Source organism: Vogesella aquatica (assembly GCF_028548455.1).
GTDB classification, from domain to species: domain Bacteria; phylum Pseudomonadota; class Gammaproteobacteria; order Burkholderiales; family Chromobacteriaceae; genus Vogesella; species Vogesella aquatica.
Genome location: NZ_JAQQLF010000021.1, coordinates 1 through 57671 on the forward strand (window position 1 = coordinate 1; position 57671 = coordinate 57671).

The 57671-nt window shown below is 60.6% G+C and carries 51 protein-coding genes, 2 tRNA genes and 1 pseudogene (1 of these 54 running past the window's edge); 27 read left to right on the forward strand and 27 right to left on the reverse strand.

The window, feature by feature from the left end; genetic code table 11:
- Window positions 1–139: pseudogene (locus PQU95_RS14825) on the forward strand (IS481 family transposase); the annotation flags it as partial.
- Here the strand turns inward: PQU95_RS14825 and PQU95_RS14830 are convergent.
- From PQU95_RS14830 to PQU95_RS14845, 4 genes are all read right to left on the reverse strand, one after another.
- On the reverse strand, window positions 128–1675 hold the full coding sequence (locus PQU95_RS14830) for an RHS repeat-associated core domain-containing protein (protein WP_272752723.1): 1548 nt from the start codon (window positions 1673–1675) through the stop codon (window positions 128–130). The pseudogene PQU95_RS14825 and the gene PQU95_RS14830 sit on opposite strands and share 12 nt — an antisense overlap.
- Window positions 1676–1733: 58 nt before the next feature.
- Window positions 1734–2768 (reverse strand): adenosine deaminase, encoded by a 1035-nt coding sequence (locus PQU95_RS14835; protein ID WP_272752724.1) that lies wholly within the window; start codon window positions 2766–2768, stop codon window positions 1734–1736.
- Between the two features lie 116 nt (window positions 2769–2884).
- Window positions 2885–2975 (reverse strand) — tRNA-Ser (locus tag PQU95_RS14840).
- A 61-nt stretch (window positions 2976–3036) separates the two neighbouring features.
- Window positions 3037–3127: transfer RNA gene (locus tag PQU95_RS14845), tRNA-Ser, on the reverse strand.
- A gap of 266 nt (window positions 3128–3393) precedes the next feature.
- Here PQU95_RS14845 and PQU95_RS14850 point away from each other — a divergent pair.
- The 4 genes from PQU95_RS14850 to serS all read left to right on the forward strand — a co-directional run bounded on the left by PQU95_RS14850 (window position 3394) and on the right by serS (window position 8346).
- Window positions 3394–4986 (forward strand): NAD+ synthase, encoded by a 1593-nt coding sequence (locus PQU95_RS14850; RefSeq protein ID WP_272752725.1) that lies wholly within the window; start codon window positions 3394–3396, stop codon window positions 4984–4986.
- A 144-nt stretch (window positions 4987–5130) separates the two neighbouring features.
- Complete coding sequence (gene lolA, locus PQU95_RS14855) at window positions 5131–5736, forward strand: outer membrane lipoprotein periplasmic chaperone LolA (RefSeq protein ID WP_272752726.1); 606 nt, start codon at window positions 5131–5133, stop codon at window positions 5734–5736.
- 3 nt (window positions 5737–5739) lie between these two features.
- On the forward strand, window positions 5740–7056 hold the full coding sequence (locus PQU95_RS14860) for a replication-associated recombination protein A (protein WP_272752727.1): 1317 nt from the start codon (window positions 5740–5742) through the stop codon (window positions 7054–7056).
- A 3-nt stretch (window positions 7057–7059) separates the two neighbouring features.
- On the forward strand, window positions 7060–8346 hold the full coding sequence (gene serS / locus PQU95_RS14865; protein WP_272752728.1) for a serine--tRNA ligase: 1287 nt from the start codon (window positions 7060–7062) through the stop codon (window positions 8344–8346).
- A gap of 93 nt (window positions 8347–8439) precedes the next feature.
- Here serS and PQU95_RS14870 read toward each other — a convergent pair whose 3' ends face one another.
- The gene (locus PQU95_RS14870; RefSeq protein ID WP_272752729.1) at window positions 8440–10944 is read right to left on the reverse strand and encodes an EAL domain-containing protein; all 2505 of its coding nucleotides are present in this window, start codon (window positions 10942–10944) and stop codon (window positions 8440–8442) included.
- 297 nt (window positions 10945–11241) lie between these two features.
- On the opposite strand from PQU95_RS14870, the gene PQU95_RS14875 reads away from it, so the two are divergent.
- The 4 genes from PQU95_RS14875 (at window position 11242) to PQU95_RS14890 (ending at window position 18477) form a co-directional block, all read left to right on the forward strand.
- Window positions 11242–11901 (forward strand): hypothetical protein, encoded by a 660-nt coding sequence (locus PQU95_RS14875; protein WP_272752730.1) that lies wholly within the window; start codon window positions 11242–11244, stop codon window positions 11899–11901.
- 100 nt (window positions 11902–12001) lie between these two features.
- Window positions 12002–15955 (forward strand): ATP-dependent RNA helicase HrpA, encoded by a 3954-nt coding sequence (hrpA, locus tag PQU95_RS14880; protein WP_272752731.1) that lies wholly within the window; start codon window positions 12002–12004, stop codon window positions 15953–15955.
- A 143-nt stretch (window positions 15956–16098) separates the two neighbouring features.
- Complete coding sequence (locus tag PQU95_RS14885; RefSeq protein WP_272752733.1) at window positions 16099–17256, forward strand: HD-GYP domain-containing protein; 1158 nt, start codon at window positions 16099–16101, stop codon at window positions 17254–17256.
- A 54-nt stretch (window positions 17257–17310) separates the two neighbouring features.
- On the forward strand, window positions 17311–18477 hold the full coding sequence (locus PQU95_RS14890) for an HD-GYP domain-containing protein (protein WP_272752735.1): 1167 nt from the start codon (window positions 17311–17313) through the stop codon (window positions 18475–18477).
- A 59-nt stretch (window positions 18478–18536) separates the two neighbouring features.
- Here PQU95_RS14890 and PQU95_RS14895 read toward each other — a convergent pair whose 3' ends face one another.
- From PQU95_RS14895 to PQU95_RS14955, 13 genes are all read right to left on the reverse strand, one after another.
- Window positions 18537–19268, reverse strand: a complete 732-nt coding sequence (locus PQU95_RS14895; protein ID WP_272752736.1) for a pseudouridine synthase — start codon at window positions 19266–19268, stop codon at window positions 18537–18539.
- A 93-nt stretch (window positions 19269–19361) separates the two neighbouring features.
- On the reverse strand, window positions 19362–20261 hold the full coding sequence (gene flgL, locus PQU95_RS14900; RefSeq protein WP_272752737.1) for a flagellar hook-associated protein FlgL: 900 nt from the start codon (window positions 20259–20261) through the stop codon (window positions 19362–19364).
- A 17-nt stretch (window positions 20262–20278) separates the two neighbouring features.
- Window positions 20279–22156 (reverse strand): flagellar hook-associated protein FlgK, encoded by a 1878-nt coding sequence (gene flgK / locus PQU95_RS14905; protein WP_272752738.1) that lies wholly within the window; start codon window positions 22154–22156, stop codon window positions 20279–20281.
- Between the two features lie 51 nt (window positions 22157–22207).
- Window positions 22208–23107 (reverse strand): flagellar assembly peptidoglycan hydrolase FlgJ, encoded by a 900-nt coding sequence (gene flgJ, locus PQU95_RS14910; RefSeq protein WP_272752739.1) that lies wholly within the window; start codon window positions 23105–23107, stop codon window positions 22208–22210.
- Between the two features lie 135 nt (window positions 23108–23242).
- Window positions 23243–24340, reverse strand: coding sequence for a flagellar basal body P-ring protein FlgI (locus tag PQU95_RS14915; RefSeq protein WP_272752740.1), 1098 nt, complete (start codon window positions 24338–24340; stop codon window positions 23243–23245).
- Between the two features lie 15 nt (window positions 24341–24355).
- Window positions 24356–25018: a flagellar basal body L-ring protein FlgH gene (locus PQU95_RS14920; protein WP_272752741.1), complete on the reverse strand. Its 663-nt coding sequence runs from the start codon at window positions 25016–25018 to the stop codon at window positions 24356–24358.
- Between the two features lie 40 nt (window positions 25019–25058).
- The gene (gene flgG / locus PQU95_RS14925) at window positions 25059–25838 is read right to left on the reverse strand and encodes a flagellar basal-body rod protein FlgG (RefSeq protein WP_272752742.1); all 780 of its coding nucleotides are present in this window, start codon (window positions 25836–25838) and stop codon (window positions 25059–25061) included.
- 31 nt (window positions 25839–25869) lie between these two features.
- Window positions 25870–26604, reverse strand: a complete 735-nt coding sequence (locus tag PQU95_RS14930; RefSeq protein ID WP_272752743.1) for a flagellar basal body rod protein FlgF — start codon at window positions 26602–26604, stop codon at window positions 25870–25872.
- A 23-nt stretch (window positions 26605–26627) separates the two neighbouring features.
- Complete coding sequence (flgE, locus tag PQU95_RS14935; protein WP_272752744.1) at window positions 26628–27914, reverse strand: flagellar hook protein FlgE; 1287 nt, start codon at window positions 27912–27914, stop codon at window positions 26628–26630.
- Window positions 27915–27943: 29 nt separating this feature from the next.
- Window positions 27944–28621 carry a flagellar hook assembly protein FlgD gene (locus PQU95_RS14940; protein WP_272752745.1) on the reverse strand — a complete coding sequence of 226 codons (678 nt, stop codon included), beginning with the start codon at window positions 28619–28621 and terminating at the stop codon, window positions 27944–27946.
- A 16-nt stretch (window positions 28622–28637) separates the two neighbouring features.
- The gene (gene flgC, locus PQU95_RS14945) at window positions 28638–29048 is read right to left on the reverse strand and encodes a flagellar basal body rod protein FlgC (protein WP_272752746.1); all 411 of its coding nucleotides are present in this window, start codon (window positions 29046–29048) and stop codon (window positions 28638–28640) included.
- A 2-nt stretch (window positions 29049–29050) separates the two neighbouring features.
- Window positions 29051–29461 carry a flagellar basal body rod protein FlgB gene (gene flgB / locus PQU95_RS14950; protein WP_272752747.1) on the reverse strand — a complete coding sequence of 137 codons (411 nt, stop codon included), beginning with the start codon at window positions 29459–29461 and terminating at the stop codon, window positions 29051–29053.
- Window positions 29462–29656: 195 nt separating this feature from the next.
- Complete coding sequence (locus PQU95_RS14955; RefSeq protein ID WP_026108025.1) at window positions 29657–30076, reverse strand: OsmC family protein; 420 nt, start codon at window positions 30074–30076, stop codon at window positions 29657–29659.
- 106 nt (window positions 30077–30182) lie between these two features.
- Between PQU95_RS14955 and tsaD the strand changes: the two genes are divergently transcribed.
- The gene (gene tsaD, locus PQU95_RS14960; RefSeq protein WP_272752748.1) at window positions 30183–31208 is read left to right on the forward strand and encodes a tRNA (adenosine(37)-N6)-threonylcarbamoyltransferase complex transferase subunit TsaD; all 1026 of its coding nucleotides are present in this window, start codon (window positions 30183–30185) and stop codon (window positions 31206–31208) included.
- 68 nt (window positions 31209–31276) lie between these two features.
- On the forward strand, window positions 31277–33190 hold the full coding sequence (locus PQU95_RS14965) for an ATP-binding cassette domain-containing protein (protein ID WP_272752750.1): 1914 nt from the start codon (window positions 31277–31279) through the stop codon (window positions 33188–33190).
- 105 nt (window positions 33191–33295) lie between these two features.
- Here PQU95_RS14965 and PQU95_RS14970 read toward each other — a convergent pair whose 3' ends face one another.
- Complete coding sequence (locus tag PQU95_RS14970; protein ID WP_272752751.1) at window positions 33296–34081, reverse strand: Cof-type HAD-IIB family hydrolase; 786 nt, start codon at window positions 34079–34081, stop codon at window positions 33296–33298.
- 155 nt (window positions 34082–34236) lie between these two features.
- Between PQU95_RS14970 and PQU95_RS14975 the strand changes: the two genes are divergently transcribed.
- On the forward strand, window positions 34237–35019 hold the full coding sequence (locus PQU95_RS14975; RefSeq protein ID WP_272752753.1) for a DeoR/GlpR family DNA-binding transcription regulator: 783 nt from the start codon (window positions 34237–34239) through the stop codon (window positions 35017–35019).
- A gap of 71 nt (window positions 35020–35090) precedes the next feature.
- On the opposite strand, the gene rimO is transcribed toward PQU95_RS14975, so the two are convergent.
- On the reverse strand, window positions 35091–36410 hold the full coding sequence (rimO, locus tag PQU95_RS14980; RefSeq protein WP_272752754.1) for a 30S ribosomal protein S12 methylthiotransferase RimO: 1320 nt from the start codon (window positions 36408–36410) through the stop codon (window positions 35091–35093).
- A 100-nt stretch (window positions 36411–36510) separates the two neighbouring features.
- Complete coding sequence (gene phaR / locus PQU95_RS14985; RefSeq protein ID WP_147684224.1) at window positions 36511–37083, reverse strand: polyhydroxyalkanoate synthesis repressor PhaR; 573 nt, start codon at window positions 37081–37083, stop codon at window positions 36511–36513.
- 216 nt (window positions 37084–37299) lie between these two features.
- Between phaR and PQU95_RS14990 the strand changes: the two genes are divergently transcribed.
- On the forward strand, window positions 37300–37857 hold the full coding sequence (locus tag PQU95_RS14990) for a phasin family protein (RefSeq protein ID WP_272752755.1): 558 nt from the start codon (window positions 37300–37302) through the stop codon (window positions 37855–37857).
- 129 nt (window positions 37858–37986) lie between these two features.
- Window positions 37987–39114 (forward strand): M14 family metallopeptidase, encoded by a 1128-nt coding sequence (locus tag PQU95_RS14995; RefSeq protein WP_272752756.1) that lies wholly within the window; start codon window positions 37987–37989, stop codon window positions 39112–39114.
- Window positions 39115–39167: 53 nt separating this feature from the next.
- Here PQU95_RS14995 and PQU95_RS15000 read toward each other — a convergent pair whose 3' ends face one another.
- From PQU95_RS15000 to ygfZ, 3 genes are all read right to left on the reverse strand, one after another.
- Window positions 39168–40943, reverse strand: a complete 1776-nt coding sequence (locus PQU95_RS15000) for a cyclic-di-GMP receptor FimW-related protein (protein WP_272752757.1) — start codon at window positions 40941–40943, stop codon at window positions 39168–39170.
- A 27-nt stretch (window positions 40944–40970) separates the two neighbouring features.
- Entirely contained in the window at window positions 40971–41303 is a 333-nt protein-coding gene (locus PQU95_RS15005; RefSeq protein WP_272752758.1) for an H-NS histone family protein, read from the reverse strand.
- A gap of 97 nt (window positions 41304–41400) precedes the next feature.
- Window positions 41401–42387 carry a CAF17-like 4Fe-4S cluster assembly/insertion protein YgfZ gene (gene ygfZ / locus PQU95_RS15010; RefSeq protein ID WP_272752759.1) on the reverse strand — a complete coding sequence of 329 codons (987 nt, stop codon included), beginning with the start codon at window positions 42385–42387 and terminating at the stop codon, window positions 41401–41403.
- A 142-nt stretch (window positions 42388–42529) separates the two neighbouring features.
- Between ygfZ and PQU95_RS15015 the strand changes: the two genes are divergently transcribed.
- Complete coding sequence (locus PQU95_RS15015; protein ID WP_272752760.1) at window positions 42530–43342, forward strand: DMT family transporter; 813 nt, start codon at window positions 42530–42532, stop codon at window positions 43340–43342.
- A 96-nt stretch (window positions 43343–43438) separates the two neighbouring features.
- Here the strand turns inward: PQU95_RS15015 and PQU95_RS15020 are convergent, their stop codons facing one another.
- Together PQU95_RS15020 and PQU95_RS15025 are read right to left on the reverse strand one after the other, a co-directional pair.
- Complete coding sequence (locus PQU95_RS15020; RefSeq protein WP_147695721.1) at window positions 43439–43885, reverse strand: hypothetical protein; 447 nt, start codon at window positions 43883–43885, stop codon at window positions 43439–43441.
- A gap of 27 nt (window positions 43886–43912) precedes the next feature.
- Window positions 43913–44794 (reverse strand): LysR family transcriptional regulator, encoded by an 882-nt coding sequence (locus tag PQU95_RS15025; RefSeq protein ID WP_272752761.1) that lies wholly within the window; start codon window positions 44792–44794, stop codon window positions 43913–43915.
- A 326-nt stretch (window positions 44795–45120) separates the two neighbouring features.
- Between PQU95_RS15025 and PQU95_RS15030 the strand changes: the two genes are divergently transcribed.
- The 12 genes from PQU95_RS15030 (at window position 45121) to rraA (ending at window position 57586) form a co-directional block, all read left to right on the forward strand.
- A complete protein-coding gene (locus PQU95_RS15030; protein WP_147695722.1) occupies window positions 45121–45429 on the forward strand; it encodes a DUF485 domain-containing protein in 309 nt (102 codons plus the stop codon).
- A gap of 8 nt (window positions 45430–45437) precedes the next feature.
- Window positions 45438–47111 carry a cation acetate symporter gene (locus tag PQU95_RS15035; protein WP_373321410.1) on the forward strand — a complete coding sequence of 558 codons (1674 nt, stop codon included), beginning with the start codon at window positions 45438–45440 and terminating at the stop codon, window positions 47109–47111.
- A 68-nt stretch (window positions 47112–47179) separates the two neighbouring features.
- Entirely contained in the window at window positions 47180–49147 is a 1968-nt protein-coding gene (gene acs / locus PQU95_RS15040; RefSeq protein ID WP_272752763.1) for an acetate--CoA ligase, read from the forward strand.
- 275 nt (window positions 49148–49422) lie between these two features.
- Window positions 49423–49986 (forward strand): electron transport complex subunit RsxA, encoded by a 564-nt coding sequence (gene rsxA, locus PQU95_RS15045; RefSeq protein ID WP_272752764.1) that lies wholly within the window; start codon window positions 49423–49425, stop codon window positions 49984–49986.
- The gene (rsxB, locus tag PQU95_RS15050; protein ID WP_272752765.1) at window positions 49983–50546 is read left to right on the forward strand and encodes an electron transport complex subunit RsxB; all 564 of its coding nucleotides are present in this window, start codon (window positions 49983–49985) and stop codon (window positions 50544–50546) included. The genes rsxA and rsxB overlap by 4 nt, the downstream gene beginning before the upstream one ends.
- On the forward strand, window positions 50543–52495 hold the full coding sequence (gene rsxC, locus PQU95_RS15055) for an electron transport complex subunit RsxC (protein WP_272752766.1): 1953 nt from the start codon (window positions 50543–50545) through the stop codon (window positions 52493–52495). Before rsxB ends, rsxC begins: the two co-directional genes overlap by 4 nt.
- On the forward strand, window positions 52492–53517 hold the full coding sequence (locus tag PQU95_RS15060) for an RnfABCDGE type electron transport complex subunit D (protein ID WP_272752767.1): 1026 nt from the start codon (window positions 52492–52494) through the stop codon (window positions 53515–53517). Before rsxC ends, PQU95_RS15060 begins: the two co-directional genes overlap by 4 nt.
- A complete protein-coding gene (gene rsxG / locus PQU95_RS15065; RefSeq protein ID WP_272752768.1) occupies window positions 53510–54130 on the forward strand; it encodes an electron transport complex subunit RsxG in 621 nt (206 codons plus the stop codon). The genes PQU95_RS15060 and rsxG overlap by 8 nt, the downstream gene beginning before the upstream one ends.
- Entirely contained in the window at window positions 54127–54831 is a 705-nt protein-coding gene (locus tag PQU95_RS15070) for an electron transport complex subunit E (RefSeq protein WP_272752769.1), read from the forward strand. Before rsxG ends, PQU95_RS15070 begins: the two co-directional genes overlap by 4 nt.
- On the forward strand, window positions 54828–55460 hold the full coding sequence (nth, locus tag PQU95_RS15075) for an endonuclease III (RefSeq protein WP_272752770.1): 633 nt from the start codon (window positions 54828–54830) through the stop codon (window positions 55458–55460). Before PQU95_RS15070 ends, nth begins: the two co-directional genes overlap by 4 nt.
- Before the next feature lie 73 nt (window positions 55461–55533).
- Window positions 55534–57012 (forward strand): DegQ family serine endoprotease, encoded by a 1479-nt coding sequence (locus PQU95_RS15080; protein ID WP_272752771.1) that lies wholly within the window; start codon window positions 55534–55536, stop codon window positions 57010–57012.
- A gap of 94 nt (window positions 57013–57106) precedes the next feature.
- The gene (gene rraA, locus PQU95_RS15085; protein ID WP_272752772.1) at window positions 57107–57586 is read left to right on the forward strand and encodes a ribonuclease E activity regulator RraA; all 480 of its coding nucleotides are present in this window, start codon (window positions 57107–57109) and stop codon (window positions 57584–57586) included.
- On the opposite strand, the gene PQU95_RS15090 is transcribed toward rraA, so the two are convergent.
- Window positions 57538–57671, reverse strand: partial view of a GFA family protein gene (locus PQU95_RS15090; protein WP_272752774.1) — the final stretch only. The gene runs 316 nt beyond the window's last position; the window shows 134 of its 450 coding nt (coding positions 317–450); the start codon falls outside the window, past its right edge — the gene reads right to left on this strand; the stop codon is at window positions 57538–57540. The two genes, rraA and PQU95_RS15090, sit on opposite strands and share 49 nt — an antisense overlap.

Genomic DNA, 57671 nt, shown 5'->3' on the forward strand with positions numbered 1-57671 from the left:
TGTCTTGTTGTACAACCAGCATCTGCCGCAAAGGATGCTGGCGCATCAGCCCCCCTTGCTGGCGATGAAACAGTGGCAGAAATCACATCCCGAACTGTTCAAAAAGCAGGTGCGTAATCGTCCGGGACTAGACAGTTAGGCCACCTGCCAGTGAGGCACCAGCTAAATCTACGCCCCACATTCCTGGTTGCGGCACGTAATTGCTCCATGCAGCCCCTGCCGCAGCAGAAACCGCACCACGACCGCAATCACCATCACCCATTACTGCACTAGCACAACCTGCAACAGAGTGCCCAATGATATTTTTAACTGGCTGCCCAGCGGTGACGTTACCTACCTGAGCAAACATGGCACCCGTTGCCCCCCCCTGCAACGCACCACTCAATCGACCCGTACTAATGGCCCCGGATGTAAATCCCCCCAAAGCGCCGGCAGTGATCGTCGACAGACCGTAGATTTGGGTTGCTGCCCATGGCACTGCAACAGCTGCTGCGATTGCCAGAACCGGACGCCATTTAAAGTTTCCTGAAGGATCGCTATAACTTAACGGGTTATTCGATACATATGCATAGCGGTTGTACCCTTGCATATTATCGACACCATCGATCACCGGATCGGGGCTCAGGAAACGCCCCAGCAGCGGATCGTAAATCCGCGCATTCATGTTGATCAGACCCAGCTCGTCCAGGTGCTCGTGGCCGGTATAACCGCGGTCGGTCGTCTGGCCGGCAATGCCCGGGTTGGCCGCGTCGGTCTGCCCGCTGGCGTAGCGCCGTTTACCCCACGCGTCAAACCCCAGGCTTTCCAGCAGCTGGCCGCTGCTACCCATGATGGCCCGGTTGCTGCCCAGGTGGTCTTTGATCCAGTAGCGTTCTTCTTCTGCGGCCTGGCCGGCGGCCGGGTTGTCGCGTTTGACGACTTCACCAATGACGTCACCCAGGGCGGTGAGGTAGTGCTTGTGTTCGACTTTACCATCGGTGCCGATGGTTTTCTCGTAGAACAGGCCACTGCCTTTGCCGGGGTTGAAGTACAGCTGGGTGCCGTATTTGCTGGACACTTGCTTGATGCGCTCGTGTTCGGCGTCGTACCAGTATTCTTCACGCTGGCCATAGCCTTCCAGGGTTTTGGGCAGGTTGTAGCTGGTCCAGCTGGCGAGGCGGTTTTCATTGCGAACCAGGTTGCCGTTGGCGTCGTAGTCAAAACCGCGCTCGATGCCGTCTACGCCTTTGAGGGCGGTCAGGGCATGGGGGCGTACCACGCCGGGGCCGCTGGCGGGGTAGCTGTAGCTGCCAACACCGCTCTTGTAGGTGATGTTGCCCAGTTCGTCGTAGACGATGTCCTGGGTGCTGACCGGGTTGTCACCGCTGGCTTTGGTGAGGCGGTTCAACTCGTCGTAGCTGAAGTTTTCGTTGTACTGGTACGGGGTGCCGGCGGTGATCTTCAGGTTGCGCGTTTTGAGGTTGCCGACGCTGTCGTAGAGGTAACGTTCCTGGAAGGCGGCACCGGCATCGACGAGCTCGACCCGGTCGCGGTTGTTGTACACGCGGTTGACGGCGGCGCTGCCGCCGGCAAACAGCTGGCGGGTGGCGCGCCCGGCGGCGTCGAGGCTATCGGCTTGCCAGTAGGTCTTACCGGTGGCCGCATTGCTGAGTCGTTGCGCGCGGCCTGCCCGCAAAAGCACAAGACCACGGCATAGCCGTGGCCTTGTTGTTTTACGACGCCAGAGCCGGCAATCAGCCCGCCTGCGCCGCCTGCCACTGCGCATGGATGCGGCCAACCTCACCCATCCAGCGCTGCTTGTCCTGCGCCGGCAGCCAGCTAGCCTCGAAACTATTGTCCACCAGCTGCACTACTTCAGCATCGCTCAGGCCCAAGGCCTCGCGGCAGGCGTAGAAGTTCTGGTTCAGGTAGCCACCAAAGTAAGCCGGGTCGTCCGAGTTCACCATGGCTGCCAGGCCGGCCTGCAGCATGCGGCGCAGCGGGTGCCGGCTCAGGTCCGGCGTGACCTGCAGGCGCTGGTTGGACAGCGGGCACACGGTGAGCGGCGTGCGGTCTGCGGCCAACCTTTGCACCAGCGCCTCGTCCTCCAGGCTGCGTACGCCGTGGTCGATGCGGCACACCTGCAGCAGGTCCAGCGCCTCGACCACATACGCCGCCGGGCCTTCTTCGCCCGCATGCGCCACACAAGGCAGGCCCAGCGCGTGGCAACGGGCAAACAGGCGGGCAAACTTGGACGGCGGGTGGCCCAGCTCGCTGGAATCCAGCCCGAAGCCGTCGATACCCGCCAGATACGGCTCGGCCTGGTCCAGCACCGCCATGCCGGCCTCTTCGCTGAGGTGGCGCAAAAAGCTCATGATCAGGCGCGAGCCCATGCCCCACTGCGCCTGCGCGGCGTCCAGCGCACGGCGGATACCGTGGTAAACCGTGGCAAAGGCGATGCCGCGGTCGGTATGCGTTTGCGGGTCGAAGAAGATCTCGGTGTGCACGATGCGGTCGGCGTGCGCGCGTTCCAGGTAGGCCCAGGTCAGGTCGTAGAAGTCCTGCTCGGTTTGCAACACACCGGCGCCGGCGTAGTACAGGTCCAGAAACGATTGCAGGCTGTCGAACTGGTAAGCGGCACGCAGCGCGTCGATGCTGGCGTACGGCAGCGTGATGCCGTTGCGGGTGGCCAGGGCAAACATCAGCTCCGGCTCCAGCGTGCCTTCAATATGCAGGTGCAGCTCGGTTTTGGGCAGCGCCGCGATCAGCGCGTCTACGGGGTGGGTCATGGCGGGCTTTCTGCAAGGTTGGCCGCAGCGTGCGGCGCGGTCATTCGTGATAGCCCCAGCCAGCGCCGGGTAGCAAAGCAAAAAGCCCCGCGCTAGTGCGCAGGGCTTTTTGATTCTGGCGGAGAGGGGGGGATTCGAACCCCCGTCAGGGTATTACCCTGAACACGCTTTCCAGGCGTGCGACTTAAGCCACTCATCCACCTCTCCAGAATATGTTGCTGGCAGCTTGGGCTGCGGCAATCTCCGGCTGGGCGCAGATTGTAAATACTGGCGGAGAGGGGGGGATTCGAACCCCCGTCAGGGTATTACCCTGAACACGCTTTCCAGGCGTGCGACTTAAGCCACTCATCCACCTCTCCAGATGGCTCTTTTCGACCGGCCTTGCGGCGTTTTGTCGTCAGAGGCTGCGCATTCTAGTGAAGCCCCCCCGCCTTGGCAAGCTTTTTTACAAAAAAATGCATACTTACCGCGCCACACAGCCAACTGGCCGTGCCTGCCAGCCACACTTGGCCAGGCCAAGCCCTTGATCGCATTGCGCATTCCGGCGCAGGCTCGCAGCCAGCAGCCAGCCTGCGCGGCTTCAGGTAGAATTGCGGCATTGCAAAACACACCCCGTGAACACACGATGCGCATTGCCCTAGCCCAGTTCAACCCGGTTGTTGGCGACATCACCGGCAATACCCAGAAAATCCTGACCCTGGCCCAGCAAGCCATGGCGCAAGGGGCCGACATCCTGGTGACCCCCGAGCTGGCGCTGACCGGCTACAGCCCGGAAGACCTGCTGCTGCGCGACCATTTCTACCGCGCCATTGCCGCCGGCCTGGACGAGCTGGAGCAGCTGGACGGCATTACGCTGGTGATCGGCCACCCGGCCAAGCTGGGCAACGAACGCTTCAACGCCGCCACTGTGCTGCGCGACGGCCACCGCCTGGGCCAGTACCACAAGATGCTGCTGCCCAATAACGAAGTCTTCGACGAGTGCCGTTACTTCACCCCGGGCGCCGCGCCGCTGGTATTCGAACAAAATGGTGTACAGGTCGGCGTGCTGATCTGCGAAGACGTGTGGTCTATCGAGCCGGCAGCCGAAGCCGCCGACGCCGGCGCCAATGTCATCGTGTCGCTGAACGCCTCGCCGTTCCACCGCAACAAGATCGACACCCGACACGAAATGCTGCGCTACCGTGTGCAGGAAACCGGCCTGCCCATCGCCTACGTCAACCTCACCGGCGGCCAGGACGAACTGGTATTCGACGGCGGCTCGTTCGCGCTGGACAAACAAGGCGAACTGGTGGCCCAGGCCGCAGCCTACGACGACGAGCTACTGCTGCTGGACTACCACGACGGCGACCTCGCCCCGGCCAGCCAGGCCACCCTGCCCGGCGAGCTGGAAAGCGTATACCGCGCGCTGGTGGTAGGCGTGCGCGACTACATCAACAAAAACGGCTTCCCCGGCGCGCTGCTGGGCTTGTCCGGCGGCATCGACTCCGCGCTGACGCTGGCCATCGCCGTGGACGCCCTGGGCGCCGAACGCGTACACGCCGTGATGATGCCGTCGCGCTACACCGCCGACATCAGCGTGGACGACAGCCGCGACATGGTGCAGCGCGTGGGCGTAAAGTACGACGAAATCGAAATCTGGCCCATGTACGAAAGCTTCATGGCGGCGCTAGCGCCGTCGTTTGACGGCCTGGCCATGGACACCACCGAAGAAAACCTGCAGGCACGCATTCGCGGCACCCTGCTGATGGCACTGTCCAACAAAACCGGCAAGCTGGTGCTGACCACCGGCAACAAATCGGAGATGACCACCGGCTACTGCACGCTGTACGGTGACATGGCCGGCGGCTTTGCCGTGCTGAAAGACGTGGCCAAGACGCTGGTATTCGACCTGTGCCGCTGGCGCAATACCCAGGGCGACATCATCCCCGAGCGCATCATCACCCGCCCACCGTCGGCCGAGCTGCGCCCGGACCAGAAAGACCAGGACAGCCTGCCGCCGTACGAGGTGCTGGACGCCATCATGGCACGCTACGTGGAGCACAATATGTCGGCCGCCGAAATCATCCGCGACGGCTTTGCCGAAGCCGACGTCAACAAGGTGGTACGACTGCTGAAAATCAACGAATACAAGCGCCGCCAGGCACCGGTCGGCCCGCGCATTACCCACCGCGGCTTCGGCAAAGACTGGCGCTACCCCATCACCAACCGCTTCAGTTAAAGCGCCACTGCGGCCAACCTGCCCGGGTTGGCCGCACCTCACTGGCGGCATGCACTGCCCGCCAGAGTGTTAAGCCTTGTTAAGCAGTGCGAATCCCCCGCCGCACCGGCGGTCACACTGCCACGACCCCGCACAAGGAACACCATGAAGATCATCGCCAGTACCCTGCTCTGCCTTGCCCTGGCCGCACCGGCCCACGCCGCCGCCATTGCCCAGCTCAAACAGTTTGTCAGCAGCACCAAAACGCTGTCGGCCAGCTTTAGCCAGACCGTCAGCAGCAAAGGCAAGCAGGAAACCGCCAGCGGCGTGATGGAGCTGCAACGCCCCGGCAAGCTGCGCTGGGCGTACAGCAAGCCGTTCGAACAGCTGATCGTGGGCGACGGCAACACGCTGTGGATCTACGACAAAGAGCTGGCGCAAATCACCAAGCGCAAGCAGGCCGGCGCGCTGGGTAGCAGCCCCGCCGCACTACTGGCCGGCAGCAACGCCATCGAGCGCGACTATCTGCTGCGCGAAATGGGCAAGCAGGGTGATGTGGAGTGGCTGGCTGCCAGCCCCAAAAAAGCCGACAACACCTTTGAATCCATCAAGATGGGCTTCAGCAACAACCAGCTGGTGGAGATGGAGCTGGGCGACAGCTTTGGCAACCAGACCCGCATCCGTTTTAGCGACATCAAGAAAAACCCGGCACTGCCTGCGGCCAACTTCAGCTTTACCCCGCCCAAGGGCGTGGACCTGGTCAGCGAGTAAGCGATGGACCTGTTTGCACGCGAGCCGCACAAGCCGCTAGCCGAGGCGCTGCGCCCGGCGTCGCTGGACGACGTCATCGGCCAGCAGCACCTGATCGGCCCCGGCAAACCGCTGCGCATGGCCATCGAGGCGCAAGTACCGCACAGCATGATGCTGTGGGGGCCGCCCGGCGTGGGCAAAACCACGCTGGCACGCATTCTGGCCAATGCTTTCGATGCCGACTTCATCCCGCTGTCGGCCGTACTGTCCGGCGTCAAGGACATCCGCGAAGCGGTAGAACGCGCCCACGCCACGCTGCAGCGCAGCGGGCGGCGCACCATCCTGTTTGTGGATGAAGTCCACCGCTTCAACAAAAGCCAGCAGGATGCGTTTTTGCCGTTTGTGGAATCCGGCCTGCTCACCTTCATCGGCGCCACCACCGAAAACCCCTCGTTCGAGGTGAACGCCGCGCTGCTGTCGCGCGCCCAGGTCTATGTACTGAAACCACTCACCCAGGCCGACCTGCACGCCCTGTTCGACCGCGCTGCGGCCAACGGTGCGCTGGACGGCCTGGCTTTTGATGACGACGCCCGCAGCGCGCTGGCAGGCTACGCCGACGGCGACGCCCGCCGCTTCCTGAACCTGCTGGAACAAACCCGCACCGCCGCGCTGGCGCGCAAGACCGCGCGCATCGACAGCGCCTTTCTGGCCGAGGTGCTCAGTGTCAACGCCCGCCGTTTCGACAAAGGCGGCGACGCCTTCTACGACCAGATTTCGGCTCTGCACAAATCGGTACGCGGCTCCAACCCCGACGCCGCGCTGTACTGGCTGACGCGCATGCTGGATGGCGGCGCCGACCCGCGCTACCTGGCGCGGCGCATCGTGCGCATGGCGTGGGAAGACATCGGCCTGGCCGACCCGCGTGCCATGCAGATCGCCAACGACGCCGCCACCACCTACGAGCGCCTGGGCAGCCCCGAGGGCGAGCTGGCGCTGGGCCAGGCGGTGATCTACCTGGCCATAGCCGCCAAGAGTAATGCCGGCTACATGGCGTATAATGCAGCCCGTGCCTTCGTGGCAGGCGACAGCTCGCGCCCGGTACCGGTACACTTGCGCAATGCGCCTACCCGGCTGATGAAAGAGCTGGGCTACGGCCACGAATACCGCTACGCCCACGACGAGCCGCATGCCTATGCGGCGGGCGAAACCTATATGCCGGAAGGCCTGGAAGACGTGCGCTGGTATGAGCCGGTGCCGCGCGGGCTGGAGGGCAAGATTGCCGACAAGCTGGCGTTTTTACGCCAGCTGGATGACGAAGCCAATACCAAGAAACAGGACTGAAACATGCTGGACATTCAACTGCTGCGCAGCAATATCGAAGAAGTGGCTGCCCGCCTGGCCGCCCGTGGCTATACCCTGGAAGCAGACGCTTTCAACAGCCTGGAAGCCGAACGCAAATCCCTGCAAACCCGCATGCAGGACCTGCAATCCCAGCGCAACAGCAGCTCCAAGCAGATTGGCATTGCCAAGAAAAACGGCGAAGACGTGTCCGCCATCATGGCGCAGGTTGCCTCGCTGGGTGACGAGCTGAAGGCCGCCGAAGACGCCTTTGCCGCCGTACAAAGCCGCCTGGACAACTGGCTACTCACCATCCCCAACCTGCCGCACGAGTCGGTACCGGCTGGTGAAGACGAGAGCGGCAACGTGGAAGTGCGCCGCTGGGGCACCCCGCGCAGCTTTGATTTCGACATCAAGGACCACGTCGACGTGGGCGCACCGCTGGGCCTGGACTTCGAAACCGGCGCCAAGCTGTCCGGCGCACGCTTTACCGTGCTGCGCGCCGACATCGCCCGCCTGCACCGCGCACTGGCGCAGTTCATGCTGAACACCCACACCGAACAGCACGGCTACAGCGAAACCTACACCCCGTACATCGTCAACAGCGACGTACTGTACGGCACCGGCCAGCTGCCGAAGTTTGCCGAAGACATGTTCCGCGTGGAGCGTGGTGGCGAAGCCGCTGCCCAGGCGCAGTACCTGATTTCCACCTCGGAAATTACCATGACCAATATGGTGCGCGAGTCGGTACTGAAGCACGACGAGCTGCCGCTGAAGTTTACCGCCCACTCGCCCTGCTTCCGCTCCGAAGCCGGCGCCTACGGCCGTGACACCCGCGGCCTGATCCGCCAGCACCAGTTCGACAAGGTGGAAATGGTACAGATCGCCCACCCGGATCACTCGTTTGCCGCGCTGGACGAAATGGTCGGCCACGCCGAAGTCATCCTGCAGCAACTGGGCCTGCCGTACCGCGTGATGGCACTGTGCAGCGGTGACATGGGCTTTGGCGCCCACAAGACCTTCGACCTGGAAGTGTGGCTGCCGGCGCAGAACACCTACCGCGAGATCAGCTCCTGCTCGAACATGGGCGACTTCCAGGCACGCCGCATGATGGCCCGCTTCAAGGACGCCGACGGCAAGAACCGCTACGTGCACACCCTGAACGGCTCCGGCCTGGCGGTGGGCCGCACGCTGGTGGCGGTACTGGAGAACTACCAGAACGCCGACGGCAGCGTCACCATCCCCGAAGTGCTGCGCCCGTATATGGGTGGCCGCGACAAGATCGGCGGCTAAGCCGTGCTGAAGGTTGGCCGCAAGCGGCCAACCTGGCAAACAAAAAGCCGATGCTCACGCATCGGCTTTTTGTTTGCCAGCCACAACGCAGGCTCAGTGCGCCAGCTCGGCCTGCAACATGCTACGGAAAGCTTCGGCTGGCATAGGCTTGCCAAACAGGTAGCCCTGCGCCATGTGGCAGCCCTCGGCCTGCAGGAAGTCACGGTGCGCCGGCAGCTCGACACCCTCGGCCACAATGGACAAGCCCAGGCTGCGGCCCATGGAAATAATGGCCGAGGCGATGGCGGCGTCGTCACGGTCGTGGTCCAGATCCTTGATGAAGGAGCGGTCGATCTTCAGCACCTGCACCGGCAAGCGCTTCAGGTAGGCCAGCGAGGAATAGCCGGTGCCGAAATCGTCAATCGCCAGCGTGACGCCGATATCGCGCAGGCCTTCCAGCGCTTTCATCACCTCCACATCGGTATCCATCGCCGTGCTCTCGGTCATTTCCAGCTCCAGACAGGACGCCGGCAAGCCGCTATCGGCCAGTATCTCGCGCACACTGTCCACGATCTGGCCAAACTTGAGCTGGCGCCCGGACAGGTTGACCGCCACGCGGCCATGAAAACCGAACTCGTCCAGCAGCGCCTTGCTGAAACGGCAAGCCTCTTGCAGCACCCAGCTACCCAGCGGCACGATCAGCGCGCACTCTTCCGCCACCGGAATGAATTCGGTTGGCGGCACCATGCCCATCTCCGGGTTCTGCCAGCGTATCAGCGCCTCCATGCCCACCAGGTGGCCACTGGCGACTTCGACCTTGGGCTGGTACCACACCTGGAATTCCTGCTTCATCAGCGCGCGATGCAAGCTGTACTCCAGCTTCAGGCGCGCCATGGCACTGGCGTTCATGTCGGCAGTGTAAAACTGGAAGGTATTCTTGCCGCGGCTTTTGGCACGATACATGGCGGCATCGGCATTCACCAGCAGGCTCTCGGCGGTATTACCGTCGTCGGGGAACATGGCAATGCCCAGGCTGGCCGACACGAATACCTTGTTACCCGCGCCCAGCACCACCTCGCCGGTGATGCTTTCCAGCATGGTTTGCGCCAGGCTGGCCACGGCATTCGGCTGGGCAACACCCGATACCAGCACGGTGAATTCGTCACCCGCCAGGCGGGCGGCTACCGCCCCGGCTGGCAACTGGTTCTGGATACGGCAGGCGATCTTGACCAATAGCTCGTCGCCGGCCTGGTGGCCCAGCGTGTCATTGATGAGCTTGAAACGGTCCAGGTCGATAAAGATCAGCGCCAGCCGCTGCGTTTGCTCCAGCGCACGCTCTACCGCCAGCTGCAGCTTTTCGCCGAACAGCGTGCGGTTGGGCAGGCCGGTCAGTGCGTCGTGGTTGGCCAGAAAGTGCAAGCGCTCTTCCGCCTGCTTGCGCTGGGTGATATCGGTAAACACCGCCACGTAGTGACGCGCCCCGCCGTGGCCGTCGGGAATGGCGGTGATGGTCAGGTGCTCGGTATACAGCAGGCCGCTTTTGCGGCGGTTAACCACCTCGCCCTGCCACATACCCTGTTGCTTGAGCTGGCCCCACATACGCTGGTAAAAGTCATCTCCCTGGCGGCCGGATTTCAGCAAGGCTGGCGTCTGCCCTACCGCTTCGTCCCGCGTATAACCGGTAATGCGGCTGAAGGCCGGGTTCACCGACTGGATAATGCCGTTCTGGTCGGTAATCAGGATGCCTTCCATGGTGGACTCGAATACCTTGTCCGCCAGCTGCAGGCTCTCGCGCGAGCGCAGCAGGGCCTCGTCGCGCTCACGCAGCACGGCGCGCAGCTCGGACAAATACTCCTGCTCGATTGACGCCAGAATGTCCGCCATGCTGATAATGGCCAGCAGCTTGCCGTCGTCCGCCACCACACCCAGGTGGCGGATCTGGTATTCCATGAATACCTTGCGCGCCGCCAGCAAGGTCATATTGGCTGGCACAGAACGCAGGGGGTAGCTGGCCAGGTCGGCCGCACAGCGCGTTTCATCCGGCTGCGCCAGAAAGCGCACCATGTCACGGCGCGTGATGATGCCCCAGCTGCCATCGGCGTAGCGCACCGCCAGCGCTTCTACGGAAAAATCGCGCATGCACTGCATGACTTCTGCCGCCGGAGCCTCGGCGTAGATCACCACCAGCGATTCGCGCGCCAGGCTATCGAGCCGCTTCATGCGCAGGAACAGCTCGGCGTCCTGATTGAGCAGAATATCCGTGGCCGACACCACACCTACCATCTTGCCGTGTTCATCACGCACAATCAGGTGGCGTACATTGTTTTCCATCAGCACGCGCGTCGCGTCTTGCAAGGGGCAATCCAGTGCAATCCCCAGTACCGGCGCGCTCATCACGCTGCCCATATCCTGGCCAGCCAGGTCGTCCTGCCGCAAATCCAGCTTGATGGCGTCGGTTTCGGTCCAGATACCTACCGGCTCGCCCGACTCGTCCACCACCACAATCGATCCGCACAAAGCGTCGCACATGGCGCGTGCCGCCTCTGCCACCGACAAGGTGGGCGGGCAACACAGGACATTCCGGGACACAATGCTTTCAACGGTATGCGATAAGGACACGCCAGACTCCAGAGGACAACATATAAGTAAATATCTATTTACAGTTTACCAGCTCATTTGAAAGCCAATACAAAGAAAAATCCAGAAAGATACCAGTTTGGGTAATCTGCGGTGACAGGCCACCCGCACCCAGCCCTTCCTTCCCTGATTGGTGTAAATACTACAGCATCTTATCAAAAATGCCGCACGCATCCATAGATACGTCATTTATATTCCGCGCACAGAAAAACCCTTCACCTTCCGGCCAAAACTGCCGATAAAGCAGATGCCTATCCGTACATTCTGACTGGAGCCATGATGGACATCAGCAGCATCAGCAGCCGCCCGGCCTTGCCTGCCAGCGTAGCTGCCAATACCAAACCACCGGCCAGCAGCCCACCTGCCACCGGCGACACCCAGGAAAAGGTCGAGCTGGGGCAACGCCCGCTGGACGAGGCGCAAACCTATAGTGACCCGCGCAAAACCGCAGCCAAAGACAAGCCGGACCTGCAAAGCATGCTGGACGAATCCAACCGCAAGGTAGACGAGTTCATGCAGCTGCTCGGTGGCATGGTGGAAAAACAAGGCCTGGAGTGGAGCAAGCTGGTCAGCGGCGAGCAGAAGCTCAGCGCCGACGCCGAAACCATTGCCAAGGCGAAAGAGGCCGTCTCCGAGGACGGCGAGTTCGGCGTGCGCAAGACTGCCGAACGCATTTTGACCTTCGCCAAAATGGGCATGGGCGACGACCCGGAAAAACTGGCCACCTTCCGCAAGGCGGTAGAGAAAGGCTTTGACGACGCGGCCAAAATGCTGGGCGGCAAGCTGCCGCAGATCAGCGAAGACACCCGCAAGGTGATCATGGCCGAGTTCGACCGCTGGGAAAAAGAAGGCATTCCTACTGGCAACGCCGTCAGCCTGAAAAAAGCCGACAGCGCCGATACCGGCAAAGCACAAACCAGCATCAACACCAGCGCCTGACGCCACCCGGCACCAAGCCAACCAGCCCGCCTAGGCGGGCTTTTTGCTGCCTGCGCTCTGTTATACTGCCGCCTTGTCGAATTTTGCTCTTTAAGCCCGCATGACCACCCCCACCCTGCCCGAACTCAAAGCCGCCCTTTCCACCTGCCTGCTGCGCGACCGCCACATACTGAAACGCAAGCTGCAGGACGCCGAACAACGCGTGCGCAAGCAGCAGCCTGCCGACAAGCTGCTGGCCGACATCGCCGCGCAAGTTGCCCGCTCCGCCAGCCGCGCCGCCGTACGCGCCGAGCACCTGCCACGGCCAACGTTTGACGACGCACTGCCGGTCAACCAGAAGCTGGACGATATCAAGGCAGCGATTGCGGCCAACCAGGTGGTGATCATTTGCGGCGAAACCGGTTCCGGCAAAACCACGCAGCTACCCAAGATCTGCCTGGAGCTGGGCCGTGGCGTGTATGGGCTGATCGGCCACACCCAGCCGCGCAGGTTGGCCGCACGCTCGGTAGCCACGCGTATCGCGCAGGAGCTGGGCAGCGAGCTGGGCACCCACGTGGGTTTCAAGGTGCGCTTTAACGACAAGCAGTCCGAGCGCAACGTCATCAAGCTGATGACCGACGGCATCCTGCTGGCCGAAACGCAGACCGACCGCTACCTGAGCAACTACGACACCATCATCATCGACGAGGCGCACGAACGCAGCCTCAACATCGACTTCCTGCTGGGCTACCTGAAGCAGCTACTGCCGCGTCGCCCCGACCTGAAGGTGATCATCACCTCGGCCACCATCGACGCCGACCGCTTTGCCCGCCACTTCGGCAACGCGCCGGTGATCGAAGTCTCCGGCCGTACCTACCCGGTAGAAGTGCGCTACCGCCCGCTGAAGCAGCGCGACGAGGACGAGCGCGAAATGGAGATGGAAGACGCCATCGTGGAGGCGGTGTCGGAAATCTCGCGCCACGGCGCTGGCGATATCCTGGTGTTCCTGCCCGGCGAGCGCGAAATCCGCGACACCGCCGACAAGTTGCGCCGCAGCGGCATCCGCCATTACGAGATCCTGCCGCTGTTTGCCCGCCTGTCCAACGAAGACCAGCAGAAAATCTTCAAGCCCTCCGGCGGGCGCCGCATCGTACTGGCCACCAACGTGGCAGAAACCTCGCTCACCGTGCCCGGCATCAAGTACGTGATCGATACCGGCCTCGCGCGTATCAAGCGATACAGCCCCCGTGCCAAGGTAGAACAGCTGCAGGTAGAGAAAATCTCGCAGGCGGCGGCGCGCCAGCGCGCTGGCCGTTGCGGCCGTGTCGAGGCCGGCATTTGCGTGCGCCTGTACGACGAAGCCGACTTCAACGCCCGCAGCGCGTTTACCGACCCGGAAATCGTGCGCAGCAGCCTGGCGGCGGTGATCCTGCGTATGGCTGCACTGCAGCTGGGCGTGGTGGACCAGTTCCCGTTTATCGAACCGCCGTCCAGCCGCCTGATTGCCGACGGCTACCAGGTACTGCAAGAGCTGGGCGCGGTGGACGAACAGCTGGCGCTCACCGCCGTGGGCAAGGAGCTGGCGCGTATTCCGGTGGACCCCAAGGTTGGCCGCATGCTGCTGGCCGGCCGCGATTTCGGCTGCGTACGCGAGGTATTGATCATCGCCGCCGGCCTGTCGATCCAGGACCCGCGCGAGCGGCCGTTCGAAGCCCGCGAGGCAGCCGACCGCGCACACACGCGCTTTAACGACGAGAAGTCCGACTTCCTGTCCTGGCTGCACCTGTGGGACTTCTTTGCCGACGCGCTGGCCAACAAGCAAAGCAACCGCCAGCTGGTAAACCTGTGCCACGAGCACTTTTTGTCGCACCTGCGCATGCGCGAATGGCGCGAGCTGCACGCCCAGCTGGTAGACATCGCCGCCGAGATGGGCCTGATCGACAAGGACAAGGCCCACGCCCCGTCCCCGGTGCAGGCCAACCTGGAAACCAGCGCCAAGAAACGCGCCCAGGCCGACACCGTGGCGTACGAACGGCTGCACAAGGCGCTACTGACCGGCCTGATCGGCAATATCGGCATGAAGTCGCAGGAAAGCGACGACTACACCAGCGCCCGCGGCGGCAGCTTTCTGGTATTCCCCGGTACTGGCCTGAAAAAGCTGCGCCCCAAATGGATAGTGGTGGCCGAGCTGGTAGAAACCACCAAGCTGTACGGCCGCTGCGTGGCCAAGATCGAACCGGAATGGGTAGAAGCCGTGGCGCCGCACCTGATCCGCCTGCATCACTTCGAGCCGCACTGGGAAAAAGCCCGTGGCGAAGTGGTGGCCAGCGAGCGCGTCACGCTGTTCGGCCTGACGCTGATTGCACGCCGCCCGGTAAGCTACGGCCGCATTGCCCCTGAAGAGGCGCGCGAGTTGTTCATCCGCGGCGCACTAGTGGCGATGGAGTACGTGAGCAACGCACCGTTCTTCCAGCGCAACCAGCAGCTGATCCGCGAGGTGGAGCAGCTGGAGCACAAGGCACGCCGCCAGGACGTACTGGTAGACGAAGAGGCGCTGTACGCCTTTTACGCCGAACGTATTGCCAGCGACGTGGTGGACGCCGCCAGCTTCGAGGCGTGGCGCAAAACCGCCGAGCAGGCCAACCCGAAAGTGCTGTTCCTCACCCGCGAGGAGCTGATGCGCCACGCCGCCGAGCACGTGTCGGAAAACCAGTTCCCCGAGTGGTGCGAGCTGGCGGAAAGCCGCTGCCGCCTGCGCTACCGCTTCGAGCCCAATCACCCGCTGGACGGCGTCACCATCGACCTGCCGCTGGCGGTACTCAACACCCTGCAGCCGGCCGAGTTCGAATGGCTGGTGCCGGGCATGATCCGCGAAAAGCTGCAGGCCATGATCAAGGGGCTGCCCAAGCAGCTACGCCGCAGCTGCGTGCCGGTGCCGGACTTTGTCACCCAGTTCCTGCTGACCGAGCCGGACACCGGCAAGCCGATCGGCCCGCAGCTGGCGCACTTCATCCTGCGCCACACCGGCGGCGTGAAGGTAGACCCGCTGGCCTTCGATGCCATCGAGCTGCCGGCACACTTGCTGTTCAACTTCCGCATTGTGGACGACGGCAAACAGGAAATCGGCATGGGGCGCGACCTCCTGGCGCTGCAAAAGCAGTTTGGCCAGGCGGCGCAGCTGACTTTCCGCGACACCAGCGCCGAGTTCGAGCGCGACCACGTAGAAGCGTGGGATTTTGGCGAGCTGCCGCAGGCGATACAGTTTGCCCGTGGCCGCCAGCAGCTTACCGGTTTCCCGGCGCTGACCATCGAAACCGACGCCAAGGGCGAGCATGTGGCCATCCGCCTGTTCGATACCGAGGGTGCGGCCAACGTAGCGCACCGCAAGGGGGTGATCCGTCTGCTGCAGTACCAGCTGAAAGAGCACATGAAGCAGATGAACAAAGGCCTGCCGGGCATGACCCAGCTAGGCCTGCAGCTGCGCAATGTGTGCAATGTGGACGAACTGCTGCAGGATGCCATCACCGCTATCTGCGATCGCGCCTTTATCGGCGACGACGACGTGCCGCGCACCGAGAAAGCGTTTAACGACCAGAAAGCCCGCGCCCGCACCCGCCTGCCTGCCGTCACGCAGGCAGTCACCGGCTACCTGAACCAGATTGCCGCCGAATACGGCTTGCTCAGTACCAAGCTGCAAAAGCACAAACTGGGCTTCGAGCTGAAACAGCAGCTGGAACGCCTGGTGTATAAAGGCTTCCTGTACGCCACGCCGTGGAGCCAGCTGCCGCACTTGCCGCGCTATATGAAGGCGATGGGTTTGCGCATGGATAAACAGCCGGCCAACGCCCAGCGCGACGGCCAGCGCGGCGCCGAAATCCGCCAGCTATGGGCGCGCTGGGAAGCGCGCATGGCCGAAGAGGCCGAGCGCGGCCAACCTTCGCCGCAGCTGCAGGCCTTCCGTTGGCATATCGAAGAGCTGCGTGTCGGCCTGTTTGCACAAGAGCTGAAAACACCGTACCCGGTATCCGGCAAGCGCCTGGAAAAACTGTGGAGCGAGCTACCGCGCGGCCTCTAAGCCCGAAACTGCCACGGCGTGGTGCCGTGGCAGGGTAAAAGCAGCACCTCGGTACAGGCCGGCCATCATTATCACCAAGCATGCCAGCCACACCAGCCGATTTGTGCCAGAATTCTGCATAAGCTCATTCGCGTCTGCCCATCATGCAAAGCACAGAACACAAAGCCCCCCTCGATAGCATCCTGAAGGTAGGCGAAACCCTGCCGGCCGACATTTATGCGGCCAACGGGCTGCTGCTGCTACGCAAGGGGCACTACGTGCTGAACGAAAAGCAGCGCGAACGCTTGGTGGCCCTGGGCATGACCCACCCTGCCAGCGCCCTGCCCCCGGTAGAAAGTGACCTTGCCCGCATTAGCGGCGAGTTCAGTCCGTTTGAAGAAATCCAGTATGCCGCGCGCCACCTGGACTACCTGCTGGGTGCCGGCCTGTCAGCCCGCGGTTTCGAACAGCGCGTGCGGGCGCTGGCCAACCGCCTGCTTGCCTTTACCGAGAAGGCCCCGGACGGCATGCTGGCTTCGCTGCTACTGGTGCCACTGGCAAAATACTCGTCAGCACACAGCATTCACGTGGGCATTATCCTGGCGGTGCTGACCCGCAGGCTGGCACTGGAGCCCCCAGCGCGCAATAGCCTGATTTCGTCAGCGCTCACCATGAACTTGTCTATTGCCAGCCTGATGGACGACCTGCACCACCAAAGCAGCCCGCTCAGCCAGGAACAGCGCAACCTGATAGAAGGCCACCCGCTGCTGTCGTCCGCCATGCTGCGCGAGCTGGGCATTACAGACGAATTGTGGCATTTGCTGGTACAAACCCACCATGAAAAATGGGATGGCAAAGGCTATCCTTACCGGCTGGACAAAGAAAACATCGAGTCGCTATCGCACCTGCTACACCTGGCTGACGTTACCGCCGCCAAGCTGGTGCCGCGCACCTACCGCTCGGCCATGAAGCCCAATACCGCGCTGGCGCAAATCTTCATGGAAGCCAATGCGTTGTTTGACTACCGCTTTACGTCATTACTGGTGAAAGAGCTGGGCATCTACCCGCCGGGCAGCTTTGTGCAGCTGGCCAACCAGGAAATGGGCGTTGTACTCAGCCGGCGCGAGCGCGCCGACGAGCCATGTGTTGCCGTGCTGCGTCGCAACGATGGTGCACCGTACAACAAACCGCAGCTGCGCGAGGCTAGCACGCACGAATACCGTATCCTGCAAGCCATTGACCAGAAACAGATTGGCATCCGCCCGCAATACCTGGCCAGCCTCTGGGCGCGGCACCGATCTGGAAGCTCTACTTATAAATAGGCCAACAAGTGATACACTGCATTTATATGCGTAACTCGTAAACCCCACATTGCCATGACCGAGAAAAGCAAGCTGTCGGCTGACATGATTCTGGTGGGCAAACAACTGCCCGTCGACGTATACCACCGTAGCGGCATGCTGCTGGTAAAGCAGGGGCATTACGTACTGACGCCCGAGCAAAAACAGAAGCTGCTGGCACACGGCCAGCTCGACAACTCGGCCAAGGCAGCTTTGGTGGAAAAAGAGCTGCGCGAACGACGCGAACGGCAAGAACAGGAACGTCGCCAGGCCGCTAGCCAGGTCTTGAACCCGCTAGTAGAGCTGGACCAGCTGGCGCACAAGGTTAACGGCCTGCTGAACCGCTACTTTCATTCCCAACACTTTTGTAGCGATGTGAGCCACGTGGCCAGCCGCCTGCTCACCCTGGCAGAAAAGCAACCTGACGGGCTGATTGCCTCCTGCCTGCTAGTGCCGTTCAACGACTATGGCAGCATGCATAGCCTGCACACCGCCGCCATGCTGGGCATTCTGGGCCGCCGGCTTAATCTGCCTGCCAAGGAAATGCATGTACTGCTGTGCGCTGCGCTGACGATGAATATTGCGGCGACCAAGCTGCACTCCGATCTGAGCAAGCAAGAGACGGCACTGGATGCGTCGCAGAAGTCGGACATGTATGCGCACCCGCTATTGTCATCTGCCATCTTGCGTGACCTGGGGGTAGATGACGAGCGCTGGCATTTGCTGGTACAGCAGCACCACGAAGAATGGAATGGCTCGGGCTACCCCTACGGCCTGAAAAAGGAAGAGATCGACCCGGGGGCTCATCTGATCCGCCTGACCGATGTGCTGACCTCGCTACTGGTCACGCAGGCGCATCGTGCCGGCCGCTTGCCATCCATTGCGCTGGGGCGGCTATTCAAAGGCGAATTCAGCGAGTTCGACCCACGCTTTGTCGCGTTGCTGATCAAAGAGCTGGGCATTTACCCGCCCGGCAGCTTTGTCCGGCTGGCCAACCACGAGATTGCCGTTGTCACGCACCGCCCAAGCGACAGCAATACCAAACACCCCAAAGTAGCTGCCATCCGCTCTGCCAGCGGCGAAATGTATGGTGAACCCCTGCCACGCAATACCCGCACATCAGAACACACCATTACCGAGCCTATCTCGCTGAAAGAGGCCGGCGTGCGCCCGGCTTTTCTGCTGAAAATCTGGAACACCTGACCTGGCGCAGGCATAAAAAAGACCCGCTAATGCGGGTCTTTTTTATGATAGGCACGGGCTCAGGAAAAGTGCTCTTCTGCCGACAAGTAGCGCCACTTGCCGGTAGGCAGGTCGCCCAGCATGATGGTGCCGATACGGATACGTTTCAGGCCCACAACATGTAAGCCTACCAGCTCGCACATGCGGCGGATCTGGCGCTTTTTGCCTTCTTTCAGGATAAAACGCAGCTGGTCTTCGTTCTGCCACCATACCTTGGCCGGTAACAGCGCCTCGCCGTCCAGCGACAAACCGTGATTCAGCAACTTCAGCCCTTCTGGCGTGAGGTTGCCCTCTACCCGCACCAGGTACTCTTTTTCCACGTCAGAACGCTCGCCGATGATTTCTTTGGCAATACGGCCATCTTGCGTCAGCACCAGCAACCCTACCGAGTCGATGTCCAGGCGCCCGGCCGGTGCCAGACCTTTCATGTGATCGCGGGTAAAGCGGATACCGGATTTGTCTTCGGTCCAGTGGTTATCCGGTGTAATCAGCGCCGCTGCCGGCTGGTAACCGTTTTCAGCCTGGCTGGACACATAACCCATGGGCTTGTTGATCAGGATGGTCACGCGCTGGGCTTGCGCCTTGCCCAGGCGCTCATCCAGCTGGATCTGGTCGGCGGGTGTCACTTTTTGCCCCAGCACGGCCACCTCGCCATTGACGCGAACCCAGCCTTGCTCGATATAGCTATCTGCCTCGCGACGGGAACACAAGCCCATCTCGGCCATGCGTTTTGACAAGCGTACTGGTTCCATAATGACTCCGCGTAAAAGGCAGACAAAACAATAGCGCCTACCGGTAATGAGGGGCGCTATTGTACGGCAGCCCGGGTTGGCCGCAAAGCGGAATCAGATATGGTTGAACAGCGACAGCTGGCCGATCTGGGCGTAGGTTTTCTGGCTGGTCTGCAAAGCCGTCATCGCCATCTGGAACTCGGACGTGGCCTTGGCGAAATCCAGATCCACCAGGTTGCTCATCTGGCTGGCGTACTGTACCGACATGCTCTCGCCGAGTTCCTGCAGCGAGTCGATTTCCTGCTGGCGACCACCCACGCTGGCTTGCCCGGCCAAGAGCGTAGCCAGCCCTTTATCCAGGCCCGCAAGGACCGCCTGCAAATCAGCGCTGTAGGTCGCCGAGCCAGCAGGCCCTTGAGTCAGCGCCGTATCCAGACTGGCCAGTGTGGTCCACAGCCCCGGCGTGAAAATATCATTGCCAACCTCGGTAATCGGCAGCTCGCGACCGGAGGCAATAGGCACCTCCTGGCGTTGCTGATCGCCCTGGTAGGTAGCACCGGCAGCGCCGGTCTGTACAAATGGTGCCACATCCTTGCGCGTCCCGCCAAAGATGTAATTACCCGAGCCATCGGAGGTATTGGCCAGCCCGATCAGCTCTTTCGCCCGCTCACGCATTTCGTTCTGGATGGCTTTCCTGTTTTCATTGCTCAGTCCGCCATTACCGGCCTGAATAGCCAGCGTCTTGATATTGGCAATCGTCGTGGACGCGCTTTGCAAGGCCGTATCCGTAATCGCCAGCTGGCTGGCAGCCATGCCGGCATTTTTGATCTGCTGGCTATTCATGGACTGCGATTGCGCAACCGATACCGCCTGCGTTGCCGCGACAGGGTCATCGGATGGGCGCACAACCCTACGCAGGGTAGAAAGCTGTTCCTGCAAATGATTCAGTTGTGCCTGCTTGGTTTGCAGGCCATAAGTGCCCAACATGTATTGGGAGTTGCTACTTACTCGCATGGTCTATCCCTCCCCGCTTAGCGAAGCTCCAGCAAATTCTTGAACATATCCTGCGCTACCTGGATAACACGGCTTGAGGCCTGGTACGCCTGCTGAAAGCGGATAAGATTGGCCGCCTCTTCGTCCAGGTTCACCCCGGATATTTCCTCACGATTCAGAGATACCTGCTGCTGCGAAGCCTCCTGTGCCGTCAGTGCAATCTGGGCCACGTTGGTGCGGTTACCGACATAACTGACCATCTGGCCATAAAAGGACTGCAGATTGGTAGTAGGTTTGTCGGTAAGCGGCGGCACCAGGTTTGATGATGCGGTAGGCGTTGGCCGCACCAGGGGCTTGGTCTGCAAGCGCGACATTTCCAGCATGTTGGCATTGTCTTGTGCGGCCAATGTACCAAGTGGTTTGGTACCCAGCGTAATGTCTTGCGCAGTGGTAGATACCCCTTCCGGCTTGAACTGGATATTCACCTTGTCATTACCGCTTTGCACGGTGAATTCGTACACGCCTGATTGCGTAGTGGATAGCGTTACCGCACTGATGGTCAAGCCAGGCACCGCGGTAATGGAGAAAGGCACACCCGCCGCAGCCGGGTCGTAATGCAGGTTCAGACTGGGCACGGCCGGCGTTGCCTGAGCCAGTAGCTGGTTAAGTGTAGGGTTCGTATCCAGTGCCGGGGTAGTTGACTGGTGCAGGTTGGCCGTTTGCCAGATCGACGCAATGCTGGGCTTGCCAGCCGCCGGGTCAGCCACGTTCTTGCCTTGCAAGGCAGACGAGGCGGCAATCTTGGATGGGTCGGCAATCACCACAGCAAACTTGTCCAAGGCCTGGCGCATGAAGAAAGCCTGCTTATCCGGGCTGGCGCCAGTCGCTTCTGCTGCAGTACGTTCTGCAGTGAGATCCGCAAAAAACAAAGCCCCCGTGGCTGGCTGGCCAGTAAGGTCATAACCTAAAGCGTGCTGGCGGTTGAAGGCATCGGACAACTCTACAGCCATGCGCCCCAGGTCCGTCTGGATACGGCGCACATCGGTCCCCAGCACACCCATGATGCCTTCCAGCTTGCCGCCACCCATACGCGCGGGGTCGACGGTAATAGTGCCATTAACGTTCGGGATGGCAATACCGACCGAGATCGCATCAGGATCATCGGGGTTGACCCGCTGCAAGACCATTTTGCCGGCCTGGTCACCCAGCACCAGCGCCTGCCCCTGCCCGACAAAGATGCTATAGCTGCCATCATCCTGCACCACCACATCGGTCTTGATCAGACCATTGAGCTTTTGCACCAAAGCATCACGACGATCCAGCAAATCGTTTGGAAGCCTACCGGCTCCTTGTTGCATGGTGGCAATCTGCCGGTTGATACTGGCGATTTCCGAAGCATGGGCATTGATGCTCTCCACACTCGAATTTGCCTGGATGGACAACCCTTGGCGCAGCTCTTCAACACGGCTGCCGATGGCGGAAAAACGGCCAGCCAGCGCCTGCGCTTGGCTCAATACCGATTGACGGGCGGCAGTAGAAGAAGGCTGCGCATTCAGCGTTTGCATGCTGCTGAAAAAACCTTGTATTACCGATGACAGGCCGGCATTGGAATCTGCCATCAGGTTATCAAGATCATGCAAGGATTGCGTTTGCGCATCCAGCGATGCCACTTTGGCATTCACATCCCGCAGTTGCGCTTCGGTAAACTGGTCAAAAATGCGGTTCACACCGGTAAGGTTCGCACCCGTACCCACAAAACCATACCCCTCAAACAACGGGTCGCTTGCCTTCTGCGTGGTTGTCTGACGGCTATAGCCTTGTGTATTCACGTTGCCAATATTATGGCTGGTGGTTTCCAGCGCTGCCTTGGCCGCATTGAGGCCTGTCACAGCGATACCGAAAATGCTCCCGCTCATATCAGTTCTCCTTAATACTGTTTATCGACGCCATTGCCAATTAATGAAGTGTCAAATACTGGCCACGGTACGAATCACAGCCTGCAATTTCTGTGCATAGGCCGGGTCGGTGGCATAACCACCCCGCTGCAATGCTGTAGCAAAACCGGCCACGTTCTGCCCCTGGTTCAAGGCCTGCTGGTAGCGCGGGTTATCAGACAGTAGGCGTGCATAATCGTCGAATGCCGCCTGCAACGAGGGGTAGGAACGGAAAGTCCCCAGCTGCTTTTGCGCCACCCCCCCCTCGTACTCGGTAGTCATGGTGTCGACCACATCACCCTTCCAGCCCGGCGTAGCCTTGATGCCGAACAGGTTGTAGCTATTACGGCCGTCAGGGTGGCGGATAGCACGCTGCCCCCAGCCAGACTCCAGCGCCGCATGGCCTACCAGTACCTCTGGCGCCACCCCCAAGCGCGCAGCGGCCTGACTGGCGTGCGGCAGCATGGTGTCAACAAACGACTGCTTGCTACCCGGCAAAGGATCTGAACTTGTCACCGCAGGCGCCTGGGCGGCCGTGGCGGCGGCCTCATACGCCCCCAATGCCTTCCTGACCACCGGCGCCGCTGGCAACGCAGCTGGCTCGGCGGCAATCTCTGCCGGTACATCCGGCAGAGATTTCAACAGGTAACCCGACAAGGCATCTGCCAGACCAAAGCCACCGGCTTGCACCATGGTTTGTACAATTTGCTGGTCGTACATACCACGGTAGGTATCCATCTCCTGGCTATCTTCTTCATCACTCAAAGAAGAAGCCCGCATGGAGGACATCAGCTGCCCCATCAGCATGGCCTCAAACTGGCCAGCCACTTGCTTGACCGCCTCTTTGGGGTCTTTGCGTGCCAGGTCGCTCATGGCCCGGGTAGCTTCCGGGTCCATTGCCAAACGATTGGCAGTACTGTTGGGGTTGATCATGGCGGCAAGTCCTCTATCGATTCACCATTGCAGCAAATATCAGGCCAGCTTGCCGACACCACAAAAAAAAGGGGCGACACCCGAAGGTATCGCCCACCAAAGCTCCATAAATAACGGAGTGCCTATCAACTTGTGTCAAATAATCTGCAGGTCTGCCTTCAGGGCACCAGACGTTTTCATCGCCTGCAGAATTGAAACCAGATCTTGCGGAGTTGCCCCCACGGAATTCAATGCACTAACCACCTGGGATAGTGATGCACTACCCGGCAAACTCAGCACCTTGCCACCATCAGCCTTGATGGCAATATCAGCCTGGTTGGTAACGGCCGTTTGCCCGCCACTCAGTGCCGGCGGTTGGCTGACATTGCTATTGCCATTTACTGTTACCGACAAATTACCGTGAGCAATGGCACAAGGCTCAAGCTTGACCGCGCGATTCATCACGATAGAACCCGTACGTGCATTCACGATCACAACCGGTGAAACTTCTGCCGGCTCTACGGCAATATTTTCCAGCCTGGCCAAAAACTGTATGCGGGCATTGCTATCTTGCGGCGCACGAACTTCTATCAAACCGCCATCTACCGCCCTGGCCACACCCGGGCCAAATTCTTTGTTTACCGCCTGCACAACACGGTTAGCCGTGGTGAAATCAGATTCCTGCAAGTTCAGCGCGATCACCTCGCCGCTGGCAAAGGCATTGGGCACTTCCCGCTCCACCGTAGCACCCGCAGGAATGCGGCCAACACTCAGGTGATTTACCTGGGCCTTACTACCGCCAGCAGCAGCACCCGCTCCACCCACTACCACATTACCTTGCGCCAAGGCATAAATCTGGCCATCGGCACCTTTGAGCGGGGACATCAGCAGCGTACCACCACGCAAACTCTTGGCATCACCCACCGACGACACGGTGACATCCATCGCCTGCCCACGCCGCGCAAAAGGCGGGATGGTCGCCGTCAAGGTAACTGCAGCCACATTCTTCGGGTCCAGTTTGGTACCCACCGGCACCTGCACACCCAGCTGGTTCAACATGCTGGCCAGCGACTGGCTGGTAAACGGCGACGACCCGGCCTTGTCACCACTGCCATCCAGCCCCACGACCAGACCGTAGCCCAACAAGGGGTTGGAACGCACACCAGCTACATTCACCAGCTCTTTAAGGCGTTGCGCTGCCATCACCTGCGAAGCCAGCAATGACAAACACACCATCAGCCAGATACGTTTCATGATTCGGCCCCGATACTAGAACGGCAGCACAGACAAGAATACCTTTTGCAGCCAGCCGGTATCGTTGTACGCACGGCCACGGCCCTCATTCAGCTGCTCGATACGCGCATCTGCAATACGGGTGGATTCTACCGTATTACCCTGCTTGACATCTCGCGGGTTGACCACACCAGACAACCGGATGAACTCGTGCTCGCTATTGATTTTCATCTGCTTTTCGCCGCTTACCAGCAGATTACCGTTCGAGTACACATCAATGACCGTCACAGTAATCGAGGAATTGAACGAACTACTGTTATTGCTGCTGGTTTTACCCTGCTCACTGGCCGAACCAGAACCACTCAGGCTGGTACCACCCAGTTTTTTCTCCAGCGCACCGGGGAAAAACGGCAATGACAGGTTGGCCGCAATACTGCCATCGATCTTCGAGTTTCGTTGCCCCGCTGAGTCTTCCTTATTGGAAGAGGTCGTACTTTCACGAATCTGCACGGTGAGCAAATCACCCACTCTTACCGGCGTCTGATCTTCAAAAAACGGCTTGTAGTTACTCGCCTGAAAAATGGAGCCGTCTGCAGGCATGGACATTGGTGCAGGCTGCGGCCGCACAGACATCGGCTGATGGGTAATCGGGGCAGACTGCGTACTGCAGCCAGCAAGAGCCAGCAGTGCGAACACCATGCCTGCCATGCCTAGCCATTTAGTCATACCCACCCCCACATTAAAGCTGAGTCAGCTTTTGCAACATCTCATCAGAAGTCTTGATAGCACGCGAGTTCATTTCGTAGGCACGCTGCGCCTGAATCATGCTCACCAGTTCTTCTGCCACATTAACGTTCGACTCTTCCAGAAAACCGGATTTCACTTTACCAAAGCCCAGCAAACCGCCCGTGCCGGTGACTGCCGCACCAGAAGCCGCTGTTTCCAGGTACAAATTCCCGCCAATCGCATCCAGCCCGGCCGGGTTGATAAAATCGGCCAGCTCCAGCTGCCCTGCCTGGGTACGCTCGGTAGCGCCCGGCGCCAGATAAGACACTGCACCATCTTCCGAAACCTGGTAGGCCGTGCCGTCGGGCACCGTAATCTCCGGCTGCACCGGATAGCCTTCCGCCGTTTCCAAACGGCCGGTAGCACCACGCTGAAACTGACCATTGCGTGTGTACGCAGTCTGGCCATCAGGGGTTTGTACCTTGAAAAAACCACGGCCATTGACGGCCAGGTCAAACACATTACCTGTGGTACTCAAGCCGCCCTCGGTATGCACACGAGCAGTCGCCATCGGTGCGGCACCCAAACCTACGGTCAACCCGGTAGGCAAGGTTTCACCCGTTTGAAGACGCGAGCCCGGTGTACGCAGGGTCTGATACATCAAATCTTCAAAAACGGCCGCGCTACGCTTGAAACCTTTGGTTCCCACGTTAGCCAGGTTGTTGGAAATCACATCCAGGCGAAACTGGCTGGATTCCATCCCTGACTTGGCCGTATAAAGCGAACGCATCATAATTAAATACCTACCCGGTGTCGTTTTTTATTTAGCTAACAGACAGTATTTGCGTTGCCTGCTTGCTATTCTGTTCTGCATTTTGCATCAATTTTACACTAAGATCGTAATGCTTTGCATGGCTAATCATCTGAACCAGACTATCCACCGCATTAACATTACTACCTTCCAGATAACCGGCCTTAACCTTAACTGTCGGGTCGGCATCTGCATCCTGACCACTATTCAGACGAAACAAACCATCTTCGCCCTTATATACTTCGTTTGCTACCGGATTAACCAGCTTCAGCTTGCCGATTTCTTGCGGCTGCCCGCCATTTGCCGGTATGGCAAACAAGGTGCCGTCTTGCCGCAGATCCGGCAAAGCGCCTTGCGGCATGACTAGCTGACCACCATCACCAGCAATAGCCATGCCAGTTCTGGTTCGCAAAACACCACCAGAATCCAGCAAAAAACCGCCATCCCGGGTATAAGCCTCACCACCATTTGGCGCCTCGACGGCAAAAAAACCCGGACCGGCAATGGCAAAATCGAAATTATTGCCGGTCAGCTGCATCGCCCCCTGGGACAAATCATGCCCCACCGTATTGTCCACCTGGTATATACGCGTAGGCGCACCATCACCTACAACAGGCAAAGCACGAAAAGCATTCAATTCAGCTTTGAAGCCGGTAGTGTGGATATTGGCCAGATTATTTGCCGTGGTCGCCTGTTGCAGCTCCACGTGCTTGGCACTCGTCATGGCCAGGTAAATCATCTTGTCCATATCACACTACCTATTCAGATTAATTAGCGCAGGTTCAACAGCGTTTGCAGGATGGCATCCTGCGTTTTGATGGTCTGCGCGTTGGCCTGGTAAAAACGCTGCGCCACAATCATATTGATCAGCTCGGCCGTGGTATCTGCATTGGACTCCTCAATGGCAGACGATTGCAGCTTGCCAAAACTCCCCTCGCCCGGGAAACCCGGCTTGGCATCACCCGATGCCGCGGTAGAAGACCAGTTATTTTCGCCACTAGGCTGCAGCCCCTGGGCATTATCGAAGGTATACAGACGAACACGACCCACACTTTGCGCCTGGCCATTGGAGTACTTGGCAATGATATTGCCATCATCCGCAGTTTCCACGCCCACCAGTTCACCCTTGGCATTACCATCCACCTTGGCCTTGGCCACAGTGAAACTGCCCGAATACTGGGTAGTGCCGGCAAGATTCACCACAATACCGGCATCACCCAGCTGGTTCGGCTGACCCGGCACGGGCAAGTTGGCCGCAGCCGGACCACCAGGCACAGTAAAAGAGAATGGCGCAGTCAACTTGCCGTCCGCAGTAAATGACACCGAGCCGACGTTCTGCACTGCATTGTTATTGAGCTTATAGGAAACGTTCCAGCTGTTGTTTACCGCTGGAGGCGTCCCTGCCACAGCCTGACGCTGGAAGTACAGGGACACCGTATGCGCACTACCTACCTTGTCGTAAACACGCATACTGGTAGTGAAGTTGTAAGTGGTCGGGTCGCTAGGTGTAATTGCCGGCGCCGGCGCCTTCAGCGCAGTAGGTGAGGCGGTGTAGTCGATCAGCGGCGACTTCTGGTCAGCATCCAGATTGAACTGCCAATCCAGCTCGGAAGACGGCGTACCAGGCAGGCCGGCGCGGTCGATCTTGATGGGCGCATCATCACCGCCACCCACAGGCTCCCCCACCAGAAAGTTGCCGTTATTAACGAAATAACCATCCTTATCCAGCTTGAACTGGCCATTACGGGTAAAGAAAGTCGATGTGGCAGTGGGATCGCTCCACAGCTTGAAAAAGCCAGAGCCCGAGATAGCCATATCCAGCGGGTTTTTCGTGGCAGTGATGTTACCCTGCTGAAACTGCTGTGCTACCTTGATGGTTTGCGAGCCGATACCGGACTCGGTATCGCTCACACCATACAGGCTGGTAGCGTACAGATCGGAAAATTCGGCGCGGGACGATTTGAAACCCACGGTACTGGCGTTGGAAACGTTGTTACCGATCACATCCAGTTGCTTGGCTGCGGCATTGAGACCACTCAAACCTTGCTGAAAACTCATGATTCTCTCCTAAACTCTCACACCGCAAATCAAAGGATCTGACTGATCTTGCTTACCGGCAGACGCTCACCGGTAGACACCACAAACATCGGTACGCCTTTTTCCCAGGCAACACTGGTCACTTTGGTTGGCGCCATCATGGTGGCATCCACTGCCGTACCATCCGCCGTCGCCTCAACCTTGAAGCGATAATCACCATTGGCTTGGGTGACACCATCCGCCCCCTTGCCATCCCAGCTGAACACAAACTGACCCTGCTTTTGCGGCCCCATCTCAAAGCTATCCACTACAGCACCACTGCTATTAGTGACCGTCACCACCACCTGGCTGGCTGGTTTGGCAAATTCGATGGTACCCACCGCCTTGCCATCAGTAAGCGTCAACTTGTCATTCGGACTGAGCACCTGGCGGCCTATCAGCATGGTGGCCAACAACGACTGGCTAGCCGCCTGGCTCTCGGTCATGCTCTTTACCGCTGCGTTCACACTTTCCAGGCCGCTTACCGTACTGATCTGCGCCATCTGGCTGGTCATCTGGCTGTTATCCATCGGATTCATCGGGTCTTGCGCCCGCAGCTGCGTGGTCAGCAGCGTCAGAAAGCGGTTCTGGATTTCAGCCGAAGAGTTGCCGGTAGACGTGTTACTCGTGGCGGCGGTAGGGTTCAGCGAGCTGTAATCGAAGTTGGTCGATGCAATACTGGTAGCCATGATCTAGTTCCTTGCCTTACTGGCCCAGCTGCAGGGTTTTCTGCAGCATGGTTTTGGCAGCATTCACAATTTCCACATTGGTCTGGTAGGAGCGCGACGCAGAAATCATGTCGGCCATTTCCTCCACCGGATTCACGTTCGGCATGCGCACGTAGCCTTTGTCGTCCGCCAGCGGGTGGCCTGGCTGATACTTCATGCGAAGCGGCGAGGTGTCCTCTGCCACGGCAGTCACACGCACACCGGCTACTTGCAGGGCATTGGCGCTTACCGGCACTGCTGTAAACACGGCATGGCGCGCACGGTAAGGTTCGCCGGTAGACGATGCCGTGCTTTCAGCGTTGGCGATATTGCTGGCTACCAGGTTCAGGCGCATGGACTGCGCGGTCAGTGCCGAGCCGGCAATATTGAACACATTAGACAGTGACATGATTACTGGCCTCCTTTGATGGCTTCCATCAGACCACTGATGCGCTTGTTCAGAAAGGTCAGAGTGGACTGGTATTTCATGGCGTTGTCGGTAAAGGCCGAGCGCTCCACATCCATATCCACGGTGTTACCGTCCAGGCTGCGCTGCACTGCACTGCGGTGCTGCAGGCCACCTTCTACCGCACGGCTACCCATGGCAGCCATGTGGCGGTTATCGGTTTGTGCCAGCGCGACACCGCTAGCCTGCTGCGCAGCGGTCTGGCTCTTCAGCGCCTTGCCAAAATCAAAATCCACCGCCTTGTAGCCAGGGGTATCGGCGTTCGCGATATTGCTGGCAATGACCTCGGCCCGCGCGGCGCGCAGATCCAGCGAACGCTGGAAGAAGTCTAGGTGGGAGGAGATTTTGTTCAGCATGGCTATTTTTCCTTGAGTCAGCCTGTTTCAGCACAAAGCGTGCCAGCTTTTTTTAGCCAAAAGCCTCAAGAAAACCTGCTTACTGCCGATTGGTAGCCCCTCCCCGCCAGCCAAGCGGCAAACCGTGCGGCAATTATTGCCGCACCATGCAAAACGCCGCCCGCAGGCGGCGCTTCTACTGGCACAGCAGGCCACTCAATCGTCTTCGCGAATCTCGAAGTCATGGGTAATATCTGCGGTTTTGCCCAGCATGATGGAAGCCGAGCAGTACTTTTCGGCAGACAGGCTGATGGCGCGCGCCACCACATCCGCCTTCAGGCTGCGGCCAACTACCACAAAGTGGAAGTGAATCCTGGTAAACACTTTCGGGTCGGTATCGGCACGCTCGGCGTCCATTTCCACCCAGCAGTCACGCACGTCCTGGCGCGACTTCTTCAGGATGGACAATACGTCGTAGCTGGTACAGCCAGCCGTGCCCAGCAACAGCAGCTCCATCGGGCGCGGGCCCAGGTTGCGGCCGCCACCTTCAGGCGCGCCGTCCATCACCACGGCGTGGCCGCTGCCGGTTTCACCCATGAAACACACGCCATCCACCCACTTCAGTCTTGCCTTCATGCTTGCTCTCCGATTGAAACAGGGCATCAGCCTAACATCGCCGATTTGGGCGGACAAAGAATCACCGGTAAAATGAAAAGATTATTTAGTTTTGAAGCGCACACACATGCTTGTTCTTGGTATCGAATCGTCCTGTGACGAAACCGGCGTCGCCCTGTACGACACCGAACGCGGCCTGATTGCCGACCAGCTGCACTCCCAGATGGCCATGCACGCCGAATACGGCGGTGTCGTGCCCGAGCTGGCCAGCCGCGACCATATCCGCCGCGTACGCCCGCTCACCGACGCCTGCCTGGCCGAAGCCGGGGTGAGCTTGCAGGACATCGACGCCATTGCCTACACCCAGGGCCCCGGGTTGGGGGGTGCGCTACTGGTGGGTGCCAGCTATGCCAACGCGCTGGCCTACGGCCTGGGCAAGCCGGTAATTGCCGTGCACCACCTGGAAGGCCACCTGCTATCGCCGCTACTGGCCGAACAGCGCCCGGACTTCCCCTTCCTGGCCTTGCTGGTTTCCGGCGGCCACACGCAGATCATGGCGGTACGCGGCGTGGGCCAGTACGAAATCCTGGGCGAAACGCTGGACGACGCCGCCGGCGAAGCCTTCGACAAAACCGCCAAGCTGCTGGGCCTGCCCTACCCTGGCGGCCCGCTGCTATCGCGCCTGGCCGAAGAAGGTGACCCCACCCGCTTCGAGCTGCCGCGCCCCATGCTGCATTCGGCCAACCTGGACATGAGCTTTTCCGGCCTGAAAACCGCGGTGCTGATGCTGAGCAAACAGGTAGAGGCCGAGCATGGCAGCATTGACGAGCAGGCACGCAAAGACATCTGCCGCGCTTTCCAGGAAGCCATCGTCGAGGTGCTGGTGAGCAAGTGCATCAAGGCGCTGAAGCAAACCGGCATGCAGCGCATCGTGGTCGCAGGTGGCGTAGGCGCCAACAAGCAGCTGCGCGCCGCGCTGGACGACGCCACGCGCCGCCGCCAATACCAGGTGTTCTATCCACCGCTCAAACTGTGTACCGACAACGGTGCCATGATCGCCTTTGCCGGCGCCATGCGCCTGAAATACGCCACGCCAGCCGGCGGCTTTACAGTCAAACCACGCTGGGAGCTTTCCAGCCTGCCTGCCGCGTAAACCCTCATGCCACCGCACGCGCCTGCCAGCCCAGCGCCGGCAGCGCGTGCGGCCAACCTTAAGCCAACATGATCCAGCTAAAAAACCTTACCCTGCGCCGCGGCCTGAAAGAACTGCTGCTTGCGGCCAACCTCACCATCAACCCCGGCAACAAGGCCGGCATCGTGGGTGCCAACGGCGCCGGCAAGTCCAGCCTGTTCGCCCTGCTCAAAGGCGAACTGCACGCCGACAGCGGCGACGCCATCGTGCCGCCGCACTGGACACTATCCCACGTAGCGCAGGAAACCCCGGCGCTGGCACAATCGGCACTGGACTACGTGCTGGACGGCGACGCCGAGCTGCGCGGCCTGCAACACAAACTGGCCGCAGCCGAGGCCAGCGGCGACGGCCACGCCATCGGCAGCCTGCACGGCGAGCTGGACCGCATCGGCGGCTATGCTGCGCCGTCACGCGCCGCCAAGCTGCTGAACGGCCTGGGCTTTGCGCCGGACAGCCACCAGCGCCCGGTATCCACCTTCTCTGGCGGCTGGCGCATGCGCCTGAACCTGGCGCAGGCGCTGATGTGCCGCTCCGACTTGCTGCTGCTGGACGAACCCACCAACCACCTGGACCTGGAAACGGTACTGTGGCTGGAAGACTGGCTGAAAGCCTACGAAGGCACGCTACTGGTAATCTCGCACGACCGCGACTTCCTCGACAGCATCACCAGCCACATCGTGGATGTATCCAGCCAAAGCCTCACCCTCTACACCGGCAACTACAGCCAGTTCGAGGTAATGCGCGCCGAAAAACTGTCGCGCCAGCAAGGTGACTACGAGAAGCAACAGCGCCAGATCGCGCATCTGGAATCGTTCATCACCCGCTTCAAGGCCAAGGCCAGCAAGGCGCGCCAGGCGCAAAGCCGCGTCAAGGCACTGGAAAAGCTGGAACGCATCGCGCCAGCGCACGTGGCCTCGCCGTTCGACTTCCATTTCGACACGCCGGACAACCTGCCCAACCCGCTGCTGCGGCTGGATGCGGCCAACGTGGGCTATGGCAGCACCACCATCCTGCACCGCCTGGCGGTGTCGGTAGAAGCCGGCAGCCGTATCGGCCTGCTGGGCGTGAACGGCGCCGGCAAATCCACGCTGGTGAAGCTGCTGGCCGGCGAGCTGCCGCCACAAAGCGGCGAGCTGATCTGCGCACAAACGCTGAAGATCGGCTACTTTGCCCAGCACCAGCTGGATACGCTGCGCCCGGACGAATCCCCGCTGCGCCACATGCAGCGCCTCGCCCCCGAAGTGCGCGAGCAGGAGCTGCGCACCTTCCTCGGTGGCTTCAACTTCCGTGGCGATATGGTTAGCGACCCGGTGGGCCCGATGTCCGGTGGCGAAAAATCGCGGCTGGCGCTGGCGATGATCGTGTGGCAAAAGCCTAACCTGCTGCTGCTGGATGAACCGACCAACCACCTGGACCTGGAAATGCGCCACGCGCTGACGCTGGCGCTGCAGGACTTTGGCGGCGCGCTGGTGGTGGTGTCGCACGACCGCTCGCTGCTGGAATCCACCACCGACGTGTTCTGGCTGGTGGCCGACGGCACCGTGCAACCGTTTGACGGCGACCTGGAAGACTATCGCCAGTGGCGTCTGGCGCAGCTGGCCGAGGCCAACCGCCCGTCCAGCGGCGATGCACAAGCCGTGAACCGCAAGGACCAGAAGCGCCAAGAGGCCGAAGCGCGGCAGAAGTTGGCCGCCGCCAAGAAACCGCTGCTGGCCAAGCTGAGCAAGCTGGAAAAATCACTGGAAACACTGGGCAAGGAAAAAGCCGAGCTGGACGCATTCCTGTCCAGTGAAGACGCCTACAGCGACGCCAACAAAGCCAAGCTGGCCGACAGCATCCGCCGCCAGGGCGAGGTGGCCAGCCAGCTGGAAAGCGTGGAAGAAGACTGGATGCTGCTACAGGAAGAGATCGAAGCGATCGAGCGCGAGCACGCCAGCAGCTAAACCCCCACCGCCGGCGCAAACAAAAAGCCCTTGCCGTGATGGCAAGGGCTTTTTTACGCACATCGCTGCTACAGCACGCATGCGGCCAACCTGGCACCGGCTGCGTCAGGCAAACCAGCGCGCCAGCGCCTGCGCCACCGCTGCTTCGGCATGGTGGCCGATGACCGGCGCCTGCGGCACCCGCTGCCGCAACGCGGCACTGGCGTTGGCCATCACGTGCGGGTAGCCCACCAGCGCCAGCATCTCGGCATCGTTCAGCGCGTCGCCAAAGGCGGCACAATCTGCCGGGTCGATATCCAGTTGCTGCAGTACATTCAGCAAAGCACTGCCCTTGCTCACACCGGGTGCCATGACCTCCAGGTAGCAGTCTTGCGAATAGGTCAGCGCCAGCTGGCCTTCAAAGCGGTACAGGATGTCGGCCTCGATGCGCGCCAGCAGCGCCGGCTCGCCGCAGTAAACAATCTTGGCCACGTCGCGGCCGTGGTAGTCGGCCAGGCTGTCCAGCTGCTCGGCCGCCTGCGCGTACCAGTCCAGGCCGCCGCCGTGATAGCGGCAGGCCAGACGACGATCGTCCAGATACAAGGCCATCTCGGCCCCCATAGCCAACTCCGGCTGCACCAGTTTTTGCACCAGCGCCGGCGCCAGGTTGGCCGCAGCAAACAGGCTGCCATCCGGCGCGTGCACCCGTGCGCCGTTAGCGCTCAGCACCCAGGCCGGCACGCCCAGCTGTTGCAGCAAAGCCTGCACAAACGGGTAATGGCGGCCGGTGGCCGCCATAATCTGGCAGCCAGCGGCGGCGGCACGGCGCAGAGCGTCCATATTAGCTGGCAGCGGTTGCGAATCCGCCCCCAGGAAAGTGCCATCCAGATCGGTAATCACGGCGCGTAGCATCACAGGCTCCCATCGAAGAATCTGGCATCATTGTGCACAATCATGCAGAAACAGGCAAGCAAAGCCACGCCAAACCCCGCAATATTTGGCAAAACATTGACCACAACCTGCCGAATGTTGCACGATATCGCTTTGCCACACCCCATCGGCCCAATATGACCCAGCCCGCCCCGCCTGGCCTGCCCAGCGACCGCCAGACTTATATCCGCCAGCGCCTGCAACAGGATGGCCGCGTGGTCGCCGCCGAACTGGCGCAAACACTGGGCGTGTCGGAAGACTCCATCCGCCGCGACCTGCGCGAGCTGGCCAGCAGCGGCATCTGCCAGCGTGTGTACGGCGGCGCCATCGCCATGACGCCGAATACCGGCAACTTCAGCCAGCGTAGCCACGAGAACATCGCGCGCAAGGCCAGGCTGGCCGCCGCCGCGGTGCAGTTACTACGCGCCGGTCAATTCGTGTTTCTGGATTCCGGCACCACCAACCTGGAAATTGCCCGCGCCATCCCCGACGGCCTGCCGCTGACCATTGCCACCAACGCCATCCCGATTGCCGCCGCGCTGCTGGGGCGCAGTGCGCTGGAGGTACTGGTGGTGGGCGGCCGCATGGACCACCGCATCGGCGGCACCATGGGCAGCAGCGCCATGCTGGAAATCCAGACGCTGCGGCCGGACATCTGCTTTCTGGGCACCTGCTCACTGGATATCGAACTGGGTGTGGGCACCACACTATCGGAAGAGGCCGCGCTGAAACGCGAGCTGGTGCGACACAGCAGCCAGGTGGTGCTGTGCGTCACCAATGAAAAGCTGGATACCGCCAGCCCGTTTTCGGTGGCCGCCATGGCCGACATCGGCCAACTGGTACTGGAAGCGGACGCCGAACCGCACAAGCTGCAGCGGCTGCGCGATTGCGGCGTACCGGTGCTGCTGGCCAGAGCCTGAGCCGGCAGCGGCAGGCATGAAAAAACGGCGCCGGGTAAGCGGGCGCCGTTTTTGCCGAGTGGCCAGTGCGCTTACACGCGCTCGCCCCACAGGTCGTGCTCGCTGGCATCGACAATCTCTACCTGCACGAAATCGCCCACGCTCAGACCATCCGCATCCTCGATGAACACCAGGCCGTCGATCTCTGGTGCATCAGCGTAGCTGCGGCAGATAGCAGTGCCCTCTTCGTCAATCTCGTCCACCAGCACGGTCAGCGTGCGGCCAACCCGTGCCGCCAGACGGGCGGCAGAAATTTCCGCCTGTACCGCCATAAAGCGTTCCTTGCGGGCTTCCTTCACCTCTTCCGGTACCGGGTCGGCCAGCTCGTTGGCCGCAGCGCCTGCTACCGGCGAGTAGGTGAAACAGCCGACGCGATCCAGCTGCGCCTCTTCGATAAAAGCCAGCAGCTCTTCGAAGTCTTCTTCGGTTTCGCCGGGGAAGCCTACGATGAAGGTAGAGCGAATCACCAGATCCGGGCAGATTTCGCGCCATTTTTTGATGCGACCCAGCACGTTTTCGCTGTTGGCCGGGCGCTTCATCAGCTTCAGGATCTTCTGGCTGGCGTGCTGGAACGGGATATCCAGGTACGGCAGGATCTTGCCTTCGGCCATCAGCGGAATGATGTCGTCCACGCTCGGGTACGGGTACACATAGTGCAGGCGCACCCAGATACCGTGCTTGCCCAGCTCTTCGCACAGTTCCAGCAGACGGGTCTTGATCGGGCGGCCGTTGTAGAAGCCCAGCTTGTACTTCTGGTCCACACCGTAGGCCGATGTATCTTGCGAAATGATCAGCAGCTCTTTCACACCGGCCTTGGCCAGGTTGGCCGCTTCGGACAACACGCTGTCGATGGCACGGCTATCCAGGTCGCCACGCATGGACGGGATGATGCAGAAAGTGCAGCGGTGGTTACAGCCTTCCGAAATCTTCACGTAGGCGTAGTGCTTGGGCGTGAGGCGTACGCCGATATCCGGCACCAGGTCCACGAACGGGTCGTGCGGCTTGGGCAGGTGGGTGTGTACGTGGGTCATCACCTCGTCGGTGGCGTGCGGGCCGGTAATGGCCAGCACCGACGGGTGCGCTTCCTTTACCACGTCGCCTTTGGCACCCAGACAGCCGGTAACGATTACCTTGCCGTTTTCGTTGAGCGCCTCACCGATGGCATCCAGCGATTCCTGCACCGCTGCATCAATAAAACCACAGGTATTGACAACCACCAGGTCAGCACCATTGTACGTACCGGAAATTTCATAACCCTCGGCGCGCAAGCGCGTCAGGATCTGCTCGGAATCGGAAGCTGCTTTTGGACAGCCCAGGCTCACGAAGCCTACTTTTGGAGCAATGTGCGACATGTAAACGTCAACCCTGTAGATCAATAAAGACAGAAAGCCGGGCGCTGCAGTGAGCGCCCGGCTAGATGGGGTGGATTATAAAAAATTCTGCGCAATAAAACTACTTGCCCGGCTCATCCTTGCCGTCTTCGCGCGCAGGCGGGTAGGCGGGGAAGCCAAAGCCGGTAAACATGGTACGTGCCTGCTCCTGCATGCGGTTCTGCATATCCAGAAACATATTGGTGCTCTGGTCCAGGTAGCTGGACATCATGTTCTGCATCGCCGGGCCCTGGAAATTCAGGAAATCGCCCCACAACTTGGCGCCCAGTAGCGGGTTATCGCCGTACATGGCCTTGGTTTGCTCCTGCATTTTTTGCTGCAGCTGCACAAAAACCTGCAGGTTTTTTTCCAGGAAGGGGCCCATCATGCCTTGCATGGCCTGGCCGTAGAAGCGGATGAACTGCGTCAGTACTTCGTAGCTGAACATCGGCGAGCCGCCGCTCTCCTCTTCCAGAATGATCTGCAGCAGTACGCCACGGGTAATGTCATCGTGGGTTTTGGCATCGACTACCTGAATGTCCACATTGTCCAGTACCAGCTGTTTTACATCGCCCAGCGTGATGTAGGAACTGGTGGCAGTATCGTACAGACGACGGTTCGGGTACTTCTTGATCACCCGTTTTTCTACGCTCATGAAACACTCTCCCAGCTTATCTGTTTTGTTGTGTGCCGCCACATTACCATAAATGCAACAGCCTAGAGCAAAACTCCTAGTCAGCCGGCCATCGCCACGCTAACATCCGATCAGCATTGTGCATCGCACAAAAACACCGCTTCAGACGGTGCGACCACAGAACACTGCTGCGCCCAACCATGCAATCAACATCTATTGTGTTACGAGGATCCCAGTATGACTACTTCTAACGAACAATTCGCCAAACTGTCCGCAAATGGCTTCGAAGCCGCTTTCCGCGTTGCACAAATCACACTGGATAGCGCAGAGCGCTTTGCCAAACTGAGCCTGGAGCTGTCCAAACAGACTCTGGAAGAAAACGTGAAGCTGGCTCGCGAGCTGGGCAGCGTGAAAGACCCGCAAGAAGCCCTGTCCCGCGTAAACAAACTGGCCGCACAAAACCTGGAACAAGCTGTAGCCAACAGCCGCAACGTTTACGACATCGTGTCGCAAACCCAGACCGAGCTGAGCAAAGTAGCCGAGAGCAATATCGCCGACTTGAACAAAACCCTGATCGGCAACGTTGAAGCTCTGACCAAAAATGCACCGGCTGGTTCCGAAGCTGCGGTCAACGCACTGAAATCCGGCCTGGCCGCCAGTGCTGCCGCCTTCAGCACCCTGAGCAAAGCCGGCCAGCAAGTCGCCGAGTTTGCCGACAGCAGCGTAAAAGCAGCCACCAGCGCCACCGCCGATGCGGTAAAAGCGGCCGCCAAGCGCACTGGCCCTACTGCCTGATCGCAGGTAGCCACCAGATAGAATCCCCGCCCGCTGGCGGGGATTTTTCTTTGCAGCGCACACGTAGTAGCTTGCCCGTGTAAGGGTTACAATGCGCAGCATCAAGCCAACGACTGGAAGCATTGCAGCATGAAAATCAGTAGCAATTTCGACGCAGGCAGCATCGATGTAGTAGCCATCAACGGATTTGAAGACATTCAATTGCGCATCCGTAAAGACAATGCCTCGGATTTTGCGCAATGGTTTTATTTCCGGCTGCAAGGCGCGGCATACGAAACCTGCCGCATCCGCTTTCTGGACATCCAGCACACTGCCTACCCCAAAGGCTGGGAAGGCTATCAGGCCGTCGCCTCTTACGATCGCGTCAACTGGTTCCGCGTACCTACCTATCTGGATGGCAACGAGCTGGTGATCGAGCACGCACCGCTGGCAGGCAGCATCTACTACGCTTATTTCGAGCCCTACTCCCACGAGCAGCACCTGAACCTGATCGGCATGGCGCAAAGTTCTGGCCTGTGCCAGGTAAGCGACCTGGGCTCTACCGTACAGCAGCGTGACATCAACCTGCTGACGATCGGCCACGAGGTCGAGTCTGACCTGAAAATCTGGGTTACCGCACGCCAGCATCCTGGCGAAACCATGGCCGAATGGTTTGTAGAAGGCTTCCTGACCCGCCTGCTGGATTCGCAGGACCCCACCTCGCGCGCCCTGCTGGACCGCGCCACCTTCTACGTGGTGCCCAATATGAACCCGGATGGCTCGGTACTGGGCAACCTGCGCACCAATGCCGCAGGTGCCAACCTGAACCGCGAATGGCTGAGCCCCAGCCTGGAAACCAGCCCCGAGGTTTACCATGTGCGCAACAAGATGCTGGAAACCGGCGTCGACCTGTATCTGGACATCCATGGCGATGAAGCCATTCCTTATGTCTTCGTGGCCGGTACCGAAGGCGTACCCAGCTACAGCCCGCGCATTGCCGAGCTCGAAGAACAGTTCAAGCAACAGCTGAAAGTGGCATCGCCCGACTTTCAGGATGAGCACGGCTATGCGCGCGACCAGCCGGGTGCGGCCAACCTGTCCATGGCCACCGCCTGGGTGGGCAACCAGTTCCAGTGCCTGGCTTACACACTGGAAATGCCGTTCAAAGACAACGACAACCTGCCGGACGACGATACCGGCTGGAATGGCCAGCGCAGCTTGCGCCTGGGCGAGGCAACACTCAGTGCCATTTATGGCGTACTCAAAGCCATACGCTAAACTCGCCTCACATTAAAAAAGCCGCTTTATGCGGCTTTTTTAATAGCGGGCTTCTACGATAGCGTTTTGATCAGCTCGATTTCAGCCTGGCACCAGTCCGTGCCTTTTTCCACCACCCGCCCCAGACTGATCAGGAATACTTTACCGCGCGCCACCATCTGGTACTGCTTGCCCATTGCATAAGTACCAATCGAAATCAGCACGGTATTGAGTTTCTTGCCCTCACGCAGCAGGGGCACAAACAGCGCTATTTCGCCCTGATTCCACACCATGTCGCTTGGTGTGGCCGGATCAACCGAGCGCCCCTCCTCCTGCCGCAAGGCTGCGGCAACCGGGCGATTGGTCAGGATATGCACCCCCAGATACAGCTTGTCCTGCCCGGGGCGCTGCAGGCGCCGCACCACCCCAAGTGACCAGTCATTCTCGCCACGCTGGCGAAAGCCGAGCAAGGTACCCAGTGCAACCCATTCATTCCCCTGAGCCGGCAAGCTCAAGCCCAGGCCGGTCTCACTGCGATTATCCACATCCCAGAACGGGAACTGCTCTTTTTGTTGCTGCTGCGGCGGTAAAACTTGCCGCTCGCGCCGGCGACTGGTGACAAAACCGTAGATACGCACTTCGTCAGCCGTATCGAAATTGTCGTCACCGCCTCCGGCACGCCGCGTATCTTCACGCGCTTTTTCTTCCTGCTCACGCACCAGCTTGTGCAACTGTGCAAAACGCTGCGCCACCTCGATCTGCTGGCTGTCCACACGAACGCGCTGGGCACGCTCATACAAATGAGGCCTGACCGACCACTCGCGACACAGATAGCGCAACAAGCCTGCATCCACGCCTGCCGTCATGATGGCCTTCAAGTCGGAAGGCACGGCACCAGACTCGAAAACAGACACCCAGCTCGTCAGCCGGTCAACAAGGTCTGCCGTACTCCACACACGCACATTGCCTTTAGGCAGAGCGTCGCGCACGCGGCCAGGTGGCAAGCCTGCGGAGAGATTAACCATAAAACTGGCATCTCCCTGGTAGTCCTGCCCCAGCGCCATACTGCTGGAGGTCTGCAGGGCGAGCTGGTAAGCGAAGCGGATCTGGCGAATGGCCAGGTTGCCGCTGGTGAGCGTAGACACCATCAGCAGCGACAAGTACAGGTCGTGAATGGTAGTAACATCCCCCTCGCCAAACAACTGCACCGGCACGACATCGATCTGATGCTGTTCGGCATAGGCAAACAGCTGGTTTGCATTGCGCCAGAACATTTCGTCCGGATGGAAGTGCCGATAGTATTGCCACAGGGCAAACTCGGTAAGGTAATGCATCATGCGCGCGATGACCGTCGGCAGCAGAATGCGTATCGAGGCCGCAGCGCGGTCGTCCGGGTCAAAACCCATAAAACGCTGGTACGCCGCCAGCACCTGCCTGCCGTAGCCCAGGATTTGCGCGCGCAGTTGCGCCTCAAGTGCCTTGGGCATGCGCGTGTTCAGTAAATACTGTTCGCACAGCTGCTTGTGATGCACGCAAATCAGCCGGTCAAGCTCCAGCACGGCCTCAAGGGCTTCTGGGCTATAGTTTTCGCTCTGGGCGTTAAACTGCATCAGTAGCTCGCTAACCTTCGCATGAGCTGCCGGGCCGGTTTCTCGCGTAAGTGGCGCATACCACTCACCGATCAGCTTGACAGAGTCAAGCGGATGCGAATTTTTTTTGCTGCCAAATGAGAAAAAATCAAGCTTGACCATAGGTTTGCGCACCAGCGTAAATATCAGCTGCACAGGATTCAATGCGCTGAGTATACGCGATGATCCGGCCACAAAAAACAAAACGCCATGCATCTGCATGGCGTTTTGTCTGGCGATACAACAGACTTATTTGATCTGCAGCGCTTCCAGTGCGTGGCCAGCATCGAGCCAGGCCACCACCCACAAGGGCTTGCGACCACGGCCAGTCCACGACAGGCTGGCATCGTCCGGGTGGCGGTACTTTGCCTCTACCGGCTTACGAGTGCTAGTAGCCGGCACAGAACCCAGCTTGGCAGATTTACTGGCGATATCTTCGATATCCAGGCCATGGGTGCGGATCAGCTCCAGCACTTGTTTGGCCGCTTTGGCTTTTTCTTCGCTTTCGCGACGACGAATTTCGGCGTCGACATCAGCACGCAGTTGCAGCAGTTCTGCAAAATCAACAGTAGACAGTTCCATTTACAACTCCCCTTGAATGAACAATATTAAACTTTAACTAAGTTAGTCACCCCGATAACTTTAGTCAAGCCTATATTGCACAATCAGCGCATTACAATCAATCAGCATCCGGCAGAATATAGGGCAAAGGCTGTTTTTCAATTACAGCATGTGGATTATGCTGCAATTGTGGCCGCCCTTCCCACGCTGTGTGCTGCAGTACCAACAGGCAAGCCACGCTGTCATCCGCCATTTCTGCCGCCAACACCACTCTGCCGATAACCTGCTCGCCGGTAGATGCCGTAATAATCGCGGCCCCTTCTTTTACACTGGCGCCCCGTACATTGGCACGGTACAAACGGCGCTTTACTTTGCCCAGATATTGCGTGCGCGCCACAATTTCCTGCCCGGGATAGCAACCCTTCTTGAAACTGATCCCGCCGAGCAATTCCAGGTTCAGCATTTGCGGCACAAACTCCTCAAAAGTCGCTTGCGAAACCCAACCCAGCCCGGCACGAATAAAAACATAATCCGCAGCCGCACTTCCAACCGGCTGCCGGCCGTGCTGCCAATGCATGGCCTGCAGCCGGCGTGCCAGGCGCAGCACAAGGCCATGCCCCATCGACAGCACCAGGCCGGACTCATCCAGCTCGACCAGGGCAGGCTGCACGGCCTGCGCATCTTGCTGCAGCCACAGGGCATACTGCTCGGTGACTGCGTCGATTTTTACTTTGGCACGCAAAACAAACATCCCCAGGCGACGGCGGAACCCCTCGGCAATATCCTTACGCAGCAACAGGTAATATTGCCCACCCACCCCTGCCAGAACAAAGCTAGCCTGCATACGCCCTTTGGCGTTGGAATAGCTACCCAATGTCACCCCACCGTCAGCAATCGCTGCCACATCACAAGAGAACTGTCCTTGCAAGAAAGTGGTGGCATCTTCGCCATGGATATGCAGCAAAGCATACTTGCTCAGCAATGAATAAGCCTGACCTGCGTCCACCGCGGCTAACTGCTGCGCATATGCCGGCAATTTCAGCTCGTCACCCTCGGTGATTTCACCCTGATTTTCCACTAGCCATTGTTCTATTAGCTGCTGCATCGCACACCTCAATAAGTATTGATCTAAGCAGGCACAGCATTCAGAATGCCTGAATCCTGCCGCCGAAAACAAATATATAAATCGTCACACCACCATGCCAAACACACACACAACCGCGACGCACCCGCTCGCCTATGCCCTGATGGCTATTTTACTGTGGTCATCCCTGGCCAGCCTGGGCACCTTCACCCAGCGCTTACCACCTTTTCTGGTGACCGCCATTGCACTGGCGATTGGCGCTTTGCTGAGCATCAGGCATATTGCGCAATGGCGCGTCCCGGTAAAAACCTTTATCACCGGTGTGGCCGGCATTTTCGGCTATCACTGCCTGTTATTCACCGCATTCCGCACTGCACCGGCGCTAGAGGCCAATTTGCTGAATTACCTGTGGCCCTTACTGATTGTGCTACTTAGCCCCGTTTTCAAGCTGGGCACGCTACGTTGGCCGCATATTATGGCGTCGTTGTGTGGCTTTTCCGGCGCGGCACTCATTGTAACCAAGGGCCAGCTACAGCTACCGGCAGTACTGCCGATAGGATTTGTTTTTGCCCTGGCGGCGGCCTTCACGTGGGCCTGCTACAGTTTGCAAACCCGTAAACTACCTGCCTTCCCCAATGCCGCAGTAGGCGGGTTTTGCCTGGCATCTGCCGTACTGGCGGGCCTGTGCCACCTGGCTTTCGAGCCTTCCATCGTGCCGGACACGCAGGAATGGCTTGCACTGCTGGCCATGGGTATCGGGCCGCTGGGGCTATCGTTCTTCTTCTGGAATATCGCCATGAAATCGGCAGACCCACGCCAGATAGGCGCCCTGTCTTATCTTACCCCTCTGCTCTCCACCATGACGCTGGCCGCCAGCGGGCTGGGTAGCATGAACCGCACCAGCTGGATCGCCGCGGCGCTCATACTGGGCGGCGCCATCATGGGTAGCCTGGCAGGGCGTAAAACACAGGCGTGAAAACAGACCACCCAGGCAGCGCAGTGACAAAGCGCCGCCTGGGTGGCAGATATTCTAACGAGGCTTGTTCGAGACAAACACCAGCAAAGTGCAGGGTTATTTCATGCTGCGGCGGTAAACGCGCTGCGCGCCGCGCACTGCATTGAGCGGGGCGGTACTGAGCTGGGTAGAGGCGAAGTGGTGTATCTGGCGCGAGGCACGGCTCGCGATCATACAGCCGGACAAGCCGGCATCCAGGGGCATGAAGCACGGCGCCAGCGCACGCGGTGTCTTGTCCAGGTACTGCAACCATTGTTTTTGCTGCGAACCTACCCAGCGCTCGCCCAGCACCAGCAGCTCGTGGTTGATGTCGGCCGATACCTGCATCATGGCCGCACCGGACTGCAATGTATCTTCCAGCCGCTGATTGATCTGCTGGTGATTGAATGGCACATCGTCCAACGCGCGCGGGTAAAAATGGCGCAGATAATCTGCCTGAGCGGCCATCCAGCGCTGCTGCGCGCGCTGGCACACATCCAGATACTGCTGCAATACCTTGACCATATCGACTCCTGCCCGGGGTTTACCCTGTCAAACCAGCTGCCACACGGCGGACAATTCGCTTACCAGCACAGACAAAACCGGATCAGCGGCCTTGTCTGCAGAAAACACAAACTGCAACTCGGCACTCTTGACGATATCCGGCACGACTTCAAGCTGGCCACGCGCTTCAGCCAGCAGGGCATCCTGCTCGCGAATGAGTGACAAGCCCACACCAGCCTTGACCAGCTCTATCGCCGTGAAGAGGTTATCGCACTCTGACACTTTCTTCGGGGAAATATTCAGCTCGCGCCATAATTCGCTGACAATTTTGGACAAACTGGAAAACTGGGAAATACCTACCCAGGGCAAACGGCCAAGCTCTTTGGGGTTGGCCGCATTGATACGGGCCAGCCAGCCAGGCGGGGCAACAATGCGTAATGGCAGATGATCCAACAGCACAGTGTGTACGTTGGCGTAAGGGTTTTTGCCCAGGTAAAAGCCGCCATCCAGCTCTTTTTTGCGTACCGCATTGAGCACGTCACCCGTCACCCCCTGGTGCAAGCAGACTTCCAGCAAGGGGTAGCGTTCTGCAATGCGCACCACCAGCTCGCCCACACGCAAGATATCAGGGGTCAGGGTAATGCCCAGTTGCACCTTGCCACTAAGCTGGCCTTTCAGCCCCCGGGCATGATTCAACAACTGACGGGCAGCGGCCAGGATATCCTGCGCCTGCGGCAACAGCTCTTGTCCGGCCAGGGTCAGCACCACACCGCCGGCCGTACGCTCGAACAGGGGCATACCCACTTCTTCTTCAATTGCCTTGATCTGCGCCGTCACCGCCGGCTGGGACAAATGCAAGACTTCAGCAGCCTGTGTCAGGTGGCCTTGCTGCGCCACCGTCACAAAGGTCCTCAGCTGATAGATTTCCATCCCTGTACTGCCCTCTAGATTAGCTTGCGCATCAGGCACGCGCGGCGCCTGTTTATTTCGATAAGTAGGTGATCATTCTGGACAAGCCCCTGCCGTGCGACAAGGGCTGTGTCACAAAAAGATGCATAGAAATCGCTTATGTCATGCATCAATAAAGCAAATGCTCGACTGCAAGCCGTTGTTAGCAGTAGGTTTTTTTCAACCTCCATGCCAAACCTTATCCGCCACATCAGAAAAAACGATTAGCAGCCCCCTGCACCAAAGTCGTAATTTCCCCTCAGCGATTACTGTTTTTCCGCAGTTCGCGACAAACAAAGGAGGAAACAATGAACGAGGACATCCTGAAACGGGTGCAAGCCAATCCGAAGTTCGCAGAACTGGTCCAGAAGAGATCCAGCCTCGGATGGCTACTCAGCATCGTCATGCTGGCAATCTACTACGGCTTCATCCTGGTACTTGCCTTCTCGCCGGCCACATTGGGCGCGTCGCTGTCTGGCGGCGTCACCACAGTTGGCATTCCGGTGGGTATTTTCATCATTGTGTCGGCGTTTGTATTGACCGGCATCTATGTTCGCAAAGCCAACACCGAGTTTGATCAGCTCAATCAGCAGATTGTCGAGGAGGCGAAACAATGAAAAGCTGGATGAAATCCACCGCACTTGCCTCGCTGAGCTTGCTGCCGGCAGTTGCCATGGCAGCAGGCGCGATCGATGGTGACGTGCAGAAACAGGCCACCAACTGGACGGCCATCATCATGTTCCTGCTGTTTGTTTCCGGAACACTCTACATCACCTACTGGGCAGCACGCCGCACCCAGTCCGCCTCCGACTTCTACACCGGCGGTGGTGGCATTACCGGCTTCCAGAACGGCCTGGCCATTGCGGGGGACTACATGTCCGCTGCGTCCTTTCTGGGCATTTCCGCCATGGTGTTCGAAAAGGGCTACGACGGCCTGATCTACTCCATGGGCTTCCTGGTGGGCTGGCCTATCATCCTGTTCCTGGTCGCCGAGCGCCTGCGCAACCTGGGTAAGTTTACCTTTGCCGACGTAGCTTCCTATCGCCTGCAACAAACCCCGGTACGTACCTTTGCTGCTACCGGCACGCTGGTGGTGGTAGCGCTGTACCTGATCGCGCAGATGGTTGGTGCCGGCAAACTGATCCAGCTGCTGTTCGGCCTGAACTACAGCACCGCGGTGATCCTGGTAGGCGTGCTGATGGTGCTGTACGTGATGTTCGGCGGCATGCTGGCCACCACCTGGGTACAAATCATCAAGGCCTGCATCTTGCTGTCTGGCGCCACCTTCATGGCCTTTATGGTGATGGCTTCTGTTGGCTTCAGCCCGGAAACCCTGTTCCAGAAAGCCACTGAAGTCCACGCCAAAGGCCTGGCCATCATGTCCCCAGGCAAAGCAGACCCGATCGATTCCATCTCGCTGGGCCTGGCCCTGATGTTTGGTACCGCTGGCCTGCCGCACATCCTGATGCGCTTCTTCACCGTGAGTAACGCCAAAGAAGCCCGTAAATCGGTGTTCTACGCTACCGGCTTTATCGGCTACTTCTACATCCTGACCTTCATCATCGGTTTCGGCGCCATCGTACTGGTACTGAACCAGCCGGCCTTCATGGAAACCATCGTGAAAGACGGCAAGCCACTGACCCAGCTGATGGGTGGCAACAACATGGCTGCGATTCACCTGTCGCACGCTGTGGGCGGTGACCTGTTCTACGGCTTTATCTCCGCTGTGGCATTTGCCACCATCCTGGCTGTGGTTGCCGGCCTGACCCTGTCTGGCGCATCGGCCGTATCGCACGACCTGTACGCGTCGGTCATCAAGAAAGGCAAGGCTAACGAGAAGGACGAGATGCGCGTATCCAAGATCACCACACTGGCACTGGGCGTGATCGCCATTGTGCTGGGCCTGGTGTTCGAGAAACAGAACATCGCCTTCATGGTGGGCCTGGCCTTCTCGATCGCAGCATCGGCCAACTTCCCGGTACTGTTCCTGTCCATGTTCTGGAAAGGCCTGACTACCCGCGGCGCCGTCATTGGTGGTGCCATCGGCCTGGTGTCTGCCGTGGTCATGATCGTTCTGGGGCCGGCAGTATGGGTAGACGTAATGGGCCACGCCAAAGGTTCGGCACCGTTCCCGTACAAAAACCCTGCCCTGTTCTCCATGAGCCTGGCCTTCTTCTTTACCTGGTTGTTCTCCGTACTGGATACCTCCAAAGCCGCAGAAGAAGAAAAAGCCAAGTTTGACGCACAGTTTGTCCGCTCCATGACCGGTATCGGTGCATCGGGCGCCTCGAAACACTAAGCCTTACCCATAGCAAAGGCCGCACCGTTCGCGGTGCGGCCAACCAAAGAGATAATTAAGGAGCCACTATGTCTACCCTCGAATCGATCCTGAAGGAAACCCGCAGCTTCCCACCCAGCGAAGACTTCCGCCGCAAGGCCACTGTCTCGGGGATGGATGCCTACAACGCCCTGTGCGAACAAGCTGACGACCACTACCTGTCCTTCTGGGGTGACCTGGCGCGCGAACTGATTACCTGGAAAAAACCGTTTTCCCGCGTGCTGGATGACAGCAATGCCCCGTTCTTCAAATGGTTTGACGACGGCGTGCTGAACGTTTCCTACAACTGCCTGGACCGCCACCTGGCGGTAAACGCCAACAAGATTGCGCTGATTTTTGAAGCTGACGACGGTGAAGTCACCCGCGTCACCTACTCCGAATTGCACCGTCGCGTGTGCCAGTTTGCCAACGGCCTGAAGAGCCAGGGTATCGGCAAAGGCGACCGCGTCGTGATTTACATGCCGATGGTGATTGAAGCCATCGTGGCCATGCAGGCCTGCGCCCGTATCGGCGCCATCCACTCCGTGGTATTTGGCGGCTTCTCTGCCGGTGCCGTACGTGACCGCATCCAGGATGCTGGCGCCAAAGCCGTGATTACCGCCAACGAAGGCCTGCGCGGCGGCAAAACCGTGCCACTGAAAGCCACCGTAGACGAAGCCCTGGCCATGGAAGGTTGCGAATCCATCAGCACCGTGGTGGTCTACCAGCGTACCAACGGCGGCGCCAACTGGGCAGAAGGCCGCGACGTATGGTGGCACAAGCTGATCGAAGGCCAGGCCGAGTACTGCGAACCCGAATGGATGAACGCCGAAGACCCGCTGTTCATCCTGTACACCTCCGGCTCAACCGGCAAGCCCAAAGGCATCCAGCACAGCAGCGCCGGCTACCTGCTGGGCGCACTGAACAGCTTCCGCTGGGCGTTCGACTACAAGCCGAACGACGTGTACTGGTGCACCGCCGACGTGGGCTGGATCACCGGCCACTCCTACATCTGCTACGGCCCGCTGGCCAACGGCGCCACCCAGGTGGTGTTTGAAGGCGTACCGACCTACCCGGATGCCAGCCGTTTCTGGAGCATGATCGAGAAGCACAAGGTTTCCATTTTCTACACCGCGCCTACTGCTATCCGCTCGCTGATCAAGCTGGGCGCCGACCTGCCAAAACAGTTCGACCTGTCCAGCCTGCGTATCCTGGGCACCGTGGGCGAGCCGATCAACCCGGAAGCGTGGATGTGGTACTACGAAGTCGTTGGCGGCGGCCGCTGCCCTATCGTGGACACCTGGTGGCAAACCGAAACCGGCTCCGCCATGATCGCCCCGCTGCCGGGTGCGGTACCGACCAAACCGGGCTCTTGCACCCTGCCACTGCCGGGCATCATCGCCGACATCGTGGATGAATCCGGCGCGCAGGTAGAGCCGGGCCGTGGTGGCTTCCTGGTGATCAAGAAACCGTTCCCGTCGCTGGTACGTACCATCTGGAACGATCCGGACCGCTTCAAGAAAACCTACTTCCCGGACGAATTCAACGGCCAGTACTACCTGGCGGGCGACTCGGCCAACCGCGACGAAAACGGCTACTTCTGGATCATGGGCCGTATCGATGACGTACTGAACGTGTCCGGCCACCGCCTGGGCACCATGGAGATCGAGTCGGCGCTGGTGGCCAACCCGCTGGTGGCCGAGGCTGCCGTGGTGGGCAAACCGCACGACATCAAGGGCGAAGCCGTGGTGGCCTTCGTGGTACTGAAAGGCAACCGTCCGCAAGGCGAAGAAGCCAAGAAAGTAGCCGCCGAGCTGAAGAGCTGGGTAGCACACGAGATTGGCAAGATCGCCCAGCCGGACGACATCCGCTTTGGTGAAAACCTGCCCAAGACCCGTTCCGGCAAGATCATGCGCCGCTTGCTACGCTCCATCGCCAAGGGCGAGGAGATCAGCCAGGATACGTCCACCCTGGAAAACCCGCAGATCCTGGCCCAGCTGCAAGAAGCGGCGACCTGATCTGTTGCAGTAAACGGCCTGCGCTGCGGCGCAGGCCTTGCCGGGCAGCTACCCGGCGTCAGTATCCCTGTAGTAGATGTGCTGTTTTACCCTCCTTGGCCGCGCGCGTGCTGCAATCACCGCGCGGCATTTTTACGCCCGCGTGCCGGCACCGCCGGCATCATCGCCCGGGTGCGGCCAACCCTGCGGGAATCAAGGTTGAAGCGTGGCAGCCTTATCAAGGATAATTCGTCCATTAACGCCACCTCCCCCCCTCAATGGACCTCGGACATTATTTGCTTATCCTGGTCAGCACCGTACTGGTCAACAACGTGGTGCTGGTCCGTATCCTGGGGCTATGCCCTTTCATGGGCGTTTCCAGAAAGCTGGAAGCCGCCATCGGCATGGGCGCCGCCACCACCTTTGTCCTGACGCTGGCTGCCGGCAGCAGCTATCTGGTGAACCAGCTGCTGCTTGCGGCCAACCTGGAATTCCTGCGCACGCTGTCCTTCATCGTCATCATTGCCGGCATCGTGCAGTTCACCGAGATGGTGATCCACAAGACCAGCCCGGTGCTGTACCAGGTGCTGGGCATCTACCTGCCGCTGATTACCACCAACTGCGCGGTGCTGGGCATCCCGCTGCTCAACGCCCAGCTGCAGCACAGCTTTGCCGAGTCGCTGGTATTCGGCTTTGGCAGCGCGCTGGGCTTTAGCCTGATCCTGATCCTGTTTGGTGCCATGCGTGAGCGCCTGGAAGGCGCAGACATCCCCGCGCCGTTCCAGGGCAATGCTATTGCACTGCTTACTGCCGCGCTGATGAGCCTGGCCTTTATGGGCTTCGGAGGCCTGACACGATGACAACCCTGCTTTATGCGCTACTGGTAATGGTAGCGCTGGCCCTGCTATTGGGCGCCATCCTCGGCTACGCCTCGGTGCGCTTCAAGGTAGACGCCGACCCGCTGGTCGACAAAATCGATGACATTCTGCCGCAGACCCAGTGCGGCCAATGCGGCCACCCCGGCTGCCGCCCCTACGCCGAGGCCATCGCCAGCGGCGACGAAGACATCAACAAATGCCCGCCGGGCGGCGAAGACGGCATCCGCAAGCTGGCCGAGCTGCTGGGCGTGGACTTCAAACCGTTCGACGCCGGCGCTGCGCAGCCCAAGCCCAAAGCCGTGGCGCTGATCGACGAAGCCACCTGTATCGGCTGTACGCTGTGCATCCAGGCCTGTCCGGTGGACGCCATCCTCGGCTCGGCCAAGCAGATGCACACCATCATCGCCAGCGAATGCACCGGCTGCGAGCTGTGTCTGCCACCCTGCCCGGTGGACTGCATCCGCATGATTCCGCACGGCACCGACCTCACCAACTGGAAATGGCGCTACCCCACCATTCCCATCAAGGCGGTGAAGCCATGAGTCGGCTGTACGACTTTCACGGCGGCATCCACCCGCCGCAGCATAAAGACGCTGCCACCGGCAGCCCGATCCAGGCGCTGCCCTTGCCGCCGCTGCTGCACATCGCACTGGCGCAAAGCGTGGGCAATGCGGCGCGGCCCACCGTGGCCGTGGGCCAGCACGTGCGCAAGGGCGAAACCCTGGCCGAGCCGGATGGCCGCCTGTCCGCCGCCGTGCACGCGCCGACGTCGGGTACCATCACCGCCATCGGTCCACACCCGTTTGCCCACCCATCCGGCCTGCCGGTAGACACCCTCACGCTGCAGCCGGACGGCCTGGACGAATGGCAGCCGCGCCAGCCGCTGGACTGGCAGCAAGCCGACGGCACCGCGCTGCGCAAGCACCTGCAGGCCATGGGCGTGGTCGGCCTGGGCGGTGCGGCATTCCCCACCCACCTGAAGCTGGCCGCCGGCCAGCTCGCCACGCTGGTGGTGAACGGTGCCGAGTGCGAACCGTTCATCAGCTGCGACGACTTGCTGATGCGCGAGCGCGCCACCAGCATTGTCGACGGCATCCGTATCGCTGCACATGCGCTGCAAGCCGGCGAGGTGCTGATCGGTATCGAAGACAACAAGCCGCAAGCCATCGCTGCCATGCAGGCCGCCTGCGCCGGCACCGCGTACCGCGTGGTGAGCATCCCCACCAAATACCCCAGCGGCGGCGCCAAGCAGCTGATCCGTATCCTGACCGGCATCGAAGTGCCGCACGGCACCCGCGCCACCGACCTGGGCGTACAGTGCCTGAATGTAGGCACGCTGTACGCCATCGCCCGCGCCGTACTGCACGGCGAACCGCTGCTCAGCCGCATCGTCACCGTTACCGGCGCCGTCACCCGTGCGGCCAACTACGAGGTGGCCATCGGCACGCCGCTGGCCTGGCTACTACAACAGGCCGGCATTTCCGACCCGGGCACCGACGTGATCATGGGCGGCCCGATGATGGGCATTACCCTGCCCGACCTGGCCGCCGGCCTGCCCAAAGCCGGCAACTGCCTGATCGCCAAGAGCGCCGCGCTGTTCCCGCCGCGCCCGGCAGAGCAGGCCTGCATCCGCTGCGGCGACTGCGCCAGCGCGTGCCCGGCCGAGCTGCAACCGATGGACCTGTTCTGGTTTGCCAAGTCGCGCCAGTTCGGCAAAGCGCAAGAACGCCACCTGTTCGACTGCATCGAATGCGGCGCCTGCAGCTATGTGTGCCCCAGCCAGATCCCGCTGGTGGACTACTACCGCTTTGCCAAGAGCGAGATCTGGACCGCCGAGCGCGACAAGAAAAACGCCACCCTGGCGCGTCAGCGCCACGAATTCCGCCAGTTCCGCATAGAGCGCGACAAATCGGAAAAAGCCGCACGCATCGCGGCACGCGCCGCCGAGCAGGCCGCCAAGCTAGCCACGCAAGCGGCCACCCCGGTAGCAGCCAGCACCGCCGCCGCCAGCGGCATGGACGACGCCAAAAAAGCGGCCATCGCAGCGGCACTGGCGCGCGCGGCGGCACAAAAAGAAGCCAAACCGCTGTCCGAGCAACACACCAGCGGCCTGGACGACGCCAAGCAGGCCGCGATACAGGCCGCTATGGCCCGCGCTGCCGCCCGCAAAGCCGCCGCCGAAGCGGCAAAAGCCGGCGATGCGGCCAACCCTGACCGCGCGGCCACTGCCACCCCGGCACAAACCGGCATGGACGATGCCAAACGCGCCGCCATCGAAGCCGCCATGGCACGCGCCGCTGCACGCAAAGCCGCCGCCCAGTCCGCGCAAGCCGATAACACAGCTGCGGCCAACCCCGACAGCGCCGCCACCGCCACGACGTCGCAAACCGGCATCGACGACGCCAAACGCGCGGCCATCGAAGCCGCGATGGCCCGCGCTGCCGCCCGCAAGGCGGCTGCCGCCGAGGCCAAGAAAGACGCCGCACCATGAGCATTCACGCTACCCATATCGCCCGCCCTGTCACCGTGTCGCGGGTGATGCTGAAAGTACTGGCCGCCCTGCTGCCCGGCATTGCCGTGTCAGCCTATTGCTTTGGCCCCGGCGTACTGCTGCAGCTGCTGTTGGCCACTGTCACCGCGCTGGGTGCCGAGGCCGCTGTACTGCGGCTGCGCCAGCGCCCGGTTACCCCGGCGCTGGCCGACTTGTCGGCGGTGGTCACCGCCTGGCTGCTGGCGCTGTCGATGCCGCCGCTGGGTGCCTGGTGGATGATCGTACTGGCCACGCTGTTTGCCATCGTACTGGGCAAGCAGGTATACGGCGGCCTGGGCCATAACCCGTTCAACCCGGCCATGGTCGGCTTTGCGGTGATGATCGTGTCGTTCCCGGCGCAGATGGCGGCCTGGGGCACGCCGTTGACCACGCTGGACGCCGCTGCGCAGCTGCAGTGGATCGTCACCCATACGCTGCCGGCCGGCAGCAACCTGGACGCCATTTCCAGCGCCACGCCGCTGGACGTGCTGAAAACCGGCCTGCTGCAAGGCGGGCAAACGGCCGGCCAGCTGCTGCAACAGCCGCGCTTCGGCCACTGGGGCAATGCTGGCGGCGAATGGGTGGCGCTGGCGTGGGCGCTGGGCGGCCTGTGGCTGTGGCAGCAGAAGCTGATCCCGTGGCGCACGCCGTTGGCGATGCTGGCCGGCGTGCTGGCCGTCAGCCTGCCGCTGTGGCTGTGGCAGCCGGCGCACTACGCCAGCCCGCTGTTCCATCTGCTCAACGGCGCCACCCTGCTGGCGGCCGGCTTTATCGTTACCGACCCGGTCAGCGGCAGCACCACGCCGCTGGGCAGGCTGATCTTCGGCTTTCTGGTGGGCGTGCTGATGGTGGTGATCCGTGTATTCGGTGGCTTCCCCGACGCCGTGGCGTTTGCCGTGCTGATCATGAATATGGCGGTGCCGTTTATCGACCAAACTACCCAGCCGCGCGTGTTCGGCCGCAAAGGGGGCCGCCATGCGTAATGCTGCCGCCCAGGCGCGCCGTAGTGCGCTGACGCTGGCCGCCTTTGCCGCCAGTGCCACGCTATTGCTGGCAGGCACCTGGCTGGCCACGCATCAGCAAGTCGCCGCCAACGAGGCGGCCACGCGCGCCGCGCTGTTGGCACAGGCCTTGCCGGCCGGCAGTTTCGACAACAACCTGGCCACCAGCGCGGTGCCGCTGCCGGCGGCCATCGCACAGCAACTGGCACAGCGCGATGCGGCCAACGTTTACCTGGCGCGCCGTAACGGCCAGCTCAGTGGCGTGGTGCTGGAAGCCGCCGCCGCCAACGGTTACGGCGGCCGCATCGAATTGCTGGTCGGCATCGCCCGCGACGGCACGGTGCAAGGCGTGCGCGTCGTGAGCCACCGCGAAACACCAGGGCTGGGCGACTACATCGACCTGGCCGTCAGCCCGTGGGCACGCCAGTTTGCCGGCAAGCCGGCCACCAGCCGCTGGGCGGTGAAAAAGGATGGCGGCGATACCGATTATGTCAGCGGTGCCACCATCTCCGCCCGCGCTGTCAGCGCGGCGGTAGCACGCTGCAGCGATTACTACCGCACGGCGCAAGCGCGCCTGCTGCAAGGACAACCATGAGCAATACCCCATCGGTGTGGCAAGACATCGCCCGCAAGGGCCTGTGGCAGCAAAACGCCGGCCTGGTGCAGCTGCTGGGCCTGTGCCCGGTGCTGGCCATCAGCAATAACGTAGTCAACGCGCTGGCGCTGGGCCTGGCCACCACGCTGGTGACGGCGCTGTCCAGCGCCACCGTGTCCAGTGTGCGGCACTGGGTGCCGCACACTATCCGCAACCCGGTGTTCATCATGATCATCGCCAGCCTGGTGACCTGCGTCGACCTGGCCATGAACGCCTGGCTGCACGAGCTGTACCTGGTGCTGGGCATTTTCATCCCGCTGATCACTACCAACTGCATCGTGATGGCGCGCGCCGAGGCGTTTGCCTCGCGCCAGCCGGTGCGCGAGGCAGCGTGGGACGGCGCCATGATGGGCCTGGGCCTCACCGGCGTGCTGGTGGCGCTGGGCGCGCTGCGCGAGCTGCTGGGCAAGGGCACGCTACTGGCCGGCGCCGACAAGCTGCTTGGCCCCGCCGGCCAGCAGCTGACGCTGCATCTGGCCGGAGCGGATTACCAATTCCTGCTGATGCTGCTGCCCCCGGGCGCTTTCCTGGGGCTGGCCCTGCTGATTGCTGGCAAGAACGTACTGGATGCCCGCGCACGCCAGCGCGCAGCCGCTGCGACCTACCCAGCCCCCGACGCCGAAGCGAGCCCCGCGCCATGAACAAGACCATACGCCAGCAAATCTTTGCCCGCCTGCAGGCCCACAACCCGCACCCCACCACCGAGCTGGAATACGACACGCCGTTCCAGCTACTGATCGCCGTGCTGCTGTCGGCGCAGGCTACCGACGTGGGCGTGAACAAAGCCACCCGCGTGCTGTTCCAGGTAGCGCCCACGCCGGACAAAATGTACGCGCTGGGCGTGGCCGGGCTGGAGGCATACATCAAGACCATCGGCCTGTACCGCACCAAGGCCAAGAACAGCATCGAAACCTGTCGCATCCTGCTGGCACAGCACGGTGGCGAGGTGCCGGAAAGCCGCGAAGCACTGGAAGCGCTGCCAGGGGTTGGCCGCAAAACCGCCAATGTGGTGTTGAATACCGCCTTCGGCCACCCCACTATCGCGGTAGACACCCATATCTTCCGCGTCAGCAACCGCACCCGGCTGGCACCGGGCAAAGACGTACGCGAAGTGGAGGACAAACTGTTACGTTTTGTGCCCGCCGAATACAAACAGGACGCGCATCATTGGCTTATCCTGCACGGGCGCTACGTTTGCAAAGCCAGAAAGCCCGACTGCGAACGCTGCGTCATTGCAGACCTCTGCGAATATCCGGCAAAACCGCTATGATGATCGCCTGTTGATTGATTTTTACTGTCATCGCTGCCCGCCAGCGATAAACGAATCTAAAAGGATTGCCCAGGTGAACGCCTGCACACGCTTGGCCCTCATCACCGCTGTCGCCCTGTCTGTAGGGGGTTGCGGCAAAATCGAAGCACTGTTCAAGGACGACAAGGGCGCGCCCGTGGCCGTACCGGCCAAGGCCGACGGCAGCGTGGCCATGTTGCTGCCCGACTTTACCCAGCTGGTAGAGCGCGAAGGCCCGGCAGTAGTCAATATCCAGGCCATGCGCGCCGAAGCGCGCGCCAGCCAGAGCGACAACCCCTACCCGGTACCGGAAGACGACCCGTTCTACGAATTCTTCCGCCGCTACATGCCCAACCCGAACCAGCAGCAGGAAACCCCGCAGCCTTCGGAAAGCGTATCTTTCGGTAGCGGCTTCATCATCACCGATGACGGCTACATCCTGACCAACGCCCACGTCGTTACCGGCAGCAGCCAGATCAAGGTCATGCTCACCGACAAGCGCGAAATGCGCGCCAAGCTGGTAGGCCTGGATAAACGCACCGACGTGGCCGTGCTGAAGATCGACGCGGCCAACCTGCCCACGGTCAAAACCGGCACGCCAGACGAGCTGAAAGTGGGCGAGTGGGTAGCCGCCATCGGTGCGCCATTCGGCTTTGAAAACACCGTTACCGCCGGCATCGTATCGGCCAAAGGCCGCAGCCTGCCGGACGAAAGCTATGTGCCCTTCATCCAGACCGACGTAGCCATCAACCCGGGTAACTCCGGCGGCCCGCTGTTCAACCTGAAAGGCGAAGTAATCGGCATCAACTCGCAGATCTACAGCCGCAGCGGCGGTTTCATGGGGATCTCGTTTGCCATTCCGATCGACCTGGCAATGAAGGTCGCCGACCAGCTCAAAGCCAAAGGCAAAGTAAGCCGTGGCCAGCTGGGCGTACATATCCAGGAAGTGTCGCAAGAGCTGGCGCAGTCCTTCGGGCTGGACCGTGCCCGTGGTGCACTGGTGGTACGCGTGGAGCCGTCCGGCCCAGCCAGCCGCGCCGGCGTGCAGATTGGTGACATCATCCTGCGCCTGAACGGCCAGAACGTGGAAAGCTCGCGCGACCTGCCGCGCATGGTGGGCGACCAGCCGCCAGGTGCGCAGATCAAGCTGGGTGTATGGCGCAAAGGCAAAGAGCAGAATATCGATGCCACCCTGGCCGAGCTGGCCCCCGAGCAAGCCCAGGCCTCGCCAGAGCAAAGCCAGCCGGCCGTGCCGCAAAGCTACCAGTTCGGCAAGCTGGGCCTGACGCTATCCGAGCTGAGCGCCAGCGACAAGCAGGAGCTGGGCATCCGTGGCGGGCTGTTTGTGCAAAAGGTGCAGGGCCTGTCCGCCCGTGCCGGCCTGCAGCATGGTGACATCATCATCGGCCTGAACCAGGTAGAGGTCACCACGGTAAAAGGCTTCGAAAAAGCCCTGAACGACGCCCGCGGCAATATTGCCCTGCTGGTGAGACGTGGCGACAGCACGCTGTTTGTGCCGCTACGCATGAACTGATTTCCAGCCGCCGCCAGGCGGCTTTTTTACGCCGGTACGGTATGGCCGACTATACGGCCAACCTCCCGGCGGCGCTTGAAACAAAGGAGAATCCATGAGCTTTCTGACAACCGACCTGTACGACGCCCACGAAGGCCGCGTAGCCGTGCTGGAGCCCATGCTGAAGAGCTACGGCGGCAAGCCGCGCTTTAGCGGGCAAATCGTGACCCTGAAGCTGTACGAAGACAACACCCTGGTACGCGAGATGCTGGCCGAGCCCGGCGCGGGCAAGGTGCTGGTGGTAGACGGCGGCGGCTCGAAGCGCTGCGCCCTGCTGGGCGACCAGATTGCCGAGCTGGCGGTGAAAAACCAATGGGAAGGCGTGGTGATCTACGGCTGCATTCGCGACTCGGTCGCCATCGGTGCGCTACCGCTAGGCGTACGCGCGCTGGATACCAACCCGAAAAAGTCGGTAAAACGCAACGAAGGCACACGGAACCTGGTGCTGAACTTTGCCGGTGTGGACTTCACCCCAGGCCACTGGCTCTACGCCGATGAAGACGGCGTGCTGCTCTCGGCTGTCGCCTTGCTCTGATAAGGCTGCGCCTGGCGGTGACGCGGGTGCGCCGGCAGCAGCGGGGACAGGCTGTCGCGCACCCACAGCAGCATCTGGTCGGCCC

Bases quoted from the DNA above. Each gene is read 5' to 3' on its own strand.
- flgJ (WP_272752739.1), bottom strand. From the start codon at position 23,107: ATGATCAACCCCAACAGTACTGCCAATCGTTTGGCAATGGACCCGGAA.
- flgB (WP_272752747.1), bottom strand. From the start codon at position 29,461: ATGCTGAACAAAATCTCCTCCCACCTAGACTTCTTCCAGCGTTCGCTG.
- PQU95_RS14930 (WP_272752743.1), bottom strand. From the start codon at position 26,604: ATGGACAAGATGATTTACCTGGCCATGACGAGTGCCAAGCACGTGGAG.
- PQU95_RS15005 (WP_272752758.1), bottom strand. From the start codon at position 41,303: ATGGAACTGTCTACTGTTGATTTTGCAGAACTGCTGCAACTGCGTGCT.
- nth (WP_272752770.1), top strand. From the start codon at position 54,828: ATGAACAAGACCATACGCCAGCAAATCTTTGCCCGCCTGCAGGCCCAC.
- PQU95_RS14965 (WP_272752750.1), top strand. From the start codon at position 31,277: ATGATCCAGCTAAAAAACCTTACCCTGCGCCGCGGCCTGAAAGAACTG.
- ygfZ (WP_272752759.1), bottom strand. From the start codon at position 42,387: ATGCAGCAGCTAATAGAACAATGGCTAGTGGAAAATCAGGGTGAAATC.
- PQU95_RS15025 (WP_272752761.1), bottom strand. From the start codon at position 44,794: ATGGAAATCTATCAGCTGAGGACCTTTGTGACGGTGGCGCAGCAAGGC.
- lolA (WP_272752726.1), top strand. From the start codon at position 5,131: ATGAAGATCATCGCCAGTACCCTGCTCTGCCTTGCCCTGGCCGCACCG.
- tsaD (WP_272752748.1), top strand. From the start codon at position 30,183: ATGCTTGTTCTTGGTATCGAATCGTCCTGTGACGAAACCGGCGTCGCC.
- PQU95_RS15000 (WP_272752757.1), bottom strand. From the start codon at position 40,943: ATGCAGATGCATGGCGTTTTGTTTTTTGTGGCCGGATCATCGCGTATA.
- flgC (WP_272752746.1), bottom strand. From the start codon at position 29,048: ATGTCACTGTCTAATGTGTTCAATATTGCCGGCTCGGCACTGACCGCG.
- PQU95_RS14990 (WP_272752755.1), top strand. From the start codon at position 37,300: ATGACTACTTCTAACGAACAATTCGCCAAACTGTCCGCAAATGGCTTC.
- acs (WP_272752763.1), top strand. From the start codon at position 47,180: ATGTCTACCCTCGAATCGATCCTGAAGGAAACCCGCAGCTTCCCACCC.
- PQU95_RS14850 (WP_272752725.1), top strand. From the start codon at position 3,394: ATGCGCATTGCCCTAGCCCAGTTCAACCCGGTTGTTGGCGACATCACC.
- PQU95_RS14940 (WP_272752745.1), bottom strand. From the start codon at position 28,621: ATGGCTACCAGTATTGCATCGACCAACTTCGATTACAGCTCGCTGAAC.
- PQU95_RS14970 (WP_272752751.1), bottom strand. From the start codon at position 34,081: ATGCTACGCGCCGTGATTACCGATCTGGATGGCACTTTCCTGGGGGCG.
- flgK (WP_272752738.1), bottom strand. From the start codon at position 22,156: ATGAGCGGGAGCATTTTCGGTATCGCTGTGACAGGCCTCAATGCGGCC.
- hrpA (WP_272752731.1), top strand. From the start codon at position 12,002: ATGACCACCCCCACCCTGCCCGAACTCAAAGCCGCCCTTTCCACCTGC.
- phaR (WP_147684224.1), bottom strand. From the start codon at position 37,083: ATGAGCGTAGAAAAACGGGTGATCAAGAAGTACCCGAACCGTCGTCTG.
- PQU95_RS14955 (WP_026108025.1), bottom strand. From the start codon at position 30,076: ATGAAGGCAAGACTGAAGTGGGTGGATGGCGTGTGTTTCATGGGTGAA.
- PQU95_RS15035 (WP_373321410.1), top strand. From the start codon at position 45,438: ATGAAATCCACCGCACTTGCCTCGCTGAGCTTGCTGCCGGCAGTTGCC.
- PQU95_RS14885 (WP_272752733.1), top strand. From the start codon at position 16,099: ATGCAAAGCACAGAACACAAAGCCCCCCTCGATAGCATCCTGAAGGTA.
- PQU95_RS14875 (WP_272752730.1), top strand. From the start codon at position 11,242: ATGGACATCAGCAGCATCAGCAGCCGCCCGGCCTTGCCTGCCAGCGTA.
- rsxB (WP_272752765.1), top strand. From the start codon at position 49,983: ATGACAACCCTGCTTTATGCGCTACTGGTAATGGTAGCGCTGGCCCTG.
- rraA (WP_272752772.1), top strand. From the start codon at position 57,107: ATGAGCTTTCTGACAACCGACCTGTACGACGCCCACGAAGGCCGCGTA.
- PQU95_RS15015 (WP_272752760.1), top strand. From the start codon at position 42,530: ATGGCTATTTTACTGTGGTCATCCCTGGCCAGCCTGGGCACCTTCACC.
- PQU95_RS14915 (WP_272752740.1), bottom strand. From the start codon at position 24,340: ATGAAACGTATCTGGCTGATGGTGTGTTTGTCATTGCTGGCTTCGCAG.
- rimO (WP_272752754.1), bottom strand. From the start codon at position 36,410: ATGTCGCACATTGCTCCAAAAGTAGGCTTCGTGAGCCTGGGCTGTCCA.
- PQU95_RS14975 (WP_272752753.1), top strand. From the start codon at position 34,237: ATGACCCAGCCCGCCCCGCCTGGCCTGCCCAGCGACCGCCAGACTTAT.
- rsxG (WP_272752768.1), top strand. From the start codon at position 53,510: ATGCGTAATGCTGCCGCCCAGGCGCGCCGTAGTGCGCTGACGCTGGCC.
- PQU95_RS14890 (WP_272752735.1), top strand. From the start codon at position 17,311: ATGACCGAGAAAAGCAAGCTGTCGGCTGACATGATTCTGGTGGGCAAA.
- flgG (WP_272752742.1), bottom strand. From the start codon at position 25,838: ATGATGCGTTCGCTTTATACGGCCAAGTCAGGGATGGAATCCAGCCAG.
- PQU95_RS15020 (WP_147695721.1), bottom strand. From the start codon at position 43,885: ATGGTCAAGGTATTGCAGCAGTATCTGGATGTGTGCCAGCGCGCGCAG.
- PQU95_RS14895 (WP_272752736.1), bottom strand. From the start codon at position 19,268: ATGGAACCAGTACGCTTGTCAAAACGCATGGCCGAGATGGGCTTGTGT.
- PQU95_RS14995 (WP_272752756.1), top strand. From the start codon at position 37,987: ATGAAAATCAGTAGCAATTTCGACGCAGGCAGCATCGATGTAGTAGCC.
- PQU95_RS14920 (WP_272752741.1), bottom strand. From the start codon at position 25,018: ATGGTGTTCGCACTGCTGGCTCTTGCTGGCTGCAGTACGCAGTCTGCC.
- PQU95_RS15070 (WP_272752769.1), top strand. From the start codon at position 54,127: ATGAGCAATACCCCATCGGTGTGGCAAGACATCGCCCGCAAGGGCCTG.
- serS (WP_272752728.1), top strand. From the start codon at position 7,060: ATGCTGGACATTCAACTGCTGCGCAGCAATATCGAAGAAGTGGCTGCC.
- PQU95_RS14860 (WP_272752727.1), top strand. From the start codon at position 5,740: ATGGACCTGTTTGCACGCGAGCCGCACAAGCCGCTAGCCGAGGCGCTG.
- PQU95_RS14835 (WP_272752724.1), bottom strand. From the start codon at position 2,768: ATGACCCACCCCGTAGACGCGCTGATCGCGGCGCTGCCCAAAACCGAG.
- PQU95_RS15030 (WP_147695722.1), top strand. From the start codon at position 45,121: ATGAACGAGGACATCCTGAAACGGGTGCAAGCCAATCCGAAGTTCGCA.
- flgE (WP_272752744.1), bottom strand. From the start codon at position 27,914: ATGAGTTTTCAGCAAGGTTTGAGTGGTCTCAATGCCGCAGCCAAGCAA.
- PQU95_RS15060 (WP_272752767.1), top strand. From the start codon at position 52,492: ATGAGCATTCACGCTACCCATATCGCCCGCCCTGTCACCGTGTCGCGG.
- rsxC (WP_272752766.1), top strand. From the start codon at position 50,543: ATGAGTCGGCTGTACGACTTTCACGGCGGCATCCACCCGCCGCAGCAT.
- flgL (WP_272752737.1), bottom strand. From the start codon at position 20,261: ATGCGAGTAAGTAGCAACTCCCAATACATGTTGGGCACTTATGGCCTG.